Here is a 49,971-nt window from a genome sequence, read left to right on the forward strand (position 1 = left end):
TCTCCAGTCTCACCGATCGTGCGCCGGAAAACGCCCTCGATTGCGCCTCCGCCACAGTTCGATTGCGCGCCGCTACACCTACCCATGGTCCGGCGCTCGCGATTGCAGGGCTGTCGGCCGTCTCAGGCTAGAATCGAGGACGCTCCGCCGCTCGCTCAGCCGCACCGGATCCCAAATCCCCCCTCCGAAAACCTGTCGCGCGGCTTCCGCGCAGCGCCGCTCTCGATTCTAAAGAGGGAAAGAATCCCCTCGTATCCAGAGGGGCGAACTTCGATTCACCCACCCCCCTCGTCTTGCTGCGTCGGGCAAGCCACGCCGCCCATTCGCGGGAGAGCACGCGGATGACGTTCGTGAGGTGCTTGCCGCCTTTCTGTTTGCGCTCTTCAACCGACATGAGGCCCTGCAGGCGGGCCTCCTTGATCGCCTGCTGCACCAGCCGCGTGCAGACGCCGGCGCGCTGCGCGATCTCGGCCACCGAGCAGTCGCATCGGCCCTTGGCCGCGATCTCGTTCGCGACAATCCCGAGCACGGCGATCTCGCCCACCGTGAACCGCTCGGCGAGCCCCGGCGGGATTGGGCCGGAGTAGGCGATGCGCCGGCGGCGGAGCTTCGCGGCGGGGCGGTCGCTGATGCGGGGGCGGAGGCGAGGCGGGAAGATCGAGCCACGCGCCATGACGGCACCGATGGGCACAGCGGGGGAGGGCGGGGGCGCGGCGGCGGGTGAGGCCCGGCCGGCGGTGCGGCGCGCCTCGATTGTTTCGTCGAGTTCCCCGGCGTCCCGGTCGCTGATGCGCCCGGCGCCGTTCAGGGCGTAGAGCTGATCCCGCAAAGCCGGTAGCGCCGCGGGCAGTGCCTGGGCGATCGCGTCTTTCATCTCGGCATAGGTCATCGTTCGGCCCTCTCGGGCCGCGGCAGATCGATCGGAGGCGCCGGCAAGCGCTCCGTTCACTAGGCAAGCCGCCACCGTTGCCTGAACCGAGGTTCAAGCTTGACTCCCGAGGGAGGCTCTGGCGATATCGGGGGGCACGAGTTCCCTGATATGCCCGCTTCGGCGGCGCCACGGCCCCCTCCCGGCAAGGAGTGGGGCCGTTTGGCGTTCTAGGGTCTCACTGCTGCGGCGGTGGTCTCCTCAGCGACTCGCGGGATGCGAGCCGCCCAAGCTGGCATTCGGCATGAACCGCAACGGTTCGTCAAACTTTGCCAGGGTTGGCGACCTCGCAGGCGGCAGGATAGATGGCCTCAAGGCTGTTCACCCGCCTCGTGGTGCGCCTGGTTGAGGCGGAGCGCCGGTTGCGGGACATCTCAGAGGACAAGCGCCTGCTCGCCGACGTGCTGAGAGCGAGCGCCATCGCCGAGCGCGACCGTCGGTGTTCAGCCTGGCCGAGCGCGCCACCGACTTGGCCGCCTCGACGCTCTTGGCCAAGCGCCATCTCGTCACCGACGCGCGTGGCACACCGCTCGGCCTCGTTCAGAGTGGCGCCAACTGCCACGACAACCCGCTGATGCTCCGAAGCTGGGTGCGATCCCGCCGTTGCGCAGCGGGCGGCGTGGACGCCCGCGCCGACAGCCCGACAAGCTGCCCGCCGACAAGGCCACGGCTGTCATCCTAACGTCGTGAGGAGGACAGTAACCAACCGCGTCGGCGGCGACGGATGACGAGCACCAGCGCGACGGCCTTGAGGCTACTCAGATGCTCGACGGTGAGCTGGCCGGCCCGGAGGCCTCGACCGAGAAGCCTGCCAAGGCTGAGTGGTCGTAATCCGCCGGCCCGTTCATAACTCTTCGGCCGAGGACATCCTCTCATGTTCACCCGTCGCAGCTTCGCCGGCGCTGTTGCCGCGCTTTGGTGTCTTGCTCTGCCTGCCGCTGCGCAGGATTGGAAGGCCAAATATCCGGAACTCACTCTCGGCGTAATCCCCGCCGAGAACGCATCCGGCACGACGGACCGCTATGCTCCTCTAGCGGCGTACTTGTCGAAGGAGCTCGGCGTTCCTGTAAGGCTGCGGGTTGCCAGCGATTACGCGGCTGTGATCGAGGGCCAGCGTGCCGGCAACATTCAGATCGGGTTCTACGGCCCTGCCGCATTTGCCAGGGCGGTGATGACTGGCGTCAAGGCCGAGCCCATCGTCAATCAGAAGCACAACAATGGCGCGTCCGGCTACTATTCGGTGATTTATGTACGCGCCGACAGTCCTTACAAAACACTTGACGATCTGAAGGGCAAGAGCCTTGCTTTGGTTGATCCGAATTCAGCCTCTGGAAATCAGGCTCCTCGTTTCTTCCTCAACAAGGCGGGCTACGACGTCGATAAGTTTTTTGGCAAAACCTTCTATGCCGGCAGCCACGAGAATGCAGTGCTCGCCCTCGTACAAGGCACGGCGGAAGCCGCAGCCAATCTGTGGAACTCCGAGAATGATACTCAGATCACACGCATGATACCAAAGGGTATGCTCAAGAAACCCGGTGGAGGCTCGCTGTCGCAAGAAGATTTTAGGATTGTTTTCAAGTCCGATTTCCTTCCTGAGGGGCCCTTTGCGATACTTGCTACCCTACACGAAGAGCTCAAATCGAAGATACGCAAGGCTTTCCTCGATCTCCCCAAGGTGGACAAAACTACTTTTGATCGCCTGTCAGACGGGAAAGATATTGAATTTGTACCCGTCACTCTTAAGGATTTTGATCCTATGATTGAAATGCTGAAATTTAACGATGCGCAACGCCGCAAAAATTGAGGTGTAAATCCTCAGATCTGACATATTGATCGACACATCAACAAGGGTCGGCCAAGCTGCCGGCCCTTTCATTGTGCCCATTTTGATCCACCGGACCCCGAACTGGCCAGCGACAAGCCGCAGGTACATTGCAGCGGAATAGGGTGATACTGTGCCTCAAGGAGCATTCTTGAGTGCGCAGGATTGATCATGCGGCGTTCTCGGCGAGAGTTGCTGACGGCCTTCGCCAGCCTGACCGCGACCGCGGCGGCGTCGAAGGCATGCGCGGCGTCCGATGAGTACCGCTTCGGGCTGACGCCCGTCTTCCTGACGTCGGACCAGGAACTCCTGTCGCGGCTGCGGGCGTATCTGGAGCGCAAGCTCGATCGGAGGGTACGCCTCGTGAGCCGTCGGACTTATCAGGAGATCACGGCGCTTCTGCTCTCGGGACAGGTCGATGCGGCCTGGATCTGTGGCTATCCGTATGTGGTCAGCCGGGCGCACTTGGCTCTGGTGAGCGTTCCGGTCTGGCAGCAGCGTCCACTCTATCGATCCTATCTCATTTGCGAGCGGAACCGGACCGCCTCGAGTCTTGAGGACTTGGGTGGCGATGTACACGCCTTCTCTGATCCGGACAGCAATTCCGGCTGGCTTGTAACTGCGGCGGCCCTCGCCCGCGAGGGTAAAACCCCGGACAGGTTCTTCGCGCAGAGCATCTTCACCTATGGCCACCGCAACGTCATCCGAGCCGTGGGCGCAGGGCTCGCCCAGAGCGGGAGCGTCGACGGTTACGTCTACGAGGTGATGCGGGACCTTGAGCCGGATCTGATCGGGGCGACGCGCATCGTCGAACGTTCCGCGCAGCTGGGGTTCCCGCCGATCGCCTGTACCGCCGCCGCTGCGGCAAGTCCGTTGACATTGCGGTTGCAGACGGCGTTGAGGCAGATGCCGGATGACGAGGATGGGCAGAGTGTTCTCACGATGCTCCGTCTCGACGGCTTCTCTCTTCAGCAATCGTCGCTGTATGACACCATCGCCGAGGAGGTGTCCGTCGTTCGTGGCCTGAACAGATGACTCGTCTCAGATTGCCCTTGGGGATCAAGATCCCTCTCGTGGTCACGATCTTCATGGCCATGGTCGCCGGTTTCATATCGGAACGCGTGCTGAGTCGGCTCGAAGAGGCACAGACGCGGCATGTGACCGATCTGACGGCTGTCTACCTGGACGGTCTGGCGCTAGCTCTTGCCGATCCCGTGCTGCATGACGACCCCTGGGAGGTCTTCGACGTGCTGGACCGATCCCGGCAGCCGGCCGTGGGCTTGCGGCCGCTCCAGACCGTGGTCGCCAATCCCGACGGCGTGGTGATCGCTGCCTTGGATCCCCGGGCCGTTCCATCGCGGATGAAACTACCGCCCGCCTTGGTCGAGACGAAGACGGGCGCGACCGTTGAAATGCGGGATGAGGACGGACAGGCCGTCACCCGACGAAATCTTTCCTCCGGCGGAAAGTTGATCGGCTCGGTGTATACCGTGTTTGACATTACCTCGCTCTTGGCGGAACGGCGCGCGGTACTGGCAACTCTGATCGCGACGAACATCGTCTTGACGCTCGTCCTCGGTTTGGCCGCCTGGCTCACCGTCAGGCGGATGATGAAACCCGTCCAGGTTCTGGCTCGTCATCTGCGGACAGAGCTGGAAACGGGAGTTGCGCCCATCCCTGACCGGGTCGTCAGCGAGGCTCGCGGTGAATTCAAGACGCTTTTCGCCGCCTTCAACCACATGGCCGCCGCCGTGCAGGAGCGGGAGGCGCTTCTTTCGCGGGTGGCGCAGGAAGAGCGCCTGGCGAGCCTGGGTCGCCTCGCCTCAGGGATGGCCCACGAGATCAACAATCCCCTTGGCGGCATCTTGACCGCGCTCGACACTCTCAGAGAGCACGGGGGCCGGCCTGACGTCCGCGACCGCACCATCGCGCTGATCGAGCGCGGCCTGAACGGCATCCGCGATGTCGTTCGAACGGCATTGGCCGTTCATCGACCCGATCCGGGCAGCCATTCTCTGCGTCCCATCGATCTCGACGACCTTGAGCTGCTCATCGCACCGGAAATCCGGCGCAAGCGCCTGCATCTCTGCTGGAACAACGAAACCAGGGATGAGATGGCGGTGTGTGCGACACCGGTCCGCCAGGTCGTGCTGAACCTCCTGCTCAATGCCTGCCATGCGAGCCCGCCCGGTGGTGACGTGGCCTTCCGGGCCTCGGCCGAGGGGCCGCATTTGGTACTTCAGGTCGAGGACAGCGGACCCGGCCTGCCTGAGCCCGGACGATTGGTGCTGGAGCACGGTGGGGCCGGCGCACACCCTTCCAACGGCGCCCTCGGCCTGTGGGTGACGCGGCGCCTGCTCGACGAGGTGAAAGGCCGTGTGTCCGTCACCCAACGCGAGCCGTTCGGCACGTCCGTCGTCATCCGCATCCCGGTAGCAGGCAAGAGGATGCTGGCCGATGTCGCTTGAAGGCCGGACCATCGCGCTGGTCGAGGATGACCCAATCATGGGCGAGAGCCTGGTTGATCGCCTGACCCTCGAGGGAGCCGCCGTTCAGTGGTGGAGGACGTGCCGGGAAGCCTACAGAGGCCTCAAGGCTACACCTGTCGATCTCGTGGTCTGCGACATGAGGCTGCCCGACGGCACGGGCGAAGATGTGCTGAAGGCGGGAGGCGATGCCGCCGAAACGCCGCCATTCCTATTCGTGACGGCCTTCGGGGATCTCGACCAGGCAGTCCGGCTGATGCGCCAGGGTGCGGGCGACTATCTGACGAAGCCGTTCGAAATGGCTACGTTCCTCGCCCGGGCGCGCCAGCTGCTGCGCCGGCCGGTCATCATCGAGGAAGGAGCGCTCGGCGTCTCTCCGGAAATGCAGGCCGTAGAGCGCTTTTTGAGGCGCGTCGCGAAGGTCACGAGCCCGGTTCTGCTTCTCGGCGAGACCGGAGCTGGAAAAGAGGTCAGTGCGCGCTTCCTGCACAGCCTGACGGAACCACGGCCTGGGCCACTCATCGCCGTCAACTGCGCGGCCATTCCGAAAGACCTCATGGAAAGCGAGCTGTTCGGCCACGAGCGGGGCGCGTTCACCGGTGCCGGAGGCCGTCATCGTGGCTACGCCGAGCGGGCCGGCAACGGGATCCTGTTCCTCGACGAAATCGGCGAGCTCGACATCAAGCTGCAGGCCAAGCTGCTGCGCCTTCTGGAAGACCGCGCGTTCAACCGCGTCGGTGGTGAGGAGGCCGTGCCGTTCCGCGCCCGGCTGGTCTGCGCCACGAACGCCGATCTCGAGGCGCGCATCCGAAGCGGCACTTTCCGTGAGGACCTGCTCTACCGGATCAACGTCCTGCAAGTCTGTATTCCGCCGCTACGCGGGCGTGGAGACGATATCGAGTGGCTGGCTGGAAGATTTTTTGCCTCGTTCGCCGAAGCGCAGCAATCTGAACTGCAAGGCCTAGCAGTCACAGCGATCGACGTTTTGCGTGGTCATGACTGGCCAGGGAATGTGCGTGAGTTGAGAAATCGGATCGAGCGAGCAACAACGCTTTCTCTTGGCCCCTGGATCATGCCAGGGGATCTTTTTCCAGAGCGGAAAGCTGCGCAATCGTCTTCGCGAGAACCGGACATGACGCTTGGAGCGGCCCGGGACGAGGCGGAGAAGCGCCAGATCCTGCGCGCCCTGCAGCACTCGAATGGGGGCGTCTCAGCAGCCGCGAGCACCCTCGGCATATCGCGTACGACGTTGTGGGAGAAGATGCGGCGTTACCGGATCGAAGCGCCTCCCGAGGCTTGAGGCTCGTCCGTTCGGGTTTCCGGACATCGCAAGCGCTTGCCGGTTCAGAAATCCGGACAGATCCCCGCCAGATGATCCGCAAGATGCTGGAATTACAATAGGTTAAGCGTGAGACCTGCATGGCACGCTCCCTGCCAAGCCTACGGCTAACAGATGGGAGGGCGGGACATGAAGCGTTGCGATCTGCTGGTCGATGCCGGCCGGCGGCGATTTCTCTCAGGCGCAGGCGTCGCGGCAGCTGGAGCGGCAGCAGCGACGGTGATCCCGTCGGTTCCGGCCAAGGCCGCCGTTCCCGCGGCGCGGGTGACGTACCCGAGCACCAGGCTCGGCAATGTCAAAGACCTCAAGCTCAACCAGCCGGTCGGCGTCGCCTATCCGGACGCCGAAGCGCCAGGCGTGCTACTCAAGCTGGGCAAGCGGGTACCTGGCGGCGCCGGACCTGATGGAGACATCGTGGGCTTCAGCACGATCTGCCCCCACAAAGGTTATCCGCTGGCCTACAGTGCCGATCGACGGACTTTGAATTGCCCCGGGCATTATTCGGTCTTCGACTGTGAAGCAGGCGGTCAGGAAACTTGGGGGCACGCAACGCAAAATCTTCCGCAGTATTCGCTTCGGGTCGACCAGAAGGGCGACATCTTCGCCGAGGGGCTCGACGAGCTGCTCTACGGCCGTCTGTCGAACGTGCTCTGAGGGGAGAAGGACGATGGCTTACAAGAGACAGATCGACCGGCTCCCAATCGTCCCAGCGGACGCCAAGGAGCACAACGTCGTGTGTCACTACTGCATCGTTGGATGCGGCTACAAGGCGTATAGCTGGGATATCGACAAGCAAGGCACGACAGCTCCCACAGGCAACAAATTCAATCTGGACCTTTCTAAGCAACAAGGGCCCGACACCGACGCCTGGTACGCCCCGTCGATGTACAACATCGTCAAACAGGATGGACGCGATGTTCATCTTGTCATCAAGCCCGATAAAAATTGCGTGGTCAATTCAGGTCTCGGCTCTGTCCGCGGCGCACGCATGGCGGAGATGACCTACTCCTCGGTTCGCAACACTGAGCAGCAGCGCCTGACAGACCCAATGGTCTGGCGGTATGGGCAGATGCAGCCGACGAGCTGGGACGACGCACTGGATCTCGTCGCCCGCGTCACGGCGGCGATCCTAGCCAACAAGGGCGAAGATGCTTTGTTCGTGTCCGCCTACGATCATGGCGGAGCCGGCGGCGGCTATGAGAACACCTGGGCGACAGGAAAGTTGTATTTTGAATCACTGAAGATCAAGAATATCCGCATTCATAATCGACCCGCCTACAATTCCGAAGTGCACGCCACCCGCGACATGGGTGTCGGCGAGCTGAACAACTGCTATGAGGACGCTGAGCTCGCCGATACGATCGTGGTTGTAGGCGCCAACCCGCTCGAAACCCAGACCAACTATTTCTTGAATCATTGGATCCCGAACCTGCGCGGGACGTCGCTCGACAAGAAGAAGGCAGAATTTCCGAATGAGGCGGTCGAGCCGGGGCGGATCGTCATCATCGATCCGCGGCGCACGGTGACGGTCAACGCATGCGAGGTCGAGGCCGGTGCAGACCGAGTCATGCATCTGCAGATCAACTCGGGAACCGATCTCGTCCTGTTCAATGCATGGCTGACCTACATCGCCGACAAAGGCTGGACCGACAAAGCCTTCATCGGCGCCTCGACCAAGGATTTCGACAAGGCTGTGGCGGGCAACCGCACCAGCCTGGAAGAGGCCGCTCGGATTACCGGCCTGACCGTTGACCAGATCCGCCAGTCGGCCGAGTGGATCGCCCAGCCCAAGGGAGGCGGCGCGCGGCGGCGCGCGATGTTCGCCTATGAGAAGGGGCTGATCTGGGGGAACGACAACTACCGGACCAACGGTGCACTCGTGAACGTCGCTCTCGCGACGGGCAACGTCGGGCGCCCAGGCGGCGGCTGCGTCCGGCTGGGCGGGCACCAGGAAGGCTATTCCCGGCCGTCCGACGCTCATGTCGGCCGGCCCGCGCCGTATATCGATCAGCTGCTGATCAACGGCCAGGGAGCCGTTCACCACATCTGGGGCTGCGACCACTACAAGACCACACTGAACGCGCTGCAGTTCAAGAACGCCTACAAGCGTCGCACCGATCTGGTGAAGGACGCCATGGCGACGGTGCCCTGGGGTGATCGACAGGCGATGGTCAACGCCATCCTGGCCGCCATCGACAAGGGCGGCCTGTTCTCAGTGGACGTCGACATCATCCCGACCCAGATCGGCCAAGGTTCGCACGTCTGGCTACCAGCGGCGACGTCGGGCGAGATGAACCTCACCTCGATGAACGGCGAGCGCCGGATGCGCCTGACCGAGCGCTACATGGACCCGCCCGGCCGGTCCATGCCGGACTGCCTGATCGTGGCACGGCTCGCCAACCACATGGAGCGGGTCCTGCGCGAGATGGGCAAGGCAGACCTCGCGGACAAGTTCAAGGGCTACGACTGGAAAACCGAAGAAGACGCTTTCATGGATGGCTACCACCGCCATGAGAAGGGGGGCGAGTTCGTCACCTACGCCCGCCTGCGGGCGATGGGTACCAACGGCTTCCAGGAGCCGGCGGTTGGCCTCGACACGACCGGCCCAGTGACGGCCGGCACGACGACTGGCCAGACGCCCGGCATGGTGGTCCAGGGACCGACGATCGAGGCGCGCGGTAAGGAACCGGCTCAGAAGTCAGAGCCGTCGGCTGCGGCCTCAACGGTCCCGGTCGCAAGTGAGGGCGGCAAGATTATCGGCACCAAGCGCCTGTATGCCGACGGTAAATTCAACACCAAGGATGGCAAAGCCATCTTCATGGAAACGAAGTGGCGTGGACTGCAGGCCTCCGGCAAGGAGGAAGAGTCAAAAAAGTTCCCGTTCTTGATCAACAATGGACGAGCGAACCACGTCTGGCAGAGCGCTTATCTCGACCAGCAGAACGATTTCGTCATGGATCGCTATCCGTGGCCCACGATCGAGATGAACCCTCAAGATGTAACCAGGCTTGGCCTCAAGCAGGGCGATCTGGTCGAGGTCTACAACGACAACGGCTCAACACAGGCGATTGTCTACCCAACAGATCGGGTCAAAGAGCGGCAAACATTCATGCTTTTCGCATTCCCTCGTGGTGTTCAGGGGAATGTGGTCTCGGCCGGGGTGAACGAGTTCATCATCCCGAACTACAAGCAGACCTGGGGCAACATCCGAAAACTAGCTGATGCGCCAGAGGCGGTGCGCGGCCTGTCGTTCAAGCCGCAGGACTACGTGGCCTCCTAAGGGCAGACGACCGGGTCGGCACCTCAAACCCGACCCGGTCACCTGGCATCACTCCCCCTGGATCGACCGCCATGAACATGCATGCACCGCGGCTGGACAGCTGTGCCGAGGCGAGAGGGCTGCTCCTGCCGGATGCCGCCTGCGACGCCGCCGCAGCGCATGCGTGGTCGATCGAGGCGGCAGAAGAAGTCCCGCTGCGGCAGGCTGCAGGACGGACGCTGGCGACGCCTGTCATCGCGACGGTCAGCCTGCCGGCCTTCGACCAGGCCGCCATGGATGGTTATGCGTTCGTCACCGGCGGCCGGGAGATCCCCCCGGGCACCTGCATGCCTGTTGTTGGACGGGTTGCGGCCGGGCAGTCGGCGCGGGAGTTGGCGACCGATCAGGCGATGCGCATCTTCACGGGAGCGCCCCTCCCGGTCGGCGCCGACGCCGTCCTGATGCAGGAGCACGCCCGGCGCGATGAGGACGTGGTGATCACCAGCCGCGCCGTGGTCCCGGGGAACAACGTCCGCAAGCGCGGCGAAGATGTTCGCGTTGGAGAAGCCCTTCTTGAACCGGGAACCCGCCTGGATGCGCGTCACGTAGCGCTGCTCGCGGCGCAGGGGCATCCGGCAGTGACGGTCCGACGTCGCATCCGCGTCGGCGTGATCTCCACGGGCGACGAACTGCGAGAACCGGGGAACGCCCTCGATCCGGCCGCGATCTACGACAGCAACCGGCCGATGCTCCTGGCGCTGGCCGAAGCAGCTGGCTTCGAGGCGGTAGATGGCGGGTGTGTGCACGACACGCCCGTGGACCTCGCAAGGTCTCTCACCGCCCTGGCCGCGGGCTGCGACCTGCTCGTGACCACGGGCGGCGCCTCCATCGGGGAGGAAGACCACGCGGCCACAGCCGCAGCGCTGGCGGGCGCGACATTCGAGACCTTGCGGATGGCACTGAAGCCGGGAAAGCCGGCCGTGGTAGGCCGGATTGGCGGGGCAGCCTATCTCGGGCTGCCGGGGAACCCCGTGGCTGCTCTCGTCTCCTGGCTGCTGCTCGGCCGCGCCATGACGGCCAGCCTAGAGGGCCGTCCGGTCATCCGACGGCCGGGATTGAAGCTGCGCGTCGCAAACACCTACGAGCGCCGTCCCGGTCGGACAGAGTTCGTTCCGGCCCGGATCGCCGCGGGAACCGTTCACATCCTCGGCCGGGGTGGCTCAAGCCGACTGCGCCCCCTGATTGAAGCGGACGGACTTGTAGAAATCGGGCCGGAGCACGCGCCGGTTGCGTCTGGATCAGTCGTCGCCTTTCATTCCTTCTGCGACAGATTTTTGGTTTGATCTCCTCGGAAAAATTCTGACATGAAATTTGTCAGACGCCTGTTGATCGAAAATCGATGGATCCCGGTTATTGGATCGCGCTCAACAAGAAATATCTTTTCCGCAACAAGAACGTGCAGATTACGCTGCACATTGCTGTGTTGATCTTTTATCTTTGTCGCAATTTCTTGAGAGGTCAGCGGTTTTTTTTGGTGCAACAGGCACGTGAAAGTCAGAAATCTCTTTTCCTGCGAGAGCACGGAAATCTTCTTTTGCAACTCGGCGATCTCGAGATTGCGCAAGATGTCCGCTTCGCCGAGCGCGGTTTCAATAGCCTGAAGCAGGCGCCGTTTCGCAAGCGGTCTCGATGGTTCCATCTGAGATGGATCGGCAACTGCTCCTGATAAGTCAACCGGCTTCCGCGAACATCTCGTCGAAGGAGTAGCCGGAGCCGCGCACGGTACGGATCGGGTCGGGGTCGCGGCTGCGGTTGAGCACCTTGCGCAGGCGGCCGATATGCACGTCGACGGTGCGCTCATCGATGTAGACGTCGTGGCCCCAGACGCCGTCGAGGAGCTGCTCGCGGGAGAAGACCCGTCCTGGGCTCTGCATCAGGAACTCGAGCAGCTTGAACTCGGTCGGGCCGAGACGCAGCTCGCGGCCGTCGCGGCGGACGCGGTGGCTGACCCGGTCGAGCTCGATGTCGCCGGCCACGAGCAGGTCGGCGACGTGGGCGGGCTTCGATCGGCGCAGCAGCGCCCGCACTCGCGCCATCAGCTCCGGCACCGAGAACGGCTTGACGACGTAGTCGTCGGCGCCGGTGGTGAGGCCGCGGATGCGATCGCTCTCCTCGCCCCGCGCGGTCATCATGATCACCGGCAGCCGTTCGGTCTCGCGGCGTGCGCGGATGCGCCGGCACAGCTCGACGCCGGAGAGCCCGGGCATCATCCAGTCGAGGAGGACGAGGTCGGGGACCTGCTCGAGCAGGCGGAGATCCGCCTCGTCGCCCCGGGCGACGGTATCGACCTCGAAGCCCTCGGCTTCGAGGTTGTAGCGGAGAAGGAGGGTGAGGGCCTCCTCATCCTCGATGATCAGGATACGCGTGCTCATACCAAACCACAGGTTGATCAGGCGCTCGGAGGGTTTACGACGGTATAGTTGGAAGCGTCGTTCTTTGGTCGCTCGCTGCCCAAAGGCTCGCCGGTGGCGAGGTAGTGGATGGTCTCGGCGATGTTGGTGGTGTGGTCGCCGATGCGCTCGACGTTCTTGGCGCAGAACAGGAGATGCGTGCAGAACGTGATGTTGCGCGGGTCCTCCATCATGTAGGTCAGGAGTTCGCGGAACAGCGAGGTGTAGAGCGCGTCGATGCCGCCGTCCCGGGCCCAGACGTCGAGGGCCGCGACCGTGTCCTGGGTGGCGTAGGCGTCGAGCACGTCCTTGAGCTGGGCCTGGACCAGCTCGTTCATGTGCTCCACGCCGACGACGATCTTCTGCAGCTGGACCTGGTCGCTGATCGCCACGACGCGCTTGGCGACGTTCTTGGCCAGATCCCCGATGCGCTCGAGGTCGCCCGAGACGCGGATCGCCGAGATCGTCTCGCGCAGGTCGACCGCCAGCGGCTGACGGCGGGCGATGAGGAGGATGGCCTTCTCCTCGATCTCGCGCTGCAGCCCGTCGAGGCGGCTATCGACGGCGATCACCGCCTGGGCGAGGGCGGCGTCGCGGCGCAGCAGCGCCTGGCCGGAATCGGCCACCATCTTCTCGGCGATGCCGCCCATCTCGGCGATGCTGCGCCGCAGGTTCTGCAGATCCTTGTCGTAGGAACTGACGATGTGCTCACTCATGGCCACTGTCCTTGCTTAAAATCAGCCGAAGCGACCGGTGATATAATCTTGTGTCCGCTTCTTCTCGGGCGTCATGAAGATACGCTCGGTCGGACCAAATTCGACGACCTCGCCCAGATACATGAACGTTGTAAACTGGGAGATGCGAGCCGCCTGCTGCATATTGTGGGTCACGATTGCGATCGTGAACTCGCCGCGCAGCTGCTCAATCAATTCTTCGATCTTGCCGGTCGAAATTGGATCGAGGGCCGAGGTCGGCTCGTCGAACAGGATCACTTCCGGCTTTTGAGCGATGGTGCGGGCGATGCAGAGGCGCTGCTGCTGGCCGCCCGACAGGCCCATGCCGGACTGCTTGAGCTTGTCCTTCACCTCGTCCCAGAGGGCGCTGCGCCGCAGGGCGCTTTCCACGCGCTCGTCCATGTCAGCCTTGGGCAATCGCTCGATGAGCCGCAATCCGAAAGCAACGTTGTCGTAGATCGACATCGGGAACGGGGTCGGCTTCTGGAAGACCATGCCGATCCGGGAACGCAGCTCGTTGAGGTCGATTGATGGATCCAGGATGTTGCGGCCGTCGAGCAGGATCTGCCCCTCGGCGCGCTGCTCGGGGTAGAGGCTGTAGATGCGATTGAAGGTCCGCAGCAAGGTAGACTTGCCGCAGCCCGAGGGACCGATCAGTGCCGTGACCTGTCGATCGTAGAAGTTGAGATTGACGTTCTTCAGGCCGTGAAAGGTGTTGTAGTAGAAATTCAGATCTTTGACAGCCAGGCGAACTCGCGCCCTATCGTCGGCATCCATATGGCCGATAATCGACTGAGTTCGGATCGGGGAGGCGCTCATCGAACGATGTCCTTCCGCAGGGCGTAGCGCGCAACGATGGAGATAAGGAGGATGGTGACCGTGATGATCAGCGCGCCGGCCCAGGCCAGCTGCCGCCAGTTCTCGTAGGGTGCCGACGCGAACTGGAAGATGGTGACCGGCAAGTTGGACACGCCGCCCATCAGGCTGGGACTGAACCAGAAGTTGTTGTTCAGTGCCGTGAACAGCAGCGGAGCCGTCTCGCCGGCGATCCGGGCGAGCGCCAGCAGAATGCCTGTGACGATCCCCGCCTTGGCAGCACGCCAGGTCACACGCTGCGTCACGAGGGAGGTGGGTGCGCCGAGCGCGGCGCCGGCCTCCCGCAAGGTGCTCGGCACGAGACCGAGCATGTCGGCGGTCGTCCGCACGATCACCGGGAGGGCGATGATCGCGAGGGCGATGGCACCGGCCCATCCGGAATACGTGCCCATCGGCTGGACGACCAAGGTGTAGACGAACAGCCCGATCAGGATGGAGGGAGCGGACAGGAGAACGTCGTTCAGGAACCCGATCACTGCCGCCAGGATCGACCCGCGCCCGTACTCCACCAGGTACGTTCCGGCCAGCACGCCGACCGGCGTTGCGACGGCGATGCCGAGCAGGGTCAGGACGAGGCTGCCGGCGATGGCGTTGACGAGGCCGCCACCCTCGGAGCCTGGCCCAGGGGTGATCTTGGTGAAGACGTCGAGGGACAGGGACGTGCCGCCCTGCACGAGCAACATGCCGAGGATCCAGAACAGCACGACCACGGAGATCAGGCTGAACAGGGTTGCCGAGACTTTTAGGATGCGATCGGCGATCCGGCGCGACGCGCGCACACGTCCCCAAGCGGGTGGAGTGTCGGCAGGGAGAGGAGAAGCAGCGTTCATGGACAGAGCTCCCGGCGTCTCTCAGAGCGCCTTCATGCGGGCGACGAGCAGCCGGGCCACGACGAGCACGACGAAGGTCACCAGAAACAGGATGCAGCCCGTGGCGATCAGCGCGCTCATCTGCAGGCCGAGCGCCTCGTTGAACTCGTTGGCGATGCGCGACGCGATGGTAGAGCCAGGGTCCAGGATTGAGGACGAGAGCCGATTGGCATTGCCGATCACGAAGGTGACCGCCATAGTTTCACCCAAGGCCCGACCGAGGCCAAGCATGATTGCCCCAATGATCGACACGCCGGCCTGGGGCAGGAGGACGTAGCGAACGACCTCCCAGGTAGTGCAACCGATGCCGTAGGCGCTCTCGCGCAGCACGGTCGGGATCTGGGCCAGCATGTCGCGCGCGATCGACGCGATGAACGGTACGATCATGAACGCGAGGATGATGCCGGCCGTCGCCACGCCGAGCCCGGTCGGCGAGCGAGAGTAGAGGATCGTGCCGACGATCGGCAGTCCCTCGGTCAAGTTCGACACGGGGACCTGGAAGAAGCGAGCGAAGAGCGGCACGAAGACGAACAGGCCCCACATGCCGTAGATGATGCTGGGGACTGCTGCGAGAAGCTCGACGGCGGTGGCCACCGGCGTACGTACCCAGCCGGGCGCCAGCTGCGTGAGGAAGACGGCGATCCCGAGCGAGAGCGGCACACCGATGATCAGGGCGATCACCGCTGTGGAGAGGGTGCCGGCGATGGCCGGCCAGGCGCCGTACTGGTCGTTCTGGGTGTCCCAGGCCGATCCGGTGAAGAACCCGAGGCCGAACTCGCGGAAGGCTGGCCAGCCACCGATGAACATCGCGATGAGGATGCCCGCGAGAACCGCGAGCACCAGGATTGCTGAAGACAGGCAGAGGGCCCGGAAAATCGCGTTGCGACCAGTCAGGGAAATGACTTGGCTCCCGGATTTGCGGTCAGCGTAGCTCAGTGCCTCGGATCCGGCGGCCATGCTCTCTCTCCTGTCACTACGCATCAGGAACCTCTGCTCGTTGCCCGCTTAGAACAGCGGCTTGCCGCTCGTGTCCTTGATGTCAGACTTCCAGACGGCACGGACCTGATCCTTCACGTTCGCCGGCAGCGGAACGTACTCGAGGTCAGACGCCAGCTTGTCGCCGTTGCTGTAAGCCCAATCGAAGAACTTCAGCGCAGCGGTAGCGCGATCCGGCTTGTCGCTCTTCTTATGCATCAGGATGAAAGTCGCCGAAGTGACCGGCCAAGCCTTCTCACCGGGCTGATTGTTCAAGATGATGCCGAAGCCAGGAGCCGACTTCCAGTCAGCGTTCGCTGCGGCAGCCTGGAAAGATTCGATCTCAGGAACCGGGAACTTGCCATCTTTGTTCTGGATCAGAGCATAAGACAGCTTGTTCTGCTTGGCATAGGCGTATTCGACGTAGCCGATCGAATTCGGGATCTGCTTGACCGTGGCAGAGACGCCCTCGTTGCCCTTGCCGCCCACGCCGATGGGCCAGCTGACCGAGGTGTTGGCACCGACCTTCGACTTCCACTCGTCGGACACTCGCGACAGATAGTCGGTCCAGACGAAGGTCGTGCCGGAGCCGTCGGACCGGTAAACGACGTTGATGCCGGCGCTCGGCAGCTTCAGATCAGGGTTCAGAGCCTTGATCTTGGGATCGTCCCATTTGCTGATCTTGCCGAGATAGATGTCGGCCAAGATCGGGCCGGTCAGCTTCATCTGGCGCGCTTCGATACCAGGCACGCTGATCGCCGGAACCTCGGCCCCAATCGCGGACGGGAACTGAGCCAGGCCGTCCTTGTCGAGGTCGTCGCCCTTGAGGGGCATGTCGGAAGCGCCGAAATCGACGGTATTGGCCTTGATCTGCCGGATGCCTCCACCCGAGCCGATCGACTGATAGTTGAGGCCATTGCCGGATGCCGCTTTGTAGGCCTCAGCCCACTTGGAGTAGAGCGGGAACGGGAAGGTGGCACCAGCGCCGGTGATGTCGATCGCGGACGCGGATCCCATCATGACGATGGTCATCCCCGCAACAGCGGCGAGTTCACGAAACTTCATTGCTGATCTCCTTGATCGAGCGTGCGACCGGAGCTGCCGGTGGTACGGCCGCCGGCGCCTGGTGCGCCATACCTGCGTCGGCACCAGGCCGTATGACGGATCCGCGACAGTTGGATGACAGCGATCGGCCAGTGCAGGGTTTGCCGGAGACACCGCCCGGCTGGATGCGTAGTTCTCGCGGACGATGTCTCCGGGTCCAGCAGCCTGGATGGCGTTGGGCGATACGCTCTGGAGGGAAGAGTCGGTCGCCTTACCGGTTCCCGAACCCAATATCTGCGGCGACGGCCTTGAGGCGCTCCGGCTCACGTTCCTTTCGCTCGCTGTAGCGGTCCACCAAGTAGTCGGCCCGCCCGCGAGTCAGGAGCGTGAATTTCATCAGCTCCTCGCATACGTCCACCACGCGATCGTAGAGCGGCCCCGGCTTCATCCGACCGGCCTCATCAAACTCCTTGTAGGCCATCGGCACCGAGGACTGGTTCGGGATCGTGATCATCCGCATCCAGCGGCCGAGCAGGCGCAGGCTGTTGACCGCGTTGAAGCTCTGCGAGCCGCCAGACACCTGCATGACCGCGAGGGTGCGGCCCTGGGTCGGGCGCACGCTGCCCTCGGATAACGGCAGCCAGTCGATCTGGCTTTTCATCACCCCGGTCAGGTTGCCGTGCCGCTCCGGCGACACCCACACGTGCCCCTCCGACCAAAGAGAAAGCTCGCGTAACTCCTGCACCTTCGGGTGGTCAGCGGTGGTGTCGTCGGGCAGGGGCAGACCGTCGGCGTGGAAGATCCGCACTTCGCCACCCATCGCCTCGAGGAGCCGGGCTGCCTCGTAGGCCAGGAAGCGGCTGAACGAGCGCGCGCGCAACGAGCCGTAGAGGATCAGGAAGCGCGGGGCGTGAGTGAATGGCAGTGCCACGTGCAGGTCTGCTGCGGTCGGCACCGCGAAATGCCCCGGGCTCAGGTTCGGGAAGCCGTCGCGGGCGGAAGGGGCAGGCGGCAGGGGCTTGTCCACGAAATCGCGCTCCTCTATATTTCAAATTCAATTGAGATATAGGATTGAGGATGGACGAACGGCAAGCCTTGTCCGCCTTCGCGGCGCTATCGCAGGAGACGCGGCTGCGCATTGTGCGCCTGCTCGTGACCGCGGGCCCGGCGGGTTTGGCGGCGGGCGCCTTGGCCGGAGAAGCTCGCGTATCGTCGTCCAATATCTCTTTTCATCTCAAAGAGTTAGAGCGTTCCGGATTGATCCAGTCCCGGCGTGAAGGCCGTTCGATCATCTACAGAGCTGCCTATCCGGCGCTTTCGGGCCTGATCCAATTCCTGATGCGTGACTGCTGCCAGGGCCACCCGGAGGTCTGCACCCCGGCCGTCGCGGCCCTTGCCATCTGCTGCAACCCGAAGGGAGACACTGCCCATGCCTGAGCGCGTCTACAACGTCCTGTTCCTGTGCACCGGCAACTCAGCTCGCTCGATCCTAGCCGAGGCCATGCTCAATAAGGACGGGAAAGGCCGCTTCCGTGCTTTTTCCGCCGGCAGCCAGCCGAAGGGGACGCCCCATCCTCTCGCACTGCAGGCGTTGCGGGAAACAGATTACTCGGTCGAAGGCCTGCGCTCGAAGAGCTGGGACGAGTTCGCCGCGCCTGGCGCACCGGTGATGGATTTCGTGTTCACGGTCTGTGACAACGCCGCTGGCGAGACTTGCCCCTACTGGCCAGGTCAGCCGGTCACGGCACATTGGGGGATCGAGGATCCCGCCGCGGTCGAAGGTACCGAGCTGGAGAAGAAGGCGGCCTTCGTCACTGCGCAGCGCTACTTGAAGAACCGCATCTCGGCGTTCGTTGCCCTGCCGGTCACCAGCCTCGATCAGGTCGCGCTGGCCGCTCGCGTACGCGAGATCGGCCAGCTGGCCGGAGCAACCTCGCCTCGGCCGGAGGTGGCGTGATGGATGTCATCATCTATCACAACCCCGACTGCGGGACTTCGCGCAACACTCTGGCGATGATTCGCAACGCCGGCCTTGAACCCCACGTCATCGAGTATCTTAAAACCCCGCCCGCACGGGCGCTGCTGGTGCAACTGCTCGCCCGCGCCGGGCTCACAGTGCGCGAGGTACTACGCGAGAAGGGCACACCCTTTGCCGAGCTGGGCCTCAGCAATCCGGCGCTGACCGATGCTCAGCTGCTCGACGCCATCGAGGCGCACCCGATCCTGCTCAACCGCCCCCTAGTGGTGAGCCCCAAGGGCGTGCGCCTGTGCCGGCCTTCTGAGGCCGTGCTGGATCTGCTGCCGGCGCAGCAGGGCGAGTTCATCAAGGAAGACGGGGAACGCGTCGTGGATGAGCACGGCCGCCGCGTCGCCACCGCCTGACCGCAAGAAAGCTGCTGCCGCCATGTCCACCTTCGAACGCTATCTGACCCTCTGGGTCGCGCTCTGCATCGCAGCTGGCGTCGCACTCGGCCACGTCATGCCAGGCTTCTTCCAGGCCGTCGGCTCGGCTGAGATCGCCAAGGTCAACCTGCCCGTCGCGGTGCTGATCTGGCTCATGGTCATACCCATGCTGCTCAAGATCGACTTCGCCGCACTCGGCCAAGTCAGCCGCCACTGGCGCGGGATCGGCGTGACGCTCCTGGTCAACTGGGCCGTGAAGCCCTTCTCCATGGCCGTGCTCGGCTGGCTATTCGTGGGCTACCTGTTCCGGCCCTACCTGCCGGCCGACCAGATCAACAGCTACATCGCCGGCCTCATCATCCTAGCCGCCGCGCCCTGCACTGCGATGGTGTTCGTCTGGTCGAACCTCACGAAGGGCGAGCCGCACTTCACGCTAAGCCAGGTGGCGCTCAACGACAGCATCATGGTTGTGGCCTTCGCTCCCATCGTCGGCCTACTGCTCGGCCTGTCCTCCATCACCGTGCCCTGGAGCACGCTGGTACTCTCTGTCGTCCTCTACATCATCATTCCGGTGATCGTGGCGCAGCTGGTACGCCGGAGCTTGTTGGCGTCCGGTGGGCAAGCCGCCCTCGACCGGTTGCTCAAGACCCTCGGCCCAGTGTCGTTGGTGTCGCTGCTCGCCACACTGGTGCTGCTGTTCGGCTTTCAGGGCGAGCAGATCCTGGCGCAGCCGCTGGTCATTGCCCTGCTGGCCGTTCCGATCCTGATCCAGGTCTACTTCAACGCCGGCCTTGCCTACCTGCTTAATCGCCTGGCTGGCGAGCAGCATTGCGTGGCCGGCCCCTCGGCGCTGATCGGCGCGTCCAACTTCTTTGAGCTCGCCGTAGCGGCTGCCATCAGCCTGTTCGGGTTCAACTCAGGTGCGGCGCTCGCCACCGTGGTCGGCGTGCTGATCGAGGTGCCGGTGATGCTCACGGTTGTCTGGATCGTGAACCGCTCGAAGGGCTGGTACGAGCGCGGCGCCGCGTCTCGGACGAACCTCAAGCCCGCTTCCCGCGAAGTCTAACCGTTAGTAGATCCCGATCAGCTTCGCCCCTGCGATCACGAGCACCAATCCCAGAGCCCTTTGGATCACAGGCACAGCGGACCGGATACCAAACGCTGTCCCGAGAAGCGCCCCGAGCATAACCGCGGCCGCAAATAGCGGAAGATCGGTCGGAAGCGCCCAGACGGCGGACAGATTACCGAGGAGTCCCGCAATCGAGTTGCAGAGGATGAACAGGGCCGCCACGCCCGAGGCCGTTTTCGTCGTCGACCAGCCCATGAACAACAACATGGGCGAGAGGAAAATGCCGCCCCCCGTTCCCGTCAGCCCGGAGAGAAGGCCGATCCCGGCACCAACGAGCACGCCAGCCCAGATCGGCGGATCGCGAGGCTCGCGATCGACTGCCCGCCTGCCGGGCCAGAGGAGCCGTGCCGCACCGAGGAACAGCACCATGCCGACGACAGGCCGATAGTAAGCCCCGGGGAGTTGAATGGCTCCGCCGATGAAGGCCAGGGGGATGGCTCCAACCAAGAACGGCCAGAGGACGCGCCAGCGAAACATTCCGGCCTGGAGAAAGCGGAACGACGTGAAGCTCGCGACCAGAATGTTGAGGACCAGCGCGGTCGGCCGCATGACCGCCGGGGCGACCCCAAACAGCGCCATGAGAGCGATATAGGCCGACGCTCCCGCGTGGCCGACAGAGGTGTAGAGCGCCGCGCCCAGGAACATGCACGCGGCAAGGAGAAGCTCGACAGAGACGGACATGGGACGACCCGGCGCTGATGCGCTCATCGGGAGGACTGTGCCCGTTCAACCGTCGTGCCGGTCCGCTTCACGACGGGCTTACGGCGCGTCGTGGGGCTGCTCCGCTGCTACCAATTTGGGCCTGCACGGATCAAGACCATCAACGTCGGCCACCCACCCATGGCGACTTCCGACCTGTTCCAGGTGCGGCTTGACCGACGAGCCGCTACGGATCATCATAATTCGATGAATGTCGAACAAGCAGCCAAGCAGCTTGAGGCGCTCGGGAGTCCCGCCCGCCTCCGGATCTACCGGGCGCTGGTGCGCGCCGGGCACGCGGGTCTGCCTGTTCGACAACTTCAGGAGCGGGTGGGGATCCCGGCGGCGTCGACGCTGAGCCATCATCTCCACCGTCTCGTGCTCACAGGCTTGGTCTCGCAGGAGCGGCAGGCCACGACGTTGATTTGCCGGGCCGTCTATCCGGCGATGGATGCGCTGATCGGCTACCTCGCCGAGGAATGCTGCGCCGACGAACGCTGCGGGGCGACCGGGGAAGAAGCCGCGTAGAGGCATGCCCATTATTTCGATTTTTCTGGAATAAAGGAAAGACTGCTGATGACAGGTTCGGATCCACTCCCAGTGGCCGTGATCGGCGGCGGCCCCATCGGTCTTGCAGCGGCGGCCCACCTCGTGCAGCGCGGCCTGCCGGTGAAGGTCTACGAGACGGGGGCGACCGCCGGATCGGCAGTCCGCGCGTGGCAGCACGTTCGCCTCTTCTCGCCCTGGAAGTACAACGTCGACGCCGCCGCGCGCGCGCTCCTGCTCGAACACGGCTGGCAGCCGCCCGAGGGCGAGACGTACCCCTCCGGCGAGGAATTCCTCGACGAGTACCTGGAGCCGCTGGCCGCCGTTCCCGCCCTGGCTTCCGTGATCGAGTGCGGGGCCCGTGTGACCGCGGTCGGTCGGCTCGGCATCGACAAGATCGTAAGCAGCGGGCGCGAGAAGCGCCCGTTCGTGCTGACCGTCACCGCCGCGGACGGTCGCCAGCGGCGTGATCTCGTGCGCGCGGTCGTCGACGCGTCGGGAACCTGGAGCACACCCAACCCGCTCGGAGCAGGCGGAGTCCCGGCAGACGGTGAGGACGAATTCGTCGACCTGATTGCCTACGGGCTCCCCGATGTGCTCGGGCGTGCTCGCAGCACCTACATCGGGAAGACGACCCTCGTCGTCGGCGCCGGGCACTCCGCCGCCAACGTGCTCCTCGACCTCATGAGCTTGTCGGACGCCGATCCCGCGACGACGGCGATCTGGGCCACGCGGGGCACGAATTTGTCCCGGGTCTACGGCGGCGGGGCGAATGACGAACTGGCAGCCCGCGGCGAGTTGGGCACGCGCCTCCAGCACCACGTCGAGAGCGGACTCATCCAGCTTGTGACCGGGTTCTCAACCACCGCGGTGCGCGCGAGCGGCGGCCAGTTGGTCGTCGAGGATGCGACGGGGGGCGATGTGCGTCGTCTCGGGCCCATCGATCGGATCATCGCCGCGACGGGCCAGCGACCCAACCTCGACATGACGCGCGAGGTGCGGCTCGATCTCGACCCGTGTTTGGAGAGCGTTCGGGCGCTCGGGCCGCTGATCGATCCGAACGTGCACTCCTGCGGCACAGTCTACCCGCACGGACACCGCGAGCTGGCCCACCCAGAGCCGGGGTTCTACACGGCCGGGATCAAGAGCTACGGGCGCGCACCGACGTTCCTGATGATGACCGGCTATGAGCAGGTCCGCTCGGTGGTGGCGGCTCTGGCTGGTGACCTGGCGGCGGCCGACGCCGTGCAACTCACCCTTCCGGAAACCGGTGTCTGTTCGACGGCACGGCTTGAGGATGGCGGGGGCTGCTGCGATGGCCCGGCGCCGGTCGGGGGCGCGGCGTGCTGCACCGACGATACGGTGGCCGAGACCGGTCCGGGCTGCGGCTGCTCTTCCGCCGTGGAACTGCAGCCTGCCAAAGCCGGATCGTGCTGCGGTCAAGCCGCCTGACTGCGGATGAGCAAAGGAGCACGAGCGATGCCTCTGACCGGTCGCCGCCTCGTGGCCGCCATGTGCGTCGGTCAGGTCGGCAACCTGCTGCCCCACGTCGTGGTGCAAGCGATCATGGCCAAGCACCTGATCCCGCTCTGGGGCCTCAGCGCCAGCGAGGCCGGGATGATGGCCGGCGCCTACGCCTTCGGCTACATGCTCGCCGTCCCGGTTCTCGCGACCCTCTCCGATCGGATCGACGCCCGCAAGATCTTGGGTGCGGGCACGTTGGTCAGCATGGCGGCGGTCTTGGCCTTCCCGTTCGTCGCTCACGACCTTCTCACGGCCTCGCTGATGTGGGGCTTGGCGGGCCTGGGCTTCGCGGGGGCCTACATGCCAGGCCTCAAGGCGCTGACCGATCGCCTTGACCCCGGCGACGCGTCGCGCAGCGTGACTCTGTACACTTCCAGCTTCTCGCTCGGGGTGGCGCTGTCGTTCCTAATCGCGCAGGTCGCGGCAGATCGCTTCGGCTGGCAGTCGGCGTTTCTCGTCACCGGTCTGGGCCCAGCGGCAATGCTGGTCGCCGTGGCGTTGATGGCGCCCGTCCCGCCGCCGCCCGCGCAGGGCAGCGTGCTTTCGAGCCTCGGGGCGGTGTTCCGCAACAGGCCGGCGCTCGGCTACATCCTCGGCTATGGTGCGCACTGCTTCGAGCTCTACGGGATGCGCACCTGGATCGTGGCGTTCTGGACCTTCGTCGCGGCCACCCGTGGCGGGGACGTGCCGGTGAGTCCCGTCACGATCAGCGTGCTGTTCGCCCTGCTCTCGATGCCCTCGAGCGTGCTCGGCAACGAACTCGCGCTGCGGACGGGGCGGCATCGCGCGATCTCGGCGGTTCAAGTTGCGTCGGCGGTGGTCGGCCTGAGTCTTGGCTTCGCGAGCGATGCCTCGCCCTGGCTGACCCTCGGCCTGATCCTGATCTACGCCGTCACCATCCCCGCCGACAGCGGCGCCCTCACGGCCGGAATGGCGCAGAGCGCAGCGCCCGGAGCGAAGGGCGCAACGATGGCCCTCCACTCCACGATAGGTTTCGGGCTCTCGGCCCTGGGCGGCTGGGGCTTCGGGCTCGCCCTCGATGCGGCGGGCGGGCCCGCCCACAACCGGGCTTGGCTCGCCGGCTTCACCCTGCTGAGTTTCGGGATCGTGCTCGGACCTGTCGCGCTCTGGTGGTCGCGTCGGCGCTCCGCGGCACCGTCCGCTCCTCTGTCCGGACGCCGGGCGGTATGAAGGAGCGGCCCCGCCTCGCGGTTATCAGTGCCCTGGGCGTGGTGCAGATCCTAACCTGGGGCACCTCGTACTACTTGCTGACCGTGCTAGCGCCGCCGATCGCGGCAGACACCGGCTGGCCGCTGCCGTGGATCGTCGGCAGCCTCTCGGCAAGCCTGCTCGTCTCCGGGCTAGTCTCGCCCCGCGTCGGCCATACCATCGGCCAGGCTGGCGGCCGGTCCGTCCTGGCGCTCGCCACCGTGATTTTGGCACTCGGGCTGCTGGTGCTTGGCCTCGCACCCAATCTGCCGGTGTTCTTCCTCGGCTGGCTGATCCTCGGCGTCGGCATGGGCGCAGGCCTCTACGACGCCGCCTTTGCCACGCTCGGACGCCTCTACGGCGCGAGCGCGCGGCCGGCGATCTCAACGCTGACGTTGTGGGGCGGGTTCGCCAGCACGGTGTGCTGGCCGCTTTCAGCCTTCCTGGTCGCGCATCTGGGCTGGCGGGGTACCTGCTTTGCCTATGCGGGCCTGCTGCTTGTTTTGGCGCTGCCGCTAATCCTGCTTGTCCTGCCGGCCCCATCGCCCCTGGCAGGTGTGGACTCTGCCACAAGCACGTCCACGAGTAGCCCGCTAGCGGCCCGCGAACGGCGAGCTTTCCTACTGCTGGCAGGCATCCTGACTTTGGGCGGCGCCACCACGGCGATCATCTCGGTGCATCTCCTCAATCTGCTGCAGGCGCAGGGGGCGTCTCTCGCCACCGCCGTCTCGCTCGGCGCCTTAGTCGGACCATCGCAGGTCGCTGCCCGCGTGATCGAGATGGCCAACAAGGGCCGGCATCATCCGATCTGGACGTTGACAGCCGCCACGGGCCTAATCGCCCTCGGGCTGGTGCTGCTGTTGACGGGGTTCCCGATCCTGGCTTTGGCCCTGGTGCTCTACGGTGCCGGCAACGGAGTCTACTCGATCGCGCGGGGTACGCTGCCGTTGGCACTGTTCGGGCCTGCCCGTTACGCGCCGCTGCTCGGACGACTGGCCCTACCAAATCTCGTAGCACAGGCTCTCGCACCTTCGCTCGGTGCGCTGGTGCTCGCACAGGGAGGTGTCCAAGCTACCCTCACATTGCTGGTCATCCTAGCACTGCTCAACTTCGCTCTGGTCGGTGCGCTCTGGCAGGCGCGTTAAGCTGCATGCGGCCTATCACAACTTATACATTACAGAAGCTATGCTACATAGCTAGTTCCATACGCCAAGCCTATGCGAGGCGAGAAAGATCCGGAGAGGGGCGTAGACACCCTCCGGGGCGTCGAAGCCGCCGACAGCCCAGGTCGGCCCGGGCGGCTAGCTCGCCAAGTGATCTTAGCCCGAGGTCACCGTACACCAGGTCAGCGGCCGTCACCCGCAGGACCGAAATCGCGCAGCGGGTTCGGGGGGCCCCGCAGGCGACGCGTAGGGCATGGCCCGAAGGGGATGCCGCTCTAGGGCTCTGACATTCTTTGAACTCGACGACGCAGCGCCTTCCGCAGGGCCGCCTGCTTCGGCGCTGGCAGCAGCCGCTGCGCTCGTGGCGGTGGCCCTGCGCTGCCAAGCTCTCTCCTGGCCGACCTTGCAGGAGCGCTGCATATCGTGCCGATCCTTCTCGCTTACCGGCTCAACCGGTTTGTCGACCAGTACGCCTGCCATGAGCCCCTTCAGCCCCATGACCCAGTGATGCCAACCTTGTCTGATCGTCAGCGAGTTGAGCTCGCGATCCCAGCCTACCTCCTTTGTGCCTTGACCGCCGTACCAGGCGTGTTCGTCCCAGCCAACCCGGACCTGGCGGCGAGAGCCGAGGCCGATATCACCGCTCTGCGCGCCGATCTGCAGGCCGCCTGCCTCGAGCCCTTCGATGACCTTATCGCGAAGAAGCAGCACGCTCTCCTGCGTCGGGTCGAGCGTATCGGGAAGGGCGTGATCGCCGGATGGGGGGACCGGCCGGCGCTGAGCGTGATGCTGTCGCTCTGGTACTTCCTGAAGGACCTAACCGACCGCGAGGTGCTGATCCTGTGGGAGGGCTCGGCGATGGAGCGGGCGACGAGCAAGCTCCTTCCGATGTTCGCGCACGGCTTCGACGAGCAGAAACGCGACGCAGCAGCCCAGGAGCAGGCCCGGCAGCTGCTCGACTGCCTGCGGGCAGAAGGGCTGTATGGCTGAGAGCACGGCTGTCCGGGGTCGGCGCTGGTGATGCGGCGAGTGCGCAGGGCGGAGTGGGCGCGGGTGAGGTCTTGCGAGGGGGCGTGCTGGTCGCGATCGGCGTCGTGGAGGGGAGGTCCTCGAGGAGCACGAGGTCGCCCTGGAGGGTGAGGCTGGCGCGGGCGTCGGCGAAGGCGGCGCGGGCGCACCAGCCGTGGCGGATGGGGCTGTGGCGAGGAGTTGGTCGAGGCGGGCCAGCGTGTCCCCGGCGGCGGCGAGCGGCATGGCGAGGGCGGCCCAGGGGAGAGGCTCGGGCAGGCGGTAAACCATTGTCCTGCTTGTACCGCTTCGCCGTTATGGAAGCGAAACGGTCCTTCGCTTGGTTCACCTGGACGAGCGCGCGAGCGGCGCGCTGACCATTGATAATTTGCACTTATCGATGATGATGGACGCGGGCGCGGAAATTGGCTTGGATGCGACGGGAACCCCTGCTGCACCGCGCCCTGGCGCTCGGGAAGCCGGCGGCGTAGCCCGGCCCTAACCAACCGTCTGCGCAATTAATTGCGCAGCGTCTTCCGAGCCACCTCAGCCGTAGGGCCTGCACGCTGCAAGGTTCCAGCAAGGTCTTTTGCCCCGCCATTCACCGCGCTTCTTAGCCCGCGGTTCAAGGTTGCCCGGCATTGTGCCTTCACGATCTCGGGGCTGGAAGGTAGAACCTGAGGCAACCAGGACTGCCATAGCGAGCTTGTTTGGCGAACTCCGCTGGATGACTGAATTCACAGGCGGTTTCGATTTTAGTTGTTCCTTTGCTGCTGGTTTCTTACTACATTCGCCTACGATGTCGAAAACCAAGCACGTAAAGTCAAAAACGAAGGCACCGCGCACCCTCGCGACGGGTGGCGGCAACGCGACCGCGTCAGGGGTCAACTTCCAGCAGAGTTTTGGTGCCTTGCTCGGAGTGTGGATGCTGGCGGAGACACCAATCGATCCGCGACTTCAGCTCGGCAATGCGACGGTCACTTCCATCCGCATGGAGACAGAAGCACCATTAGATGATGCCTTTGCAACGACTTCGAACGGTGGGATCATCTGCAGTCAGGCTAAGAACACACTGTCGATGTCAAACATTCTGGCTAGCGAATTCGGCAAGACCGTAGATCAAATCGTTCGCCAATGGCGCCTATGCCATTACGGTGCGGGCGACTTAGGTTGGAACCGGCCCCTAGACCAAAACAAGGACCGCTTGGTGATCGTGGTCGGACCCGGTTCGCCGGTTACGACGCGGGTCAACCTAGCCAAAGGCTTGGAAGCCCGACGGCAACCCGGCGCTCCGGTTCTCACCGCCGCAGAAACCAAAGCGCTTAACCAGTTCGACACCTGCGTTCGCCTCGCCTGGGCAGCATCGTCACCTGGCGAGCTTCTGACCGAAGACATTCAACGGTCCATCTCACGCCTGACATATATCTATACAATTGATCCTGAAGGTGCCGATCGAGCGGCCTGGATCGCAACGCTTGCGCCCGTATTCGATAAAGCCGCCGATGCGCCAACCGGCTTCAACCTGCTGGAGCGGATTGCCGGGGACTTGATGAGCGGCCGACGCGGTCGCACTTTGCCCACCCTTCGCGCCGACCTTATGGCCCGCGGAGCTCGCCTCGCTGCGCGACCCGAGTTCTGTAAGGATGTTGCTGCGCTCACGACTTATTCTTTGCAGACAGAACAGATCTTGGCCAGTCTTGAGGTTGTCGAGGCCGAGACGGGCGTGCCGGTGGGCATCACTCGCTACTGCCAAGCCGCAGTTAATGCGGCTGCATTGGGCGGCAACCTGCTTCTGATTGGAGAGCCCGGCGCTGGCAAGAGCGCGGTGATCAACGCGCTCAGCCGTGCGCTCCGAAAACAAGGTCATGACGTCGTCCAACTTGCGGTGGATCGCTTCTCAGTCGAGTCTTTGGAAGGACTTTCCCGCGCACTTGAGCTGGAACATGAACTCCCCGCCGTTCTCAGCGCCTGGGACGGGTTAGAGCGAGCATTCCTTCTAATCGACGCTCTAGACGCTAGTCGCGGCGGATCTGGCGAGGCTGCGTTCAAGCGGCTTATTGAGGCGATCGTTGAACTCAACGGACGCTGGACCATCGTCGCTTCGATCCGCACGTTCGATCTTCGACTTGGGCACAACTTCCGTGCGTTATTCAAGGGAACGCCTCCTGACAAGACGCTTCAAGATGATGGCCTCGCCAACGTCCGGCATATTCAGATCCCTCCTTGGTCTGAGGCCGAATTTGCTGAAATCCTGGCGCGCGCGCCACGCTTAGCCGACGTGCTCAAGCATAGCAGTGCCAGGTTGTGCGAGCTGGCCATGGTGCCGTTTAACACACGACTGCTCGCCAACTTGGTCGCCACTGGAGCAGTTAGCCAGGATTTCAACCTCATCGACTCCCAGGTCTCCCTGCTGAACCTTTATTGGGATCGGCGTGTCAGGGGTCACGGTGTGGCAGCAGAAATCTGCCTCCGCATAGTCGTTGAAGAGATGGTCGCGACCCGCGCCTTGCGCGCTCAAAGACTTAAAGTCGCTACTGCAAATCCGAATATTCTTGACACGCTCACAGGAGAGGGCGTGCTGGTTGTCACCAATGGCGAGCGATCTGTTCAATTCCGCCATCATGTTCTTTTCGACTATGTTGCCAGCCGGGTATTTCTCGATCCCGATGCTGTCATCACTGGCAGCGCGACTTTCCCGAAGACTGAAGGGCTCGGCTTAGTCCTCGCACCGGCGATGGGCTTTCTGTTGCAGTCGCTCTGGACTGAGGGTGTCGATCACAAGCGCTTCTGGACAGCGGTCAGCAATCTGCTCGGCGTTAGGGACTGCGACCCGATCATTCGCAGCGTCGCCGCCCGCATAGCCGCGGAGCTGCCGGTCACGGCCGAGGACGTTGAAGCCTTTGCGGCGATGATCAACGCCGGCTCCCCCACCACGATCGCCGCCCTACCGCACGTCGCGGGTGCCGTGGCAGTACGGATGGAGGACGAGTCCGGCGTCGCGCTGGCGCCGTGGGTTCACCTTGAGCTTCGGCTATCAACGAAGCCTGCGGACATCGCCGGCGTCCTACGCATGATGGCCTTCATGCTAATCGACCGCGTAAAGGAACCTGCCTTGCGCGCTGACTTGGGGTCTGCCGTGCGCGCGCTGCTGGCCTATGGCTACACCTTGGAAGAGTCGCAAATCCTCGCGACGCCGGGCATCGGTTTCGTCGCTGACACCCTCGCGACCGACGTCGAAGCCTCTGTCGCGCTGTTGCGCCAAGCGCTCTCCAAGGACCGCTTCGACCGCTTCGCGCCTCAAGAAGTGCCGGCACTCGCGAGGAAAATCGAGTTGATTGCTCCCATCTCGCCGAGGTTCGCCGCAGAAGTCTATGAATGCGCCTTCGCCGGGCAAGTGACCGAAGACCGGCAGACCTCGCTTAGTGGCAGCCGTATCCTCAATCTGACGTCAAACGCCAGACAGGATTTCCAGTTGGCGCAGTGGTCGCTGAAAGAGTACTTCCCACATTTTCTGGTCGCATCGCCTGTTGAGGCGACCGAAGCTCTGCTGCTGGCGATCGAGGGCTACGTCGCCCGAGCGCATCCTCTCTCTGAGGATCTAGAAGAGCTGAGCATCACCGTGGAGGAGGCTGTAGCCCGTCTGCAGCCGGACTACAGCCACATCTGGGCTCATGATCCGGACCCAGACCATCCGGACGAGGCCGAAAAGCTTCTATCGCAATTCCTAACCTGGCTCAAGACAGGCGACGAAACCAGTGTCTTGGCCGCTGTGAATTTTATGTTGTCTCGGTGCCGGCTAGCGGTCTTCTGGTCGCGCCTCTTCATGGCTGGGGCTACTCGCGGCGGTGCCTTAGCCCAGCGCCTAAGAGCCTATGCGGTACATTCTAGCTTCCTGATTACACATGATACGCGAAAAGATGCCATTGATCTCCTCGCTCTTCAGTACCACGAAATCTCTGAAGCCGAACGTCGCGCCATTGAGACTGAATTACTTGAATGGTCATTTAGCGAATATATTAATCCTGAGGCGGCGAAGGAGAGCTTCCTTCAGCGGCTTTTCGGGACCATCGGAATGGATAGCCTAGCGACAGAAGCCGCCCGCGCAGTGGTCGCCTCGATGCCCGAAAGCGGGGCGACCAATAATCGCCTTGTTAGCATCAGTGTCGGCTACGCGGATAACAGCGACGACTATCGGTGGCTAAACCAGGAAGCAAAGGCCAACCCAGCCATTCACGAGGCCATCGCCGACCTCGATCTCGTTCGCGAGCAGCTTCGCCTTGAAGTCGGTGATAATGAACCACCGGTCGATCCCGACGCCGCGCTCGATGCGCTTGGGAGGCTCGGGCGCCGGCTGACCAACGGCGCCATCTCCGATCGGAATTTGCTCCATCGAGCTGAAGGATTATTCGCCCAAGGCGTCCACAAGCTCATCAACAGCGATCACATCGGCGCTAGCACTTTGCCGGAGACGGTAACGCAGCTAGTCGAATGGATCGAGGTTGCGAGCCGATTCGACAACCCTGAGGTTGACTCGGACACGGAGAAAAAATTCGAGGAATTTCGGTCTTGGGGCTCGCCCTCAGCCCGAATTGAAGCGGCCGAGGCAGCACTCGATCTCTGCCTTAAGCGGCCTGAGGTCTATCTGGGCCTTAAATCCCTGATCGATCGCACGTTGAGCGATCCCCATCCTGCCGTTCGGATGAATGCTGCGGTCCACTTGGTCCGCATATGGGAAATTGATCGGGAGGGTTTCTGGACGCGCGCCACTCGCTTTGTCGAGACGGAGACGAACCGAAGCGTTCTCGACTCCTTCATATGCAGCACCCTTGATCGGGTGCAATGGGACGACGCCGCGCGTGAAGTTGCCGATCTCGTCCTGCCTTTAATCAAGCGGTTTTCTGCAAGTGATTCACATAACAACAGCATCAGGCAGCACATAAATCAGCTAACACTTCAGTTCTGGTTCCGCTTCGGCTTCGAGGATGCAGCTGAACATGTGCGCGCCTGGTTCGCACAGGCGGTTGACAATGCCGAAGAGGTTGGTGTTGCCATCCAATGGCTGCGGCCTGCCTTCACGGTGGGTCTTCGCACCGAAGATAAGACGGAGTTCGCCGCCCAGCGCCCGCTTGCGCTCAAGCTTCTGGCGCAAGCCGTTATGCAAGCGGGCCAGGCGCTAGATCACTACGAGACTTTGTCTGCGCCGGACGAAGCGGACACGGCGCGCGCACGCCAGGCGCTGAGAATTATCGATACGGCATGCCAGCAGCTCTACTTTAGCACAGGCTCCTTCCAGGACGGGGATCGTAATCCTGCGCCGCTAATGATGAAAAGCGCGGCAATATTCGTACATGAAACCGCGCCGATACTGCGCCAGATAGGCAAGTACGGCGGTCCACACACGATCTACTATCTCATCCAGCTTCTTGAGCAGTTGATAGTGGCCGATGCAGGTGGTGTCTTTGACCTCATCTCCACGGCCGTTCTACAGGGGGGCCAGCAGACCGGCTATCAGTTCGAACACATGGGTGCCGAATTAATAGTCAAGCTCGTCGGGCGCTTTCTAGCCGATCACAAAGAAATCTTCGACGGTCCCCATCGCCGTACGGCTCTGGTTGACACGCTTGAGGTTTTCGTCAACGCCGGCTGGCCGTCTGTACGTCGACTATTTTACCGTCTACCAGAGTTGCTATACTAACAATTACTGCTAGACCTTCAGCTCCCAGCGGCTTCGGTTGAACCGCGGTCCCCTTCGCAGCTTGGGGCGGATGAGTGTCCGACACGATCCGGGCCTACGATGCCCAAGCCACCGCGCTCGCGGCCAAGTACGAGAGCGTACCTGCCGGCCAGGTTCATGCCGCACTGCTTGAGTTCGTCCTGCGTGGCGCCGACCTGCTAGCCCTCGTTGTCGGCGCAGGCTCGGGCCGGGACGCAGCTTGGCTCGCGGCGGATGGCTTCGAGGTCGTGGCTGTCGAGCCAGCGGCCGGCATGCGCGCCGAGGCGATGCGGCGCCATCCCGATCCCTGTATCCGGTGGCTCGACGACCGCCTCCCCGACCTCGGCGCCGTCCACCAGCTCGGCCTCGCCTTCGACCTGATCCTGCTCAGTGCCGTCTGGATGCACGTCCCGCCTCCAGCGCGGGCTCGGGTCTTCCGCAAGCTCGTCACCCTGCTCAAGCCTGGTGGCGTGCTGCTGATGAGCCTGCGCGAGGGGCCATCCGAGCCGGACCGTCCGATGTGGCCTGCGCCTGCCGGCGAGGTCGAGGCACTCGCGCGTGTCCACGGTCTCGCGGTCCTCCGGTCGGTGGCGACGAACGACCGGCTCGGCCGACCGGATGTGCGCTGGACGGGGATGTGCTTGCGCCTGCCCGACGATGGCGCAGGCGCCCTGCCGCTCCTGCGCGGCATCATCCTCAACGACGACAAGTCCTCCACCTACAAGCTCGGGTTGCTGAGGGCCGTGGCACGCATCGCGGATGCGACGCCCGCACTCGCTGTCGCGCATCCCGACATCGACGCCGTCGAGGTCCCACTCGGCCTCGTGGCGCTGAACTGGGTACGCATGTACCTCCCGCTGGTCTCTGCCGGGCTGCCACAGATGCCGGGCAACGCCGGGCCGGACGGGCTGGGCTTCGCCAAGACCGGCTTCCGGGAGCTGCTGGCCTCCGACGTTGCCGCCCAGGACCTGAGGATTGGGGCCAACTTCGCCGGAGACCGGGCGGCCGCGGTGTCCCGGGCCCTGGCCGAGGCGCGCCGCACGATCGCGACCATGCCGGCGAACTACATCACCTTCCCGAACTCGGATGCGCGGGTGTTCACGGCCGCTCCGGCCACCCCAGCGCGGCCGGGCCGCGAGCTGACCCTGGACGGCGAGGTCCTGCGCGCCTTCGGCACCCTGACGGTACCCGGCCACGTCTGGCGCACGCTGCAGCGCCTCGGCGTGTGGGTCGAGCCCGTGCTCGTAGGCGAGTGGTCGCGCCTGATGCGGGCCTACGGGGAGCGGATGGGGCGGCCTGTCGGCTCCGGCGAGGCCGAGGCGGCACTTGCCTGGCTCGACCCCATCAGAGACACGCAGCTCGCCCGCATAGTCGCGCAGCGCCTTCTGGACCAGGGCCGCCAGGTCACCTGCGTCTGGACCGGCGCGTGGATCGGAAGCGGGCCGGGCACGCTCGACATCGACCATTGCCTGCCGTGGTCCGCGTGGCCGTGCGGGGATCTCTGGAACCTGCTACCCGCGACGCCGCGCGTGAACCAGCACCTGAAGCGGGATCGGCTCCCATCCGCCGCGGCGCTGGCCGGCGCGCGGACCAGCATCATGGCGTGGTGGAGCGACGCATGGCTGTCGGATCCCGCCCTGCAAGGCCGGTTCGAGCGAGAGGCCGCTGCCGCCTTGCCGGTACCGGCGAGCGCGTCTTTCGAGGACATCTTCGCGGGCCTCGAGTGGCGACGCCTGCGCCTGCGCCAAGATCAACAAGTGCAGGAGTGGCAGGGCGTCCGAGGCGACCTGTGAGGTGGATCGCTTCACCGATGCCCCGGCGTGGCCGGCCGACGTTCCCAAAGTGATCGGCCCGCGCAATTAATTGCACGGTCCCATCGACAAGGTCAGGCGGCTCGTGCACCGCACCGAACCCCGTGGGTAATTACCAATCGGCTAATTTGATTGATATATCTGATTGTAATTTCGGGTAAGTCCCTTGGAATAGATCTCTTGGGATATGATTTTATGTATGGGATCGGGCGGCAGCCTCAGTCCTCCGCCGCTCGGCGCACGAACGGACGCCGACCGTTCTTGACCTTGCCGCTGCTCTCCCAGCCGAGCCGCACCAGGATCGCCTTCACCCGCAGCTGCTCCATCCGATTGAACTTCTGGATCTCCATGAACAACGCACCGGAAGCCACCTCGCTCAGGGTGACGTCGTCCTTACCGGCGAGCCACTTCCCGATCAGCTCCTCCCATGCGTCGACCTCGAACCGCGCCTCTTGTTGCGGCTTGATGAACTCGGCCTCAAACTCGGCGTCTGGCCAGGATCGCGCGCCCGCCCGGTACATGACCACGGCCTCGGCGAAGAGTTGGTCCCGGTCTCGCGCCAGGGCGTCGAGATCGATCCTGCCCGTCTTCACCGGCCAGAACCGCCGGGCCCCCGTCTCGTCGCGCAGGTACGCCGGCATGTTCGTTGTGCCGATGAAGACGCACATCCTGGGTTGGGCGACATCGCAGCGGCCATAGGGTGGCCGGTATTCATCGATTTGCCGACTCATGAAGCTCTTGAGTGCGTTGGCATCGGCCTTGGTGGTCGCCGACAGCTCCGAGATCTCGACCAGCCACTTACCCCGGAGATGCAAGCTTACATCCTTACCGGAGCCGATGTCGGGCAAGTTGTCGGAAAACCAAGAGCCGCCGAGCACCCTACAGGCCGAGGACTTCTTCCGGCCTTGCGGACCTTCCAGCACGAGCATGTAGTCCGCCTTACAACCCGGATCGAAGATCCGCGCCACCATGGCGACCAGGAACATCTCGCTGATGCCCCCCGTGTAGGCGGCGGGTTCGGCGCCGAAGTAGTCGATGAGCCACATCCGGGCACGCGGGATGCCATCCCACACCAGCCCCTCCAGATAAGTCCTCACCGGGTGGTGAGACTGCCCCGCTGCGTGTAGCTCGATTGCCTGGTGCGTCGTCTCCTTCGACAAACGCGTGATCCCGGCCAGCTGCAGGTACTCCTGCAATGCCGTGACGTCGGTGTCCTTCACCGGGCGCTCCTTGAACGGACGCCTCGACCGTTCGTCTGGTCCCCCCGGTACGGGCTGAGCGAGCATGATCTGCTGACGCATCTCGTCCAGGACGAAGCACCCGCCGATCTCCGGGACGGCGCGCAAGGCCACCATCGCGTTAGCGACGTTGGCGATCGGTTCCCCCTTATCGGACCGCTGACAGTCCACCAGCCATGCAGGGGGCGGGACCCTACGGGTGCCGACCGCCTCGTCGTTCGCCGGCGGCGGCAGCGGACGTCCCGGTTCGAAACGGAACATCCTATAGGCTTCTGCCTCGACCTCAGGCGGCATCGGGGCGTCCCCTCATCAGGTCGTTGAGATCCGCCTCGCGGCGGCGCGGCCGCACGAGCACGACTTCGACATCCCGCCAGCGCTCGACACAGGCCTTGGCCGCGGCGCGCCCGGCCTGGTCGTTGTCGACCGCAATCCAGAGTTGCGTGACGCCGGGCAGAACTGGGAGCCGCGCGATCCCCCCGGCCGAGACGAGGCTCCACACCGGGGCGGCCCCGAACTCCGGGATGCACTGCAGCGAGAGGGCCGTTTCGATCCCCTCGGCGATGCCGAGTCGACCACCAGCCTCGGCCCGCGACCCGAGCTTAATCGCTCCATTCGCGATCGGGCCCATCGAGCGCCGGTCGACACCGTCGATCTCGACCTTGATGCCTTCGAGTGACAGCGCCGTGCGGTGGATACCACGCAGGTAGTCATCCTCGACGTCGCGAACCAAGGCCAGCATCGCCGGCGTGCGGCGACCCCGGCCGAACGGGCACTTGGGATGATAGCGCACGACGGTGTCGCCGGCCGCCGGGAGGGCGAGGCCGCGGCTCCGCAGGTACGGCTCCACCGGCGTCCCTTGCGGGTCGATTGCTTCGTCCCAGAGCCGCTTGGCTTGGTCGACCCGCTTACGATCCTCAGCGGACAGCTCGCGGGAGGGTGGAGATGCACCGGGCGCCAGCGCCGTCGACGACCGCCGGCCGCCGATCGACGCCGGCGGCAGGTCCATCAGGCGGAGGACCTTGTCCTTCGCCAGCAGCGGACAGCCCTTGGAGAACAGCCAGACGAACAGTCCCCCAGAACAGTCCGGCGCGATCTTGATCGCCATGGACCGGTCCCGCTCGGAGTGCCCGGGCGCGGGGGCGTACACCACCTCGCCACGGCAGACCTCGCCCCGGGTGACGCGGGCGATCGTGTAGAGATCGAACTCCATCACGCCCCCCCGCGATCGTCAGCGAACACCTCGACTTCCGTGTCCGGGGCGACCCGTCGGACGAACGCTTCCCACGCCCGTTCGAACTCCGGTCCGGTCTCGATCACGATTGCGGCGCGCCCGTCGCGGGCGAGCTCGGCGCATCGCTCATAGGCGGCGATCACCGGCTCGCACGGGACGATGCTGACCCCTGCACACGCCCTCATCAGGGCGCCGAGGGAGCCCTCATCGAACGCGGCCGGCCCGAGGGCCGGGCCCATGTCGTCACCGACGAGGGCGACAAACAGCGGCACGGTTGGCGGGTCGAACGCCCCAACATGCTGGGTGACGATCAGGAAGCCGCAGCCCGTGGCCGCCATAGCGTCGAGGATCGGCTCCACGTAGGCCGGGAGAACCTTGCGCAGGGCGGCGAGCTGGCGCGGGGTGACGGGCTCGACGGGAAGGTCCGGCATCACGCCCCCCTCTCGTCGCTGGCCGGAGCCGCTGCGACGGCGGGCTCGACGCGGTGCGCGGCCGCGTAGGCTTCCACGTCCGCGACCCGGTAGGCCACGCACCGGCCGAAGACGTAGGCGGCCGGACCGGTACCTGCGGCCCTTGCCTTGTTCAGGAAGCTCTCGCTGACGCCGAGGCGGCGTGCCGCCTCCCACGTCTTCATCGGCCGCTCCCCGGGCGGGAACATCCTCTCGGTGCGCATCGTGACCTCCGTGCGGTCGGTCGCCGGTGTGGCGCCGATCCGCGGGAGATCAGACGGGAAAAGCCGAGCCGTGGCTCGCCCGATTGCGTTGAAGACGAACGGCTCTTGCGTTGAACGCACCCGCTCCGGGCGGGCGTGGCGGCGTCACGTGCCCCTGGCGAGGACGCTGAGCTCCGATTTCACGCCGCCGCGCTCGTCCGGGTGCCGGAGCAGGGTAGCGAGGATCTTCAGCTTGTACGGTGACGGAGCCTCGTCGAACTTGTCGTACGCCTCCCACGCCTTCTTGATCAGCTCTTCGAGCCGTCCGGCGGGGATGGTCAGGCCGTCGGGGCCGCGCCCGTTGGTGATGCGCAGGGTGCGGGCGACATGCAGGGCGAAGTCCAGGTACGGCGCGGTACCGACGTGCAACGCCGACGCGGGGAGCTCGGCCTCGGCCAGTTCCGTCTCGGACGGCAGCGCGGCGAAGGCGGCACGCCATCCCGCGCGGAGTACGCTTAGGTCGACGCAGACGTGGCCGCGCATCTCCTGTCCGTCGAGGACCATTGAGGCCGCACAGGACTCCACGAAGGCCGCGGACGCCCCATCTTCGCGCCAGTGGGCAGGCGGGATTGGCACGCTGCGCCCGTCCCCGTCGACGAGAACTGCACCGAGAAGCCCCTCGGCCAGGACTTGGCGGTAGCGCCTGACGAGCTGCTCCTCGAACGGAACCACCCGCACTTTCAGGGCATCGGGCAGCGGCGCGCCGATCGCAGCGAGCCGCCCGGCGCTCAGTCCCGCCCGCAGCCGCGTGAGCGATAGGCAGCCGATCACCGGGGGGGCCAGCGTCAACTCGAGGGTCGTGACGGCAGCAGGCAGGAAACCTTGCTCCCTCATGTACAAGGGCTGGCCGTGCTGCTCCTTGAACCTGACAGAAACCTTGAAGCTTGTCGGGTCGCGCCTGTCCGGCCCACTGCCTGCCTGGATCCGCAAGGCAGTGGACACGACGGCATAACGTATCAGCCGCGGCGGAAGCCGTACTCCGTTCGGGCCCCGGGTGGGCGCATAGCGATCGATGCTGAGACTGCAGTTCTCAAAGGGCACAGGGGCCCTCGCCTCCAAGTCGGTGCCGTGGTTGTCGTGCAGGATGGCTGCGGCCAAGTAGGTCGCCGCGAACGGCAAGGTGACGTGGCCAGGAGGCAGGAGGGGCATCGGACAACGCGCGGAGTTAGGTACGGGGAGGTGAATTGTCCGAGGCAGGGCGTTAAGCGGCCGTTCCCCTTCGTCCGACGCGGAGCTGGAGGTTATTCACCGGAGTGTGGATAGCCGGGAGCGTCGCGGTGGCGAGGGGATCCTGAAGTCGGCCGAGTGGCGACGCGCAACGCTGGGCAACGCTGCCGCCCTTAGTTTCTCCCTCGATGTTCATCCGCGCCCGTGTCGGAAGATTTTAATGACGCCTGCGTTCTCAGCGTTGCCAGCGTTGTGTGGTGGCTCCGGGTGAACAGGGATGGGCGATCGCCGACCGAACGCCCCCCCTTTGCCGCAAGACGAGCTGTGCATATATAGTGCACTGAAAGTGCGTAAGGTGGTCGCGATGAGCGTTGGTGCAGCTATTCGCGAGGACGCCCCTGCGATCCTCGTGTCGCGGTTCATGGACGAGCTCCAGGAGCCACGGAAACCCTACATCTCGTCCGAGCGCTTCGCCGAGCGCTTAGGCATGAGCAAGATGACCCTGGCGCGTCTCGCCGGCGTCCACCGCAACACGCTACGTACGAACCCCGCCTCCGAGGTCCTGCAAGCCCGCCTGCGCGAGATGATCAAGATCATCATCGCGGCCAGCCAACTCACTGGGGATATCGAGAAAGCCAAGTACTGGTTCATGAATGAACCGATCTTGGACTATCGTGGCAAAACCGCAGCCGAACTCGTTTCCGACGGCAAGTTCGAGGCCGTCCTGGCCTTCCTTGAAGACCTGAGGAACGGGGCATCCGGGTGATCATCACCCGGTTCCCTGCGGAGCGGATCTTCTATCGGTACCTCACACCCCGTTGGTCCTATCTTCCCCTGAGCGGCGCAGGTGCGGCGACGGGCGGGGGCCGGTTTAACCGACCGGGGATTGAAGCGCTCTACCTCAGCACGGAGCCCGAGACCGCCTATGCCGAGCTGAAGCAAGGCGCTTCCATCGCGCCGCCTGCCACGCTCGCAGCCTACAAGGTCAGGGCCGACGAGATCGTGGATTTCTCGGGCGATTTTGACCCTGCGACATGGTCGCCCGATTGGGCCTCATGGAATGCGGACTGGAAACACATCGCCCGCATCGAGAGGCGTATCCCGCCATCGTGGATCCTGGCGGACGGCGTGATCGCCGCGGGGCGACGCGGCCTGCTGTTCCCATCGACGCGCCGGCCCGGTGGTACCAATCTCGTCCTGTTCTCGGCCAATCTCACGGGCGGCGACGCGCTTACCGTGCACGACCCTCACGGCGACCTGCCCGTCGATCAATCCTCGTGGCGATGAAGCTGCGCCAGCAGGGGCGTACCGAACCAGCCATCCTACGCCGACGCAATGCCCCTGGCGGGCGTTGGTCCATCGGCCATTGCAGCGCTGTGGCCGAGGCGCCTACGGCGACGAGCAGCGTCCACACAAAGCTGTAAGATCCCGTTGCGTCCAGGATCACACCGCCCATCCAGGCGCCTGCGAATGACCCGAGCTGATACGAAAGGAAGATCACCCCGAATAGCAGGTTGAAGTGCCGCAGGCCGAAGAGCGCGCCGATCAAGCCTGAAACCAAGGGCGCCACGGATGGCCAGATCCCATAGCGATCAAATCCGTCACGAACTTGAAGCTGGTTTGCGCGATCAGCCTACCAAGTAGCGCCATGCGCAGATTACCGCCTTGTCGTCGGAGGGGGCATCTCGCGGATAAAATCTCGCTACCCCGTGAAGCGAGGCCCGCTCCCGATTGGACCGAAGTGCACGAGCTAAGGCGTGGAGTATGCTAAATCCGACAATGGCTGTGGATAATTCGCCGCACCCTCTCTCCCAGGCAAGGCAGGATCCTTGTGCTCTGAGGGCCAAACGTGGTTAGTGAACCGTTAAGCCAATCCATAGGGGTGGACAGCGAACTGTGCGCCTGTCATACTCCTTGAATGGGTGCTGCTCAGGAACATCGCTCTAGCCCGGCCGAGGAGGCGTCAGCCTTCCGCGTGGACTCAATGGTCCGCGGCATTCTCAGCCTGCTGGAGACTCTCTCTCCAGCCGAGAAGCAACTCGTCGTGCGGCGAGTTACAGACGCACTCCGACCAATCCGAACTCCAAACGCGGGCGACGTCCTCAGCGTTGTCGTTCAACTCATGCCACGCACCGGCACTTGGACAGTCGACGATCTAAAAAAGACAATCGAAAAATCAGGCGTCGAGGCAAAGCCTAAGGAAATTTACAACGCGCTCGGCTATCTAACGCGCCGCAAGCATATACAGAGAATTTCTTATGGCCGATACATGGTAGATGGTGCCATGGTTGAGACGGCCGAAGATCTGGGTGAAAGCAACCGCTACGAGGAGAGCTATCAGGAACAATCCTGAAAAACCGATCTTTATTTTGCGTGCGTAATCACACGCGCAAGGAAATTTGACCAACGGAATTAGAAGGGCCGTCGAGTGGCTAGACTCGACGGCCCGGAAGTTCCGACCCGCATGACTCTGAGCCAGGCGCGGGACAGGCTGCATCACAGCGGGTGCTATAATGGCGTCTGCATGCCTCTGGTCAAGCCTGGCTTACACATACGAGCCATGAAAGGCACGGCTATGAGCAACCGACCCTTCCCTTCTTATTGGATGTATAAAGACAACAAAGGCGAGTGGCGCTGGACCTACCACGCCAGCAACGGACTGGCAATTTCTGTCAGCAGCGAAGGGTATAAGCGTAGATCAGACTGCGAAAGAAGCATCGAAATCATGAAGGGATCGCACAACAGCCCGACATGGATGCCTTCAGACCTCTTGCACGCAGCCTGAACATGCGTGGCTCGGCGTAGAGCCGAGCCATCCTTGCTTCTGATGGAGAGTTTGATGTCGACTTGGGATGTTGCTGTTGTCCGCGAGCAAGGCGTCAACTTCGCGGTCGTCAGTGTTCGCGATAGTGTTATCGACAGCTTCGGCGACCGAGACAAAGTCGTACGCACCTTGAGCTACGAATTAGGTGTTCCTACCGTCTTGATAGGCGCACGAGATAGCCGCCTGTATGGCCGATCCGACATCGTCCGATTTCTACAGAACGTGCATCCGTCCCGTCTGCCTTGGCGGAGGATCACGCTGGCGGCATGAAGCCTCGGGCGAGCGCACCCATGGGACCTCCGATCCCGGGCACGCTCGCCCTCTCTGACGGCCCGATTGGCAGAAACTTTTGTCCAGCCTTACATCCGTTGCGCCGGGGGAGGACGCTCAATCCAGAAGGGGATCCGACAGGCACGGCGCCCCCCCTGGATCAGGATCTCGCCTGCCTCCCGGCAAGTTGCCAGCGCAGCCTTTGGGTCGTTCCAGCGCATCAGGTCGGTCCATAATGCCGCGGCGCCCGGTCCCTCCCGGAAGGCTGCGCGTACGCTATCCTCTATGGTGGTGATCTCCGCCCGCGCGGAACGGTCGCCGGCCCACCAGCCGCCCGAGATCCCGAGGATGAGGGCGCCGGCGACGGCAAGTCCGACCAGGACAGCCGTGCGCCGGTCGAGCGCCCGCACGCGGTCGGTCAGCGCCCGCTCTGCCGTATCGGCCAGCACGGTCGAGAGCCTCCTCACCGTCTCGGCCTCCGCTGCCTGGCACTCGGCCCGGAAGCGATCCGCTTCCGCATCGGCGAACTCGCGACCATCCAGCAGGAGGCCGCCGAGCCGGCCAGTGACGTCTTCCGCCGTCAGGGCGAGAGCGGATCGCTGCTGGCCCAGGTAGACGACGGTGCGGGCAAGCGCCTCGACCAGGGGGGCCATCGGATCCCCGGGCTGAAGACCCGCCGCTCGTGCGGCTTCGCGGAGAGCTCGGCCCATCCGGACCGCTTCGGCGAGGATGGGGACGCTGGACGCCTCCACCGCATCAGGGCCGCGGCTCATGGCAGCCACTCCAGCACGGACGCGAAATTGGCCTCCATCCGCCTCAGCCAGAGCGTGACCTGCTGCGACTTCCACGGACCGAGCGGCTGCTCCCCGGTGGGCGCCAGACCCTGGGCGGCCAGGAGGAACGGCATCCCCCGCTCCTCGAGCTCGGGCGCCGGCTCCAGCCTCGGCATGCTGACCAGGCGAGCGCCCCGGGCGATCGTGGACGCGAACACCGCGTGGGTTTGAACCGTCTCGCTGAATGCGGCGTGGGGGGTCCGGCCGACGGGGACGACCCCTTCGTTCAGAACCAGGATCGTCGTGGGGCTTGCGAGAAGGCCTCCCTCCTCGACCGACTGCAGGTACGCGACATCGTCGAGCGACGGTCCGAGGACATGCACCGGCACGACCTCGACCGCGAGGCTCGTGAGCCAGGCCAGCAGATCCATCTCCCGGGCGAGGCTCTTGAGCGTGAGGTCACCGCCGCCAAGGTCGAGCACAGTATCGTGTCGGTGAAGCAGCAGGCCCTCGACGATGCCGGCGACCCACCCGCGCACATCCGCATCATCGGCTGAAGGTGGGCTCACGGCGCGCGAGTGGTAGCGGGCCAGAGTCTGGTTGGTCCTATCCCCATCGGCCGGCAACGGGTGCCGGCCCGCATTCTCGGCGCGGTCGATCATCCAGCGGGAGAGCATCGTCTTGCCCCGGCTCCCCCGGCCCAGGAGCAGGACCAGCTTCGGACGCCGGTCGGCGAGGTCAGGGGCAACGAAGGCGGGCGTGTCGTCGGAGAAGTTGCGCTTGGCGCGGGTCATGGTTCGTCGGTCCTGTCAGGTGCCGGGCGAGCGTCCGCGACCGGCATGATGCGAGAGGGCTGGCGCGGCAGGGGCACTCGGGCGGCCCCCATCGCACTAAGGACGGCCTGGATGCGCTCGGTCGCCTCCTCGACGCCGTCGACCGGCGAGGCCGCTCCGGGCGCGACACGCGCGGACGGGAGCGGTGAGGATGGGAGCGGGGTCGTCAGGCGAGCCGGTGGTGTCGCGAGACGAACACCACGGACGAGCTCGCCCGGGCGCGGGGCGATGCTGGCTTGAGCCTGCCGGGCGGCCGCGACGGCTGTTCGGACCCGCCGCCAGGTTCGGGACGCCGTATCGCGGGTTAGGGGGCGCCCGTGCTCGTCCGTGAGACCCAGGCTCGCGAACACGGCGAGCGGATCCCGCCAGGCGATCCGGCCGCTACCGAGTTCGCGCATCAGAGTGTCGTGGTAGCGCGTCATCCAGGGGCCGAGGCGCCGGTCCCGGGACCGGACCCGCGCGAAGGCGGCCGGGATGTCGGGGTGTTGCCGCGGCATCAGCGTCCCCCCTCCCGGTCGAGAAGGACCGGACGCCCCCCGGAGTGGTGCTCAACCGGGGGACGAGCGGGGCGCGGGGGCGGGGGTTGATCCCCTACAGACCAAGGCACCCGTAGTGCGCGAGTGGTACAATCCGAATCGTCGGCCGAAGCCGGCATCCGGAGATCGGCATGGTACCAGAGCGGGACGCTCTCACGGCCCTGGCAAAGCGCATCGGGGACCTGCATCGCGAGATCAGCGTGCTCGCGGCAGGCGTGACCCAGATCGTGGCCGGACAGGAGGCGCACACCGCCCTCCTGCAGGCCCTCCTCTCGGCCGTGGCCGACCTCGGGACGCAAAGCGATGGTGACGGCCTCGCCGAGGCGCTGGCGCGGATCGCCGACAGCCTCGACGAGCAGACCGAAACGCTGGACGGGATGCGCGCCGGCCTCGACGCCCTTCCCGGCGCCGTCGTGATCAGGCTCGGCGCGGGGCGTGCGGCGTAGGGTGCTGGCGCGATGCTGACCTACCGCACGGGCTCGGCGGGTGGGCTCAGCGGCGCGCGCGCGATGACGGCCCACCTGATGGAGCCGACCCTGCCGGCCGAGGCGGCCGCCCTCGCCGCCTACTACGCCTGCGTGCCCGGTGCGGCCGGCGCTCCACCAGAAGCCTTCCAGGTCACGCTCCCGCGCGTGCGGGAGGACCTCGACCCAGCACTCGCAGGCCTGCTCGGTCTCGATCCACGCAGGCCCCCGGACGCCGACGGCATCGCCCACCTGCTCGCCGGGCAGCGCGTCGACGGGACGCCGATCGCAGGCCGCACGGCCCGTCCCACGACCGTCTCTCTGGCCGAGGAGACCGGCCTGCCAACCGATCGGCTCCCGGCTGCCCAGGACGTCGAGCGGGTGCTCGCCGGCCGTCATGCCGAGACGGGCGAGGCCCTGCCGACGGATCGCGTGGCGCCGCTGCGGGCCCGAACCCTGCGCCTGCTCGGGGCAGACGAGACCACGTCCGTGACAGCCATCCTGGAGGCGCTGGCTCAGAACCGCCGCGCTGACGGGGCACCCCTGCGTCCGACCGCCTACCGCGACGCCGTCACCGCCGCGCGCGCGCCGATCGGCTTCATCGACCTCTGCTTCTCGGCCGACAAGTCGGTGTCGGTCGCGATCCTGCTGGCCCCGACCGCGGCCGAGCGCGCCGCGCTCCACGCAATCCACCGCGAGGCCGTCGCGAAGGCGATGCAGGCCGTGGAGGACAGGCTCGGATGGGCACGACGTGGGAAGGGCGGTCGGGGCGGAAGCGAGCGCGGCGCACTCGCGTGGCTGGCGTTCGATCATTACACCAGCCGTCCCACGACGGAGATCGCGGACCGTGATCCCGTCACCGGCGAGGCCTTCAGCCACCTGGCGACCGTGCGCGTGCCGGGTACGCCTCAGGTGCACACTCACGTCTGCGTACCCGCCGTGGTGCTGACCCCTTCGGGTCATGTCGGCGCGCCCAACCTGGACGCCATCAAGGGCCTGAAGGAGATCGGATTTCTCTATCAGGCTCACCTCGCCACGGGCCTGCGCCGCCTCGGCGTCCGCGTCGAGATGGATCCCGTCACCGGGGCTGCCCGCATCACGGCCGTTCCCGAGGCGGTACGCGCCGCGTTCTCGCGTCGCACGGCTTGCGGTGAGGCCGCGGCCCGGGCCTACGCTGCGGCCCAGGGTCTCGACTGGGACACGCTCGATGTCCGGCGCCGGGTCGGCCTGCTCAAGACGGGCGTCCAAGGCGACCCACGAGCGGCCAAGACCGACGACGTCGCCGACATCACGACCTGGCGCAGGGAGGCGGAGGCGCTCGGTTGGCGACCGGCCCCCGTGTTCGATCCGGATCATCCGATCCCACTGCCCTCCCGGTCCGAACGGGTCACCATCGCGCGGGCTGCCGCGGCTCCATTCCTTGAGCGGGAGTTCGAGGGCGAGGCGGTGCTCGACGGGACTGCGGCGCGCATTGCCGCGGCGCGGGGGCTGGTGGCCGCCGGCGTCCAGGAGGCCGGAGAGATCGATGACGTGGTGGCCGCCCTTATCGCGGGCGGCGTCACGGACGCGGGCAAGAGTGCGCCCGTGATCGTGCGCCAGGTTCGCGGCCGCCGGGGTCAGGCCACGGTGCGCCTCACGACGGCGGCCCACCTCGCGCGCGAGACCCGGCTCGTCGACCTCGGTCGTGCGGCCGCAGCCGATCGCTCCAGAGCCCTGACGGAGGAGGAGGTGGAAGCTGGCGCGGCGGCGGCAGGCCTCGATCTGACCGGGGTTCACGGTCAGGCACAGGCAGCCGCCATGAAAGCTGTTGGCGCGGCCGGGGCCCTGGCCGTGTTGGTGGGTGCTTCCGGGTCGGGCAAGACAACTCTCCTGAGCGGATTGTGCGCCGCTTGGGGTGCGAAGGGTCGGCCGGTGCACGGCACTGCGGTCGCATGGCGGCAGGCCCAAGCGCTCGCCGACGCCGGGATTCCATCCGAGCACTGCCTCGCCCTTGCCGCGCTCCTCGCCCGGGCCCGCAACGGCGAGCTGCGGCTCGGCCCCGCGGATGTGGTCGTGATCGATGAGATCTCGCTTGCTTCCACCCGGGACGCCCTCGCCCTGCTCGAGTTGCGGGAAGCGTCGGGCTGCAGCCTGGTGGCCGTCGGCGACCCCCTGCAGGGCCGAAGCGTGGAGGCCGGCGGTGTCATTGATCTTCTCTCGCGGGCCCTCGGCGGTTCGCTGGCGGAGGTGACGACGACGGTGCGCCAGCGTGAGGCTCGGGAGCGCGAACTGGCCGACCTGGCCCGGGCAGGACGGGCAGCCGCCGTGATCGACGCCCTGCGGGATGAAGGTCGCGCCCGCCTTGCCGCCGGAACGCAAGCCGAGGCCGCCGCTGCCGCGGCAGATCTGTGGTGGGAGCGGGCCCAGGCCATCGGCGAGGACGCGGTCCTCGTCCTCGCGCCGACGCAGGCCGACGCCCGTGTCACCGCCGACGCGATGCGGCGCAAGCGGCAGGCCGAAGGCCGGCGCGGCCCCGATATCGCCTGCCTCGAGGCGGTGGATCGGGCTGGCGCCGCGTTCGAGCTTCCGCTCGCCCTCGGCGACCGGGTGCGGCTTTACCGCCGAACGTTCGGCCGCGGCGGCGGCCGAGGTGCGCTCGGGGTCAACGGCTCGATCTTGACGGTCAGGGGCATCGAGCCTGCCGGTCTGGTGCTGCGCGCCGCTTCGGGGCGTGAGGCCTTGGTCCCCTGGGCCGCTCTGCGCGACCGTGAGACAAGCCGGATCCTGCTCGGTCAGGGAGACGTCCACAGTATCCATAGTGGGCAGGGGGCCACATCGGAGGAATGTATTCTCTCTCTGCCTCAGGGATCGCAGGGGGTTGATGCAGGACAGTTCTATGTTGCAGCGACGCGCCACCGATCGAGATCTTGGATCGTTCTCGGGGAAGGTGCTGAACGTCGGGCCGTCGCGGCAAGCCGGCCGGTCGGCGATGCTCGCCCGATCCGCGCTGCCGACCTGTGGAGCCACGCCGCGAAAGCCTTCGGGACCCGCCCCCAAAGCGAGACCGCGCTCGATCTCCTGCAGCGTGCCTATGCCGCCCGCTGCGCCGCCGAGGATACCTTCCGGCTCGGTCTGGTGCGAATGGAGGCCAGGACCGCGCGCGGAATGGCGCCGACCATCCTCCCAGTCCAGGGGCGCCGGCATCGTCTCGCACAAGCCTTGAAGCCCATCGCGGTGCGGCTTCAAGCCCGGACGCGAGCGCTCGCGCAACTCGCGGCCGAGGCAGCCCTCACGAGTGACCGCCTCGCCCGCGCTGCACGGCAGGACGAGGCGCCCTGCCCTGCCCCTCGGGGACATTCGAGGACCGGCCCGGCGCCGCGGCTCTGAACGCTTAGTCGCCATCCGAGTAGCTCAGCGACGACCGCCCGGAGGGGGAACAGGCGGTGCGCCCTCGCCGCCGTCCTCGTCGATGACCCTACGGCGTCTTCCCCTGCCCGGGATGACATCGATCCGGCTACCGACGTCATCGGGCGGGTTCGGTAGCGCTGCCCCGACCGGCCCGTATGCGAGGATGGCGCCGTACACGACTCTGGCCAGCAGATCCCGCCAGTCCTCCGTCAGGCCGGCCTCGATGGCGTAGGCGTCGATCAACTCGGGTAAATCCAAGAACATCCACCACCGGGCATTCCCGTCCTCGCTCACGCGGGCGTCCGCCCAGCGAGTAACGAGGTCCTGCAGTGGGCCCGCCACCGGCGCGAGCTCCTTCCTCTGAAGGATGGCAGCGACTTCGTTCCGGGCCTCTGCATCGTCCACTCGGAAGGGCCCATAGACGAACTCTAAGTCGCGGACAGAGCGAACAAACTGGGTGAGGCGGTTCTGCTCCGTTGGATTGCGGGGTCGCTTGAGCAGGGCGAGATGGACGAACGCGGGGTGGAGGACCGGACCGGGGAGTGGGGCAGCGAGCATGATGGCCTCGTTGCGAAGCCAGGGTCGGATGACCGAGGCCCAGCAATGCTGCCACTGCGCAGCTCGCGCACCTGGGCGTGGCGCCTGAAATCGTCCGGCTTGGCCGGTTCCGCCCAGGGAAGACCGGCTTTTGGGGGCCACTGCAGCTGAAGAGCCGCAGTTTTCCGGTGCCTGGCCCCCGATTTGGGCTTCTGGACCCCAGGAGACGGCCTGCGAATCGGGTCGGGGGACGCGGGTCGTGGGGGCTCCGTAGCCACTACGGACTTGTCAGCCGGTTGCAGAAGCCTATGTTCAAGCCCATCTAAACCTATGCCGTTTCCGCACGAGGGCGCTCTCGTGCAGACGCGAAGGGGTGGCCCGCCCGACGGGGTAAGGGGATCGCAGCGCTGCGGTCCCCTTTTCTTTTCGTGGCGGTCGGGGCCTGCTTCGTTCTTAGTATCGTGTATCTGGTCGTGCTGCTGATGACGTTGTCGACCGCTGACGGCGTGGCTGTCGCGAAAGGCCAAGGCCCTCAAGCCCCCTCCCCTGCTGTCCAACAGCGCAGCGCTTGCATCGGGTGTCTGGTGAGGGTTCAGACCCTGGTGTGTGGCTGTCCCGCCGCCCGTGTTCCGACCCTATTGATCCGGACGCGAGTGTCTCGTGAGGCCGTCTCACCAGGGCGTACCCCGCGGACACGGGACGTGGCGTTCGTCGGAACGGATCCAGGGCCAAGGCCGGCGCCTTCAAATGACTTCATATGAAGTCACGTCACTTCACATCACGCCAAATGACGTTAACCGCCTTGACGTCATGCCGCGCTACGCCGCATCACGCCAAGGCGCGTCACGGCAATTAACGTGGCGTTGAGCGATGCCGCCCCACACTGCTCCCAGTGACCGGACGTGAGGTGACCCCACATGGCTGTAATTGCCGTCAGCAATCCCAAAGGCGGGACCGGCAAGAGCACGACCGCCCTCGTGCTCGCGACGACGCTGGCCCGCCACGGGGCGTCGGTGACGCTGTTCGACTGCGACCCGAACCGCAACCTCGTCGCCTGGAAGGACGGGCCGAGCGCCTGCCCGGTCACCGTGATTGGGCACGCCGACTCGACCAACATCGGCCGCATGCTGAAAGGGGAGGGGGGCCGCAGCCAGTTCGTGATCGCCGACCTCGAGGGCACCGCCTCGCTCATGGTCGCCTCGGCGATCCTGGCGGCCGACCTGACCCTCATCCCCATGCAGGGCTCGGCAATGGACGCGACGCAGGCGCGCCGCGCGATCGCCTACATCGAAGACCAGGCGGCGACCGTCGGCCCGCGGCCCTACCGCGTCCTGTTCACCCGCACGAAGCCCGGGTTCGCGACCCGCGACGAGCGGGTGATCCGCGAGACGATGGCCTCGGCCGGCATTCCGATGATGGTGACCGACCTCGCCGAACGGGCCGCCTACCGCTCCATGTTCACCTACCGCCAGAGCCTCGAGGAGCTCGACCCGCAGGCCGTCAACGGCCTCGACAAGGCGAGAGAGAACGCCGACGCGCTCGCCGGCGAGATCGTCGAGATCCTGCGCACAGCCAGAGAGCCCGCCCATGTCTAAGCCTACGCCTGCCGGCCTCGCGAACCTCGGCGACTTCAAGCCGGCCGCGCCCGCCCCCGCGGATGTGCCCGCGGTGAGCCGCACGGCGGCCGCCGCCCATGGATTCGTGGAGCGCGACGCCCCGAAGCCGATCAAGCGGCGCCGCGCCTCGGAGGAGCCGACGACCTCGTTCACGACGCGGATCAACGTCTCCGACCAGGTCGACTTCATCGAATGGTGCGACCGCGAGCGGCTGCCCTACCGCGAGGGGTTCAAGCGGATGATGGACGCGGTCCGGAAGGGTATCGTCTGAGCGCGCCGCATTCGATTCCGAATCCCTCCCCAAGCGCCGGATCCTACCTGTAGCGGCGCGCAATCGAACTGTGGCGGAGGCGCAATCGAGGGCGTTTTCCGGCGCACGATCGGTGAGACTGGAGA

Annotated in this window: 45 protein-coding genes and 1 pseudogene; 28 read left to right on the top strand and 18 right to left on the bottom strand. The window is 65.2% G+C overall.

Going from position 1 to position 49,971, the window contains the following annotated elements; all coding sequences use genetic code 11:
• Window positions 1-127: 127 nt before the first annotated feature.
• Complete coding sequence (locus EU555_RS31875) at window positions 128-889, bottom strand: helix-turn-helix domain-containing protein (protein WP_135419356.1); 762 nt, start codon at window positions 887-889, stop codon at window positions 128-130.
• Window positions 890-1,421: 532 nt separating this feature from the next.
• Here EU555_RS31875 and EU555_RS31880 point away from each other — a divergent pair.
• From EU555_RS31880 to EU555_RS31915, 8 genes and pseudogenes are all read left to right on the top strand, one after another.
• Window positions 1,422-1,594: pseudogene (locus EU555_RS31880) on the top strand (IS5/IS1182 family transposase); the annotation flags it as partial.
• Between the two features lie 208 nt (window positions 1,595-1,802).
• Complete coding sequence (phnD, locus tag EU555_RS31885; protein ID WP_135419357.1) at window positions 1,803-2,732, top strand: phosphonate ABC transporter substrate-binding protein; 930 nt, start codon at window positions 1,803-1,805, stop codon at window positions 2,730-2,732.
• Window positions 2,733-2,921: 189 nt separating this feature from the next.
• Window positions 2,922-3,785, top strand: coding sequence for a substrate-binding domain-containing protein (locus EU555_RS31890; RefSeq protein WP_135419358.1), 864 nt, complete (start codon window positions 2,922-2,924; stop codon window positions 3,783-3,785).
• Window positions 3,786-3,823: 38 nt separating this feature from the next.
• Window positions 3,824-5,218 carry a sensor histidine kinase gene (locus tag EU555_RS31895; protein WP_245524594.1) on the top strand — a complete coding sequence of 465 codons (1,395 nt, stop codon included), beginning with the start codon at window positions 3,824-3,826 and terminating at the stop codon, window positions 5,216-5,218.
• Window positions 5,208-6,536 carry a sigma-54-dependent transcriptional regulator gene (locus EU555_RS31900; protein ID WP_135419360.1) on the top strand — a complete coding sequence of 443 codons (1,329 nt, stop codon included), beginning with the start codon at window positions 5,208-5,210 and terminating at the stop codon, window positions 6,534-6,536. The genes EU555_RS31895 and EU555_RS31900 overlap by 11 nt, the downstream gene beginning before the upstream one ends.
• A gap of 168 nt (window positions 6,537-6,704) precedes the next feature.
• On the top strand, window positions 6,705-7,229 hold the full coding sequence (locus tag EU555_RS31905) for an arsenate reductase (azurin) small subunit (RefSeq protein WP_135419361.1): 525 nt from the start codon (window positions 6,705-6,707) through the stop codon (window positions 7,227-7,229).
• A 13-nt stretch (window positions 7,230-7,242) separates the two neighbouring features.
• A complete protein-coding gene (locus EU555_RS31910) occupies window positions 7,243-9,855 on the top strand; it encodes an arsenate reductase (azurin) large subunit (RefSeq protein ID WP_135419362.1) in 2,613 nt (870 codons plus the stop codon).
• A 71-nt stretch (window positions 9,856-9,926) separates the two neighbouring features.
• Window positions 9,927-11,177, top strand: coding sequence for a molybdopterin molybdotransferase MoeA (locus EU555_RS31915; RefSeq protein ID WP_245524595.1), 1,251 nt, complete (start codon window positions 9,927-9,929; stop codon window positions 11,175-11,177).
• Here the strand turns inward: EU555_RS31915 and EU555_RS31920 are convergent.
• From EU555_RS31920 to arsH, 8 genes are all read right to left on the bottom strand, one after another.
• A complete protein-coding gene (locus tag EU555_RS31920) occupies window positions 11,147-11,533 on the bottom strand; it encodes a hypothetical protein (protein WP_135419363.1) in 387 nt (128 codons plus the stop codon). The genes EU555_RS31915 and EU555_RS31920 overlap by 31 nt on opposite strands.
• Before the next feature lie 31 nt (window positions 11,534-11,564).
• Window positions 11,565-12,266 carry a phosphate regulon transcriptional regulator PhoB gene (phoB, locus tag EU555_RS31925; RefSeq protein WP_135419364.1) on the bottom strand — a complete coding sequence of 234 codons (702 nt, stop codon included), beginning with the start codon at window positions 12,264-12,266 and terminating at the stop codon, window positions 11,565-11,567.
• Between the two features lie 17 nt (window positions 12,267-12,283).
• The gene (gene phoU, locus EU555_RS31930; RefSeq protein WP_135419365.1) at window positions 12,284-13,000 is read right to left on the bottom strand and encodes a phosphate signaling complex protein PhoU; all 717 of its coding nucleotides are present in this window, start codon (window positions 12,998-13,000) and stop codon (window positions 12,284-12,286) included.
• 21 nt (window positions 13,001-13,021) lie between these two features.
• Window positions 13,022-13,837: a phosphate ABC transporter ATP-binding protein PstB gene (pstB, locus tag EU555_RS31935; protein ID WP_135419366.1), complete on the bottom strand. Its 816-nt coding sequence runs from the start codon at window positions 13,835-13,837 to the stop codon at window positions 13,022-13,024.
• Complete coding sequence (gene pstA / locus EU555_RS31940; protein WP_135419367.1) at window positions 13,834-14,724, bottom strand: phosphate ABC transporter permease PstA; 891 nt, start codon at window positions 14,722-14,724, stop codon at window positions 13,834-13,836. The genes pstB and pstA overlap by 4 nt, the downstream gene beginning before the upstream one ends.
• 21 nt (window positions 14,725-14,745) lie before the next feature.
• Window positions 14,746-15,720, bottom strand: coding sequence for a phosphate ABC transporter permease subunit PstC (gene pstC / locus EU555_RS31945; protein ID WP_135419368.1), 975 nt, complete (start codon window positions 15,718-15,720; stop codon window positions 14,746-14,748).
• 48 nt (window positions 15,721-15,768) lie between these two features.
• On the bottom strand, window positions 15,769-16,803 hold the full coding sequence (gene pstS, locus EU555_RS31950; RefSeq protein ID WP_135419369.1) for a phosphate ABC transporter substrate-binding protein PstS: 1,035 nt from the start codon (window positions 16,801-16,803) through the stop codon (window positions 15,769-15,771).
• A 250-nt stretch (window positions 16,804-17,053) separates the two neighbouring features.
• Window positions 17,054-17,809: an arsenical resistance protein ArsH gene (gene arsH, locus EU555_RS31955; RefSeq protein WP_205821037.1), complete on the bottom strand. Its 756-nt coding sequence runs from the start codon at window positions 17,807-17,809 to the stop codon at window positions 17,054-17,056.
• Between the two features lie 50 nt (window positions 17,810-17,859).
• Between arsH and EU555_RS31960 the strand changes: the two genes are divergently transcribed.
• The 4 genes from EU555_RS31960 to arsB are packed head-to-tail and all read left to right on the top strand — an operon-like array spanning window position 17,860 to window position 20,251.
• Complete coding sequence (locus EU555_RS31960) at window positions 17,860-18,219, top strand: ArsR/SmtB family transcription factor (protein WP_135419370.1); 360 nt, start codon at window positions 17,860-17,862, stop codon at window positions 18,217-18,219.
• Entirely contained in the window at window positions 18,212-18,739 is a 528-nt protein-coding gene (locus tag EU555_RS31965) for an arsenate reductase ArsC (RefSeq protein WP_135419371.1), read from the top strand. Before EU555_RS31960 ends, EU555_RS31965 begins: the two co-directional genes overlap by 8 nt.
• Entirely contained in the window at window positions 18,739-19,164 is a 426-nt protein-coding gene (gene arsC / locus EU555_RS31970) for an arsenate reductase (glutaredoxin) (RefSeq protein WP_135419372.1), read from the top strand. Before EU555_RS31965 ends, arsC begins: the two co-directional genes overlap by 1 nt.
• A 22-nt stretch (window positions 19,165-19,186) precedes the next feature.
• The gene (gene arsB, locus EU555_RS31975; RefSeq protein ID WP_135419395.1) at window positions 19,187-20,251 is read left to right on the top strand and encodes an ACR3 family arsenite efflux transporter; all 1,065 of its coding nucleotides are present in this window, start codon (window positions 19,187-19,189) and stop codon (window positions 20,249-20,251) included.
• A gap of 3 nt (window positions 20,252-20,254) precedes the next feature.
• On the opposite strand, the gene EU555_RS31980 is transcribed toward arsB, so the two are convergent.
• On the bottom strand, window positions 20,255-20,995 hold the full coding sequence (locus EU555_RS31980; RefSeq protein ID WP_135419373.1) for a sulfite exporter TauE/SafE family protein: 741 nt from the start codon (window positions 20,993-20,995) through the stop codon (window positions 20,255-20,257).
• 225 nt (window positions 20,996-21,220) lie between these two features.
• Between EU555_RS31980 and EU555_RS31985 the strand changes: the two genes are divergently transcribed.
• From EU555_RS31985 to EU555_RS36470, 7 genes are all read left to right on the top strand, one after another.
• Window positions 21,221-21,541: an ArsR/SmtB family transcription factor gene (locus tag EU555_RS31985; RefSeq protein WP_135419396.1), complete on the top strand. Its 321-nt coding sequence runs from the start codon at window positions 21,221-21,223 to the stop codon at window positions 21,539-21,541.
• 48 nt (window positions 21,542-21,589) lie between these two features.
• Window positions 21,590-23,011: an FAD-dependent oxidoreductase gene (locus EU555_RS31990; RefSeq protein WP_135419374.1), complete on the top strand. Its 1,422-nt coding sequence runs from the start codon at window positions 21,590-21,592 to the stop codon at window positions 23,009-23,011.
• 27 nt (window positions 23,012-23,038) lie between these two features.
• On the top strand, window positions 23,039-24,274 hold the full coding sequence (locus EU555_RS31995; RefSeq protein WP_245524596.1) for an MFS transporter: 1,236 nt from the start codon (window positions 23,039-23,041) through the stop codon (window positions 24,272-24,274).
• Window positions 24,271-25,437: an MFS transporter gene (locus tag EU555_RS32000; RefSeq protein ID WP_135419375.1), complete on the top strand. Its 1,167-nt coding sequence runs from the start codon at window positions 24,271-24,273 to the stop codon at window positions 25,435-25,437. Before EU555_RS31995 ends, EU555_RS32000 begins: the two co-directional genes overlap by 4 nt.
• A 441-nt stretch (window positions 25,438-25,878) precedes the next feature.
• A complete protein-coding gene (locus EU555_RS37350) occupies window positions 25,879-26,445 on the top strand; it encodes a hypothetical protein (RefSeq protein WP_245524597.1) in 567 nt (188 codons plus the stop codon).
• Window positions 26,446-27,190: 745 nt separating this feature from the next.
• Entirely contained in the window at window positions 27,191-32,158 is a 4,968-nt protein-coding gene (locus EU555_RS32010) for an NACHT domain-containing protein (RefSeq protein ID WP_135419376.1), read from the top strand.
• A 74-nt stretch (window positions 32,159-32,232) separates the two neighbouring features.
• Entirely contained in the window at window positions 32,233-33,969 is a 1,737-nt protein-coding gene (locus EU555_RS36470; protein WP_167858730.1) for a class I SAM-dependent methyltransferase, read from the top strand.
• Between the two features lie 236 nt (window positions 33,970-34,205).
• On the opposite strand, the gene EU555_RS32025 is transcribed toward EU555_RS36470, so the two are convergent.
• From EU555_RS32025 to EU555_RS32045, 5 genes are all read right to left on the bottom strand, one after another.
• Complete coding sequence (locus EU555_RS32025) at window positions 34,206-35,486, bottom strand: virulence-associated E family protein (RefSeq protein WP_135419378.1); 1,281 nt, start codon at window positions 35,484-35,486, stop codon at window positions 34,206-34,208.
• 22 nt (window positions 35,487-35,508) lie between these two features.
• Entirely contained in the window at window positions 35,509-36,435 is a 927-nt protein-coding gene (locus tag EU555_RS32030) for a DUF7146 domain-containing protein (protein ID WP_135419379.1), read from the bottom strand.
• A complete protein-coding gene (locus EU555_RS32035) occupies window positions 36,435-36,887 on the bottom strand; it encodes a hypothetical protein (protein ID WP_135419380.1) in 453 nt (150 codons plus the stop codon). Before EU555_RS32035 ends, EU555_RS32030 begins: the two co-directional genes overlap by 1 nt.
• Entirely contained in the window at window positions 36,887-37,090 is a 204-nt protein-coding gene (locus EU555_RS32040) for a helix-turn-helix transcriptional regulator (protein ID WP_135419381.1), read from the bottom strand. Before EU555_RS32040 ends, EU555_RS32035 begins: the two co-directional genes overlap by 1 nt.
• A gap of 183 nt (window positions 37,091-37,273) precedes the next feature.
• A complete protein-coding gene (locus EU555_RS32045) occupies window positions 37,274-38,266 on the bottom strand; it encodes a hypothetical protein (protein WP_135419382.1) in 993 nt (330 codons plus the stop codon).
• 433 nt (window positions 38,267-38,699) lie between these two features.
• Here EU555_RS32045 and EU555_RS32050 point away from each other — a divergent pair, with 433 nt between their 5' ends.
• From EU555_RS32050 to EU555_RS32070, 5 genes are all read left to right on the top strand, one after another.
• On the top strand, window positions 38,700-39,101 hold the full coding sequence (locus EU555_RS32050) for a hypothetical protein (RefSeq protein ID WP_135419383.1): 402 nt from the start codon (window positions 38,700-38,702) through the stop codon (window positions 39,099-39,101).
• Window positions 39,098-39,622: an RES family NAD+ phosphorylase gene (locus EU555_RS32055; protein WP_091890558.1), complete on the top strand. Its 525-nt coding sequence runs from the start codon at window positions 39,098-39,100 to the stop codon at window positions 39,620-39,622. The genes EU555_RS32050 and EU555_RS32055 overlap by 4 nt, the downstream gene beginning before the upstream one ends.
• 631 nt (window positions 39,623-40,253) lie before the next feature.
• Complete coding sequence (locus EU555_RS32060; protein ID WP_135419384.1) at window positions 40,254-40,688, top strand: hypothetical protein; 435 nt, start codon at window positions 40,254-40,256, stop codon at window positions 40,686-40,688.
• A 252-nt stretch (window positions 40,689-40,940) separates the two neighbouring features.
• The gene (locus tag EU555_RS32065) at window positions 40,941-41,120 is read left to right on the top strand and encodes a YegP family protein (protein ID WP_244537675.1); all 180 of its coding nucleotides are present in this window, start codon (window positions 40,941-40,943) and stop codon (window positions 41,118-41,120) included.
• Window positions 41,121-41,174: 54 nt separating this feature from the next.
• Window positions 41,175-41,429: a hypothetical protein gene (locus EU555_RS32070; RefSeq protein WP_135419385.1), complete on the top strand. Its 255-nt coding sequence runs from the start codon at window positions 41,175-41,177 to the stop codon at window positions 41,427-41,429.
• A gap of 89 nt (window positions 41,430-41,518) precedes the next feature.
• On the opposite strand, the gene EU555_RS32075 is transcribed toward EU555_RS32070, so the two are convergent.
• Window positions 41,519-42,082, bottom strand: coding sequence for a hypothetical protein (locus tag EU555_RS32075; RefSeq protein ID WP_135419386.1), 564 nt, complete (start codon window positions 42,080-42,082; stop codon window positions 41,519-41,521).
• 116 nt (window positions 42,083-42,198) lie between these two features.
• Complete coding sequence (locus EU555_RS32080; RefSeq protein WP_135419387.1) at window positions 42,199-42,996, bottom strand: P-loop NTPase family protein; 798 nt, start codon at window positions 42,994-42,996, stop codon at window positions 42,199-42,201.
• A 706-nt stretch (window positions 42,997-43,702) separates the two neighbouring features.
• On the opposite strand from EU555_RS32080, the gene EU555_RS32085 reads away from it, so the two are divergent.
• Together EU555_RS32085 and mobF are read left to right on the top strand one after the other, a co-directional pair.
• Window positions 43,703-44,017: a hypothetical protein gene (locus EU555_RS32085; RefSeq protein ID WP_135419388.1), complete on the top strand. Its 315-nt coding sequence runs from the start codon at window positions 43,703-43,705 to the stop codon at window positions 44,015-44,017.
• A gap of 12 nt (window positions 44,018-44,029) precedes the next feature.
• A complete protein-coding gene (gene mobF / locus EU555_RS32090) occupies window positions 44,030-47,401 on the top strand; it encodes a MobF family relaxase (protein ID WP_135419389.1) in 3,372 nt (1,123 codons plus the stop codon).
• 24 nt (window positions 47,402-47,425) lie between these two features.
• Here mobF and EU555_RS32095 read toward each other — a convergent pair whose 3' ends face one another.
• Entirely contained in the window at window positions 47,426-47,980 is a 555-nt protein-coding gene (locus tag EU555_RS32095; protein ID WP_135419390.1) for a hypothetical protein, read from the bottom strand.
• An 896-nt stretch (window positions 47,981-48,876) separates the two neighbouring features.
• On the opposite strand from EU555_RS32095, the gene EU555_RS32100 reads away from it, so the two are divergent.
• Window positions 48,877-49,554 carry a ParA family protein gene (locus EU555_RS32100; protein WP_135419391.1) on the top strand — a complete coding sequence of 226 codons (678 nt, stop codon included), beginning with the start codon at window positions 48,877-48,879 and terminating at the stop codon, window positions 49,552-49,554.
• Window positions 49,547-49,846, top strand: coding sequence for a hypothetical protein (locus EU555_RS32105; RefSeq protein WP_135419392.1), 300 nt, complete (start codon window positions 49,547-49,549; stop codon window positions 49,844-49,846). Before EU555_RS32100 ends, EU555_RS32105 begins: the two co-directional genes overlap by 8 nt.
• Window positions 49,847-49,971 lie beyond the last annotated feature (125 nt).

It is taken from the genome of Methylobacterium nonmethylotrophicum, assembly GCF_004745635.1.
In the GTDB taxonomy this organism is placed as follows: domain Bacteria; phylum Pseudomonadota; class Alphaproteobacteria; order Rhizobiales; family Beijerinckiaceae; genus Methylobacterium; species Methylobacterium nonmethylotrophicum.

Bases quoted from the DNA above. Each gene is read 5' to 3' on its own strand.
- pstC (WP_135419368.1), bottom strand. From the start codon at position 15,720: ATGGCCGCCGGATCCGAGGCACTGAGCTACGCTGACCGCAAATCCGGG.
- EU555_RS32035 (WP_135419380.1), bottom strand. From the start codon at position 36,887: ATGCCGGACCTTCCCGTCGAGCCCGTCACCCCGCGCCAGCTCGCCGCC.
- phoB (WP_135419364.1), bottom strand. From the start codon at position 12,266: ATGAGCACGCGTATCCTGATCATCGAGGATGAGGAGGCCCTCACCCTC.
- pstS (WP_135419369.1), bottom strand. From the start codon at position 16,803: ATGAAGTTTCGTGAACTCGCCGCTGTTGCGGGGATGACCATCGTCATG.
- arsB (WP_135419395.1), top strand. From the start codon at position 19,187: ATGTCCACCTTCGAACGCTATCTGACCCTCTGGGTCGCGCTCTGCATC.
- EU555_RS31980 (WP_135419373.1), bottom strand. From the start codon at position 20,995: ATGTCCGTCTCTGTCGAGCTTCTCCTTGCCGCGTGCATGTTCCTGGGC.
- pstB (WP_135419366.1), bottom strand. From the start codon at position 13,837: ATGAGCGCCTCCCCGATCCGAACTCAGTCGATTATCGGCCATATGGAT.
- EU555_RS31995 (WP_245524596.1), top strand. From the start codon at position 23,039: ATGCCTCTGACCGGTCGCCGCCTCGTGGCCGCCATGTGCGTCGGTCAG.
- phnD (WP_135419357.1), top strand. From the start codon at position 1,803: ATGTTCACCCGTCGCAGCTTCGCCGGCGCTGTTGCCGCGCTTTGGTGT.
- mobF (WP_135419389.1), top strand. From the start codon at position 44,030: ATGCTGACCTACCGCACGGGCTCGGCGGGTGGGCTCAGCGGCGCGCGC.
- EU555_RS32030 (WP_135419379.1), bottom strand. From the start codon at position 36,435: ATGGAGTTCGATCTCTACACGATCGCCCGCGTCACCCGGGGCGAGGTC.
- EU555_RS31890 (WP_135419358.1), top strand. From the start codon at position 2,922: ATGCGGCGTTCTCGGCGAGAGTTGCTGACGGCCTTCGCCAGCCTGACC.
- EU555_RS31985 (WP_135419396.1), top strand. From the start codon at position 21,221: ATGAATGTCGAACAAGCAGCCAAGCAGCTTGAGGCGCTCGGGAGTCCC.
- EU555_RS32050 (WP_135419383.1), top strand. From the start codon at position 38,700: ATGAGCGTTGGTGCAGCTATTCGCGAGGACGCCCCTGCGATCCTCGTG.
- EU555_RS32095 (WP_135419390.1), bottom strand. From the start codon at position 47,980: ATGCTCGCTGCCCCACTCCCCGGTCCGGTCCTCCACCCCGCGTTCGTC.
- EU555_RS32060 (WP_135419384.1), top strand. From the start codon at position 40,254: ATGGGTGCTGCTCAGGAACATCGCTCTAGCCCGGCCGAGGAGGCGTCA.
- EU555_RS32040 (WP_135419381.1), bottom strand. From the start codon at position 37,090: ATGAAGACGTGGGAGGCGGCACGCCGCCTCGGCGTCAGCGAGAGCTTC.
- pstA (WP_135419367.1), bottom strand. From the start codon at position 14,724: ATGAACGCTGCTTCTCCTCTCCCTGCCGACACTCCACCCGCTTGGGGA.
- EU555_RS32075 (WP_135419386.1), bottom strand. From the start codon at position 42,082: ATGGCCCCCCTGGTCGAGGCGCTTGCCCGCACCGTCGTCTACCTGGGC.
- EU555_RS32025 (WP_135419378.1), bottom strand. From the start codon at position 35,486: ATGTTCCGTTTCGAACCGGGACGTCCGCTGCCGCCGCCGGCGAACGAC.
- arsC (WP_135419372.1), top strand. From the start codon at position 18,739: ATGGATGTCATCATCTATCACAACCCCGACTGCGGGACTTCGCGCAAC.
- EU555_RS31990 (WP_135419374.1), top strand. From the start codon at position 21,590: ATGACAGGTTCGGATCCACTCCCAGTGGCCGTGATCGGCGGCGGCCCC.
- EU555_RS32000 (WP_135419375.1), top strand. From the start codon at position 24,271: ATGAAGGAGCGGCCCCGCCTCGCGGTTATCAGTGCCCTGGGCGTGGTG.
- EU555_RS31920 (WP_135419363.1), bottom strand. From the start codon at position 11,533: ATGGAACCATCGAGACCGCTTGCGAAACGGCGCCTGCTTCAGGCTATT.
- EU555_RS31900 (WP_135419360.1), top strand. From the start codon at position 5,208: ATGTCGCTTGAAGGCCGGACCATCGCGCTGGTCGAGGATGACCCAATC.
- EU555_RS32105 (WP_135419392.1), top strand. From the start codon at position 49,547: ATGTCTAAGCCTACGCCTGCCGGCCTCGCGAACCTCGGCGACTTCAAG.
- EU555_RS31915 (WP_245524595.1), top strand. From the start codon at position 9,927: ATGAACATGCATGCACCGCGGCTGGACAGCTGTGCCGAGGCGAGAGGG.
- EU555_RS32070 (WP_135419385.1), top strand. From the start codon at position 41,175: ATGTCGACTTGGGATGTTGCTGTTGTCCGCGAGCAAGGCGTCAACTTC.
- EU555_RS32010 (WP_135419376.1), top strand. From the start codon at position 27,191: ATGACTGAATTCACAGGCGGTTTCGATTTTAGTTGTTCCTTTGCTGCT.
- EU555_RS31960 (WP_135419370.1), top strand. From the start codon at position 17,860: ATGGACGAACGGCAAGCCTTGTCCGCCTTCGCGGCGCTATCGCAGGAG.
- phoU (WP_135419365.1), bottom strand. From the start codon at position 13,000: ATGAGTGAGCACATCGTCAGTTCCTACGACAAGGATCTGCAGAACCTG.
- EU555_RS32085 (WP_135419388.1), top strand. From the start codon at position 43,703: ATGGTACCAGAGCGGGACGCTCTCACGGCCCTGGCAAAGCGCATCGGG.
- EU555_RS31875 (WP_135419356.1), bottom strand. From the start codon at position 889: ATGACCTATGCCGAGATGAAAGACGCGATCGCCCAGGCACTGCCCGCG.
- EU555_RS32065 (WP_244537675.1), top strand. From the start codon at position 40,941: ATGTATAAAGACAACAAAGGCGAGTGGCGCTGGACCTACCACGCCAGC.
- EU555_RS31965 (WP_135419371.1), top strand. From the start codon at position 18,212: ATGCCTGAGCGCGTCTACAACGTCCTGTTCCTGTGCACCGGCAACTCA.
- EU555_RS31910 (WP_135419362.1), top strand. From the start codon at position 7,243: ATGGCTTACAAGAGACAGATCGACCGGCTCCCAATCGTCCCAGCGGAC.
- EU555_RS31905 (WP_135419361.1), top strand. From the start codon at position 6,705: ATGAAGCGTTGCGATCTGCTGGTCGATGCCGGCCGGCGGCGATTTCTC.
- EU555_RS32080 (WP_135419387.1), bottom strand. From the start codon at position 42,996: ATGACCCGCGCCAAGCGCAACTTCTCCGACGACACGCCCGCCTTCGTT.
- EU555_RS32100 (WP_135419391.1), top strand. From the start codon at position 48,877: ATGGCTGTAATTGCCGTCAGCAATCCCAAAGGCGGGACCGGCAAGAGC.